This window comes from Telluria sp. Soil_C_11 (genome assembly GCF_057657395.1).
Window position 1 is genome coordinate 1 of the sequence record NZ_JBDGIN010000011.1, and the last position, 57,461, is coordinate 57,461.

At 66.8% G+C, this 57,461-nt stretch carries 44 protein-coding genes and 3 tRNA genes (1 of these 47 running past the window's edge); 21 read left to right on the plus strand and 26 right to left on the minus strand.

The window, feature by feature from the left end:
- Positions 1–117: 117 nt before the first annotated feature.
- Positions 118–4,119, minus strand: coding sequence for a phosphoribosylformylglycinamidine synthase (gene purL, locus AC3A6M_RS17580; protein ID WP_487854014.1), 4,002 nt, complete (start codon positions 4,117–4,119; stop codon positions 118–120).
- A 162-nt stretch (positions 4,120–4,281) separates the two neighbouring features.
- Between purL and AC3A6M_RS17585 the strand changes: the two genes are divergently transcribed.
- Entirely contained in the window at positions 4,282–5,919 is a 1,638-nt protein-coding gene (locus AC3A6M_RS17585; protein WP_487854015.1) for a tetratricopeptide repeat protein, read from the plus strand.
- A gap of 70 nt (positions 5,920–5,989) precedes the next feature.
- Here AC3A6M_RS17585 and AC3A6M_RS17590 read toward each other — a convergent pair whose 3' ends face one another.
- Complete coding sequence (locus AC3A6M_RS17590) at positions 5,990–9,601, minus strand: hydantoinase B/oxoprolinase family protein (RefSeq protein WP_487854016.1); 3,612 nt, start codon at positions 9,599–9,601, stop codon at positions 5,990–5,992.
- Positions 9,602–9,709: 108 nt separating this feature from the next.
- Here AC3A6M_RS17590 and AC3A6M_RS17595 point away from each other — a divergent pair, with 108 nt between their 5' ends.
- A complete protein-coding gene (locus tag AC3A6M_RS17595; protein WP_487854017.1) occupies positions 9,710–11,197 on the plus strand; it encodes an NAD(P)H-hydrate dehydratase in 1,488 nt (495 codons plus the stop codon).
- Between the two features lie 71 nt (positions 11,198–11,268).
- Here the strand turns inward: AC3A6M_RS17595 and AC3A6M_RS17600 are convergent, their stop codons facing one another.
- Complete coding sequence (locus AC3A6M_RS17600) at positions 11,269–11,976, minus strand: ABC transporter ATP-binding protein (protein ID WP_487854018.1); 708 nt, start codon at positions 11,974–11,976, stop codon at positions 11,269–11,271.
- Here AC3A6M_RS17600 and AC3A6M_RS17605 point away from each other — a divergent pair.
- Positions 11,975–12,613: an arylesterase gene (locus AC3A6M_RS17605; RefSeq protein ID WP_487854019.1), complete on the plus strand. Its 639-nt coding sequence runs from the start codon at positions 11,975–11,977 to the stop codon at positions 12,611–12,613. The genes AC3A6M_RS17600 and AC3A6M_RS17605 overlap by 2 nt on opposite strands.
- Positions 12,613–13,671: a tRNA 2-selenouridine(34) synthase MnmH gene (mnmH, locus tag AC3A6M_RS17610; protein WP_487854020.1), complete on the plus strand. Its 1,059-nt coding sequence runs from the start codon at positions 12,613–12,615 to the stop codon at positions 13,669–13,671. The genes AC3A6M_RS17605 and mnmH overlap by 1 nt, the downstream gene beginning before the upstream one ends.
- Positions 13,672–13,756: 85 nt before the next feature.
- Here the strand turns inward: mnmH and AC3A6M_RS17615 are convergent, their stop codons facing one another.
- The 11 genes from AC3A6M_RS17615 to AC3A6M_RS17665 all read right to left on the minus strand — a co-directional run bounded on the left by AC3A6M_RS17615 (position 13,757) and on the right by AC3A6M_RS17665 (position 27,155).
- Entirely contained in the window at positions 13,757–15,676 is a 1,920-nt protein-coding gene (locus AC3A6M_RS17615) for a SurA N-terminal domain-containing protein (protein ID WP_487854021.1), read from the minus strand.
- Positions 15,677–15,763: 87 nt separating this feature from the next.
- A tRNA-Asp gene (locus tag AC3A6M_RS17620) sits at positions 15,764–15,840 on the minus strand.
- Between the two features lie 34 nt (positions 15,841–15,874).
- Positions 15,875–15,951 (minus strand) — tRNA-Asp (locus AC3A6M_RS17625).
- Between the two features lie 46 nt (positions 15,952–15,997).
- Positions 15,998–16,270 carry an HU family DNA-binding protein gene (locus tag AC3A6M_RS17630; RefSeq protein WP_442122143.1) on the minus strand — a complete coding sequence of 91 codons (273 nt, stop codon included), beginning with the start codon at positions 16,268–16,270 and terminating at the stop codon, positions 15,998–16,000.
- A gap of 226 nt (positions 16,271–16,496) precedes the next feature.
- The gene (gene lon / locus AC3A6M_RS17635; protein WP_487854022.1) at positions 16,497–18,905 is read right to left on the minus strand and encodes an endopeptidase La; all 2,409 of its coding nucleotides are present in this window, start codon (positions 18,903–18,905) and stop codon (positions 16,497–16,499) included.
- 257 nt (positions 18,906–19,162) lie between these two features.
- Entirely contained in the window at positions 19,163–20,431 is a 1,269-nt protein-coding gene (gene clpX / locus AC3A6M_RS17640) for an ATP-dependent Clp protease ATP-binding subunit ClpX (protein WP_487854023.1), read from the minus strand.
- Positions 20,432–20,592: 161 nt separating this feature from the next.
- Positions 20,593–21,210, minus strand: a complete 618-nt coding sequence (gene clpP / locus AC3A6M_RS17645; protein ID WP_197416444.1) for an ATP-dependent Clp endopeptidase proteolytic subunit ClpP — start codon at positions 21,208–21,210, stop codon at positions 20,593–20,595.
- Between the two features lie 96 nt (positions 21,211–21,306).
- On the minus strand, positions 21,307–22,647 hold the full coding sequence (gene tig / locus AC3A6M_RS17650) for a trigger factor (protein ID WP_487854024.1): 1,341 nt from the start codon (positions 22,645–22,647) through the stop codon (positions 21,307–21,309).
- Between the two features lie 31 nt (positions 22,648–22,678).
- Positions 22,679–22,765 (minus strand) — tRNA-Leu (locus AC3A6M_RS17655).
- 155 nt (positions 22,766–22,920) lie between these two features.
- Entirely contained in the window at positions 22,921–26,007 is a 3,087-nt protein-coding gene (locus AC3A6M_RS17660; RefSeq protein ID WP_487854025.1) for an efflux RND transporter permease subunit, read from the minus strand.
- A complete protein-coding gene (locus tag AC3A6M_RS17665) occupies positions 26,004–27,155 on the minus strand; it encodes an efflux RND transporter periplasmic adaptor subunit (protein WP_487854026.1) in 1,152 nt (383 codons plus the stop codon). The genes AC3A6M_RS17660 and AC3A6M_RS17665 overlap by 4 nt, the downstream gene beginning before the upstream one ends.
- Positions 27,156–27,269: 114 nt before the next feature.
- On the opposite strand from AC3A6M_RS17665, the gene hpnC reads away from it, so the two are divergent.
- The 6 genes from hpnC to AC3A6M_RS17695 all read left to right on the plus strand — a co-directional run bounded on the left by hpnC (position 27,270) and on the right by AC3A6M_RS17695 (position 32,239).
- Positions 27,270–28,097 carry a squalene synthase HpnC gene (hpnC, locus tag AC3A6M_RS17670; protein WP_487854027.1) on the plus strand — a complete coding sequence of 276 codons (828 nt, stop codon included), beginning with the start codon at positions 27,270–27,272 and terminating at the stop codon, positions 28,095–28,097.
- 36 nt (positions 28,098–28,133) lie between these two features.
- Positions 28,134–28,967, plus strand: coding sequence for a presqualene diphosphate synthase HpnD (gene hpnD, locus AC3A6M_RS17675; RefSeq protein ID WP_487854028.1), 834 nt, complete (start codon positions 28,134–28,136; stop codon positions 28,965–28,967).
- A complete protein-coding gene (gene hpnE, locus AC3A6M_RS17680; RefSeq protein WP_487854029.1) occupies positions 28,954–30,315 on the plus strand; it encodes a hydroxysqualene dehydroxylase HpnE in 1,362 nt (453 codons plus the stop codon). The genes hpnD and hpnE overlap by 14 nt, the downstream gene beginning before the upstream one ends.
- A 125-nt stretch (positions 30,316–30,440) precedes the next feature.
- Entirely contained in the window at positions 30,441–30,578 is a 138-nt protein-coding gene (locus AC3A6M_RS17685) for a hypothetical protein (RefSeq protein WP_487854030.1), read from the plus strand.
- A gap of 13 nt (positions 30,579–30,591) precedes the next feature.
- Positions 30,592–31,422, plus strand: coding sequence for a DUF1700 domain-containing protein (locus tag AC3A6M_RS17690; protein WP_487854031.1), 831 nt, complete (start codon positions 30,592–30,594; stop codon positions 31,420–31,422).
- Between the two features lie 7 nt (positions 31,423–31,429).
- Positions 31,430–32,239 carry a head GIN domain-containing protein gene (locus AC3A6M_RS17695; RefSeq protein WP_487854032.1) on the plus strand — a complete coding sequence of 270 codons (810 nt, stop codon included), beginning with the start codon at positions 31,430–31,432 and terminating at the stop codon, positions 32,237–32,239.
- Between the two features lie 9 nt (positions 32,240–32,248).
- Here the strand turns inward: AC3A6M_RS17695 and AC3A6M_RS17700 are convergent, their stop codons facing one another.
- The gene (locus AC3A6M_RS17700; protein ID WP_487854033.1) at positions 32,249–33,508 is read right to left on the minus strand and encodes a TIGR03862 family flavoprotein; all 1,260 of its coding nucleotides are present in this window, start codon (positions 33,506–33,508) and stop codon (positions 32,249–32,251) included.
- 132 nt (positions 33,509–33,640) lie between these two features.
- Here AC3A6M_RS17700 and AC3A6M_RS17705 point away from each other — a divergent pair, with 132 nt between their 5' ends.
- The 5 genes from AC3A6M_RS17705 (at position 33,641) to dctP (ending at position 38,059) form a co-directional block, all read left to right on the plus strand.
- Positions 33,641–34,027, plus strand: coding sequence for a hypothetical protein (locus AC3A6M_RS17705; RefSeq protein ID WP_487854034.1), 387 nt, complete (start codon positions 33,641–33,643; stop codon positions 34,025–34,027).
- Positions 34,024–34,227, plus strand: a complete 204-nt coding sequence (locus AC3A6M_RS17710) for a helix-turn-helix transcriptional regulator (RefSeq protein ID WP_487854035.1) — start codon at positions 34,024–34,026, stop codon at positions 34,225–34,227. The genes AC3A6M_RS17705 and AC3A6M_RS17710 overlap by 4 nt, the downstream gene beginning before the upstream one ends.
- Positions 34,224–35,201: an alpha/beta fold hydrolase gene (locus AC3A6M_RS17715; protein WP_487854036.1), complete on the plus strand. Its 978-nt coding sequence runs from the start codon at positions 34,224–34,226 to the stop codon at positions 35,199–35,201. Before AC3A6M_RS17710 ends, AC3A6M_RS17715 begins: the two co-directional genes overlap by 4 nt.
- Positions 35,202–35,305: 104 nt before the next feature.
- Positions 35,306–36,688, plus strand: coding sequence for a M28 family peptidase (locus AC3A6M_RS17720; protein ID WP_487854037.1), 1,383 nt, complete (start codon positions 35,306–35,308; stop codon positions 36,686–36,688).
- A gap of 348 nt (positions 36,689–37,036) precedes the next feature.
- The gene (gene dctP / locus AC3A6M_RS17725; RefSeq protein WP_487854038.1) at positions 37,037–38,059 is read left to right on the plus strand and encodes a TRAP transporter substrate-binding protein DctP; all 1,023 of its coding nucleotides are present in this window, start codon (positions 37,037–37,039) and stop codon (positions 38,057–38,059) included.
- A 127-nt stretch (positions 38,060–38,186) separates the two neighbouring features.
- Here dctP and moaD read toward each other — a convergent pair whose 3' ends face one another.
- The 6 genes from moaD to kbl all read right to left on the minus strand — a co-directional run bounded on the left by moaD (position 38,187) and on the right by kbl (position 45,018).
- Complete coding sequence (moaD, locus tag AC3A6M_RS17730; protein ID WP_487854039.1) at positions 38,187–38,444, minus strand: molybdopterin converting factor subunit 1; 258 nt, start codon at positions 38,442–38,444, stop codon at positions 38,187–38,189.
- A gap of 7 nt (positions 38,445–38,451) precedes the next feature.
- Positions 38,452–39,744, minus strand: coding sequence for a molybdopterin molybdotransferase MoeA (locus AC3A6M_RS17735; protein ID WP_487854040.1), 1,293 nt, complete (start codon positions 39,742–39,744; stop codon positions 38,452–38,454).
- The gene (gene thrC, locus AC3A6M_RS17740; RefSeq protein WP_487854041.1) at positions 39,741–41,222 is read right to left on the minus strand and encodes a threonine synthase; all 1,482 of its coding nucleotides are present in this window, start codon (positions 41,220–41,222) and stop codon (positions 39,741–39,743) included. The genes AC3A6M_RS17735 and thrC overlap by 4 nt, the downstream gene beginning before the upstream one ends.
- Before the next feature lie 122 nt (positions 41,223–41,344).
- Positions 41,345–42,733 carry an L-serine ammonia-lyase gene (locus AC3A6M_RS17745; protein ID WP_487854042.1) on the minus strand — a complete coding sequence of 463 codons (1,389 nt, stop codon included), beginning with the start codon at positions 42,731–42,733 and terminating at the stop codon, positions 41,345–41,347.
- 108 nt (positions 42,734–42,841) lie between these two features.
- Positions 42,842–43,798 carry an NAD-dependent epimerase/dehydratase family protein gene (locus AC3A6M_RS17750; protein ID WP_487854043.1) on the minus strand — a complete coding sequence of 319 codons (957 nt, stop codon included), beginning with the start codon at positions 43,796–43,798 and terminating at the stop codon, positions 42,842–42,844.
- A 17-nt stretch (positions 43,799–43,815) separates the two neighbouring features.
- Positions 43,816–45,018: a glycine C-acetyltransferase gene (gene kbl, locus AC3A6M_RS17755; RefSeq protein ID WP_487854044.1), complete on the minus strand. Its 1,203-nt coding sequence runs from the start codon at positions 45,016–45,018 to the stop codon at positions 43,816–43,818.
- Positions 45,019–45,187: 169 nt separating this feature from the next.
- Between kbl and AC3A6M_RS17760 the strand changes: the two genes are divergently transcribed.
- Positions 45,188–45,784, plus strand: coding sequence for a helix-turn-helix domain-containing protein (locus AC3A6M_RS17760; protein WP_487854045.1), 597 nt, complete (start codon positions 45,188–45,190; stop codon positions 45,782–45,784).
- Positions 45,785–45,805: 21 nt separating this feature from the next.
- On the opposite strand, the gene AC3A6M_RS17765 is transcribed toward AC3A6M_RS17760, so the two are convergent.
- From AC3A6M_RS17765 to AC3A6M_RS17785, 5 genes are all read right to left on the minus strand, one after another.
- A complete protein-coding gene (locus tag AC3A6M_RS17765) occupies positions 45,806–46,165 on the minus strand; it encodes a hypothetical protein (RefSeq protein WP_487854046.1) in 360 nt (119 codons plus the stop codon).
- A 51-nt stretch (positions 46,166–46,216) separates the two neighbouring features.
- Positions 46,217–48,397: a prolyl oligopeptidase family serine peptidase gene (locus tag AC3A6M_RS17770; RefSeq protein ID WP_487854047.1), complete on the minus strand. Its 2,181-nt coding sequence runs from the start codon at positions 48,395–48,397 to the stop codon at positions 46,217–46,219.
- A 97-nt stretch (positions 48,398–48,494) separates the two neighbouring features.
- The gene (locus AC3A6M_RS17775) at positions 48,495–49,883 is read right to left on the minus strand and encodes a tetratricopeptide repeat protein (RefSeq protein ID WP_487854048.1); all 1,389 of its coding nucleotides are present in this window, start codon (positions 49,881–49,883) and stop codon (positions 48,495–48,497) included.
- Between the two features lie 272 nt (positions 49,884–50,155).
- Positions 50,156–50,791 (minus strand): 3'-5' exonuclease, encoded by a 636-nt coding sequence (locus AC3A6M_RS17780; RefSeq protein WP_487854049.1) that lies wholly within the window; start codon positions 50,789–50,791, stop codon positions 50,156–50,158.
- A 13-nt stretch (positions 50,792–50,804) separates the two neighbouring features.
- Positions 50,805–52,055 carry an Hsp70 family protein gene (locus AC3A6M_RS17785; RefSeq protein ID WP_487854050.1) on the minus strand — a complete coding sequence of 417 codons (1,251 nt, stop codon included), beginning with the start codon at positions 52,053–52,055 and terminating at the stop codon, positions 50,805–50,807.
- 218 nt (positions 52,056–52,273) lie between these two features.
- Here AC3A6M_RS17785 and ctaD point away from each other — a divergent pair, with 218 nt between their 5' ends.
- From ctaD to cphA, 5 genes are all read left to right on the plus strand, one after another.
- Positions 52,274–53,869, plus strand: a complete 1,596-nt coding sequence (gene ctaD, locus AC3A6M_RS17790; RefSeq protein WP_487854051.1) for a cytochrome c oxidase subunit I — start codon at positions 52,274–52,276, stop codon at positions 53,867–53,869.
- A complete protein-coding gene (locus tag AC3A6M_RS17795; protein ID WP_487854052.1) occupies positions 53,866–54,342 on the plus strand; it encodes a DUF2244 domain-containing protein in 477 nt (158 codons plus the stop codon). The genes ctaD and AC3A6M_RS17795 overlap by 4 nt, the downstream gene beginning before the upstream one ends.
- Positions 54,343–54,516: 174 nt before the next feature.
- Positions 54,517–55,428, plus strand: coding sequence for an isoaspartyl peptidase/L-asparaginase (locus tag AC3A6M_RS17800; RefSeq protein ID WP_487854053.1), 912 nt, complete (start codon positions 54,517–54,519; stop codon positions 55,426–55,428).
- Between the two features lie 25 nt (positions 55,429–55,453).
- Positions 55,454–56,371: a cyanophycinase gene (locus tag AC3A6M_RS17805; protein WP_487854054.1), complete on the plus strand. Its 918-nt coding sequence runs from the start codon at positions 55,454–55,456 to the stop codon at positions 56,369–56,371.
- A protein-coding gene (gene cphA / locus AC3A6M_RS17810; RefSeq protein WP_487854055.1) for a cyanophycin synthetase crosses the window boundary here: on the plus strand, positions 56,368–57,461 show its beginning. Its footprint extends 1,516 nt past the window's final position; the window shows 1,094 of its 2,610 coding nt (coding positions 1–1,094); it begins with the start codon at positions 56,368–56,370; the stop codon falls past the right edge of the window. Before AC3A6M_RS17805 ends, cphA begins: the two co-directional genes overlap by 4 nt.

Consider the following 57,461-nt stretch of genomic DNA (forward strand, 5'->3'; position numbering starts at 1 on the left):
ATGATGGCCTCCGTCCTGAAAGAACACACCCTACAAGTTTAGGTCTTGTAGGGTGGAGGGGGACCATCTCATTAACGCCCCGGAAGGAGCGCTTTTTCGTGACGCATCACGCAGGCATCAACCGACCCACTTGCGCGCGTTCTGGAACATCCGCGCCCATGGCGAATCCTCGCCCCAGCCGTCCGGATGCCAGGACATGGTCACCGTGCGCGCCACGCGTTCGGCGTGCGGCATCATCACCGTGAAGCGGCCGTCCGGCGTGGTGACGGCGGTCAGGCCGCCGGGCGAGCCGTTCGGGTTGAACGGATACTGCTCGGTCGCCTGGCCGCGGTTGTCGATGTAGCGCAGCGCGCCGATCACGCTGGACAGGTCGCCGGTCTGCGAGAAGTCCGCGAAACCTTCGCCGTGCGCGATCGCCAGCGGCGCGTGGGTGCCGGCCAGGTCGGCGAAGAAGATCGACGGCGAATCCAGCACCTCGACCATGCCGAAGCGGGCTTCGAACTGTTCCGACTTGTTGCGGGTGAACTTCGGCCAGGCTTCGGCGCCCGGGATGATGGACTTCAGGTTGCTCATCATCTGGCAGCCGTTGCAGACGCCCATGCCGAAGGTGTCGGCGCGGCCGAAGAAGGCGGCGAACTGCTCCTTCAGCGCGGCGTTGAACAGGATGGTCTTGGCCCAGCCTTCGCCGGCGCCCAGCACGTCGCCGTAGGAGAAGCCGCCCACCGCGATCAGGCCCTGGAAGTCGCCCAGCTTCGCACGTCCGGCGATCAGGTCGCTCATGTGCACGTCGACCGCCCTGAAGCCGGCCTGGTGCACCGCCCACGCGGTCTCGATGTGCGAGTTGACGCCCTGCTCGCGCAGGATCGCCACGCTCGGGCGCGCGCCGCTTGCGATGAGGGGCGCGGCGATGTTCACGTTGGTGTCGTGCACCAGCTTCGGCGTGAAGCCCGGGTCCTGCTCGTCCAGCAGGCGCTCGTATTCCTGGTCGACGCATTCCGGGTTGTCGCGCAGGCGCGCGATGCGCCAGCTGGTCTCGCTCCACAGGCGGTGCAGTTCGCTGCGGCGCTTGTTGTAGATGATCTTGGTATCGCGCGTGAATTCGATCACGCCGCGGTCGTTGACCTTGCCGATGATGTGGCTGCAGGCGCCCAGGCCATGGGTGCGCAGCACGTTCATCACCTCGCTGCGCAGGTCGTGGCGCACCTGGATCACGGCGCCCAGCTCTTCGCTGAACAGCGCGCGCAGGGTCATCTCGTTGCGGCGCTCGGCCACCTGGGCGGCCCAGTTCTTGGCGTCGCCATGGTCGGAAGCGTGCTCGCCTTCCATGGTCAGGATGTCGAGGTTGACCGAGACGCCGGCGCGGCCGGCGAAGGCCATCTCGCACAGCGCCGCGAACAGGCCGCCGTCCGAACGGTCGTGGTAGGCCAGCAGTTTGCCGTCCGCGTTGAGCTGCTGGATGGCGGCGAAGAAGGCCTTCAGGTCCTGCGGGTCGTCGAGGTCCGGCGTGTCGTCGCCGACCTGGTTGGTCACCTGCGCCAGCGCCGAGGCCCCGAGGCGGTTCTTGCCGCGGCCCAGGTCGACCAGGATCAGCGAGGTGTCGCCAAGGTCGGTGCGCAGCTGCGGCGTGAGGGTCCTGCGCACGTCCGGGACCGGCGCGAAGCTCGATACGATCAGCGAGACCGGCGAGATCACGGCCTTGGCTTCGCCGCCGTCGTTCCAGGTGGTGCGCATCGACAGCGAATCCTTGCCGACCGGGATCGAGATCCCCAGCGCCGGGCACAGTTCCATGCCGACCGCCTTCACGGTGTCGAACAGCGCCGCGTCCTGGCCCGGCTGGCCGCAGGCCGCCATCCAGTTGGCCGACAGCTTGATGTCTTCGATAGCCGCGACCGGCGCGGCGGCGATGTTGGTGATCGCCTCGCCGACGGCCATGCGGCCCGAGGCGGCGGCGTCGATCACGGCCACCGGGGTGCGCTCGCCCATCGCCATCGCTTCGCCCTTGTAGCCTTCGAAGCTCATGGTGGTGACGGCGACGTCGGCCACCGGCACCTGCCACGGGCCGACCATCTGGTCGCGCACGCTCATGCCGCCGACGCTCCTGTCGCCGATCGTGATCAGGAAGGATTTGTCGGCCACGGTCGGCAGCAGCAGCACGCGGCGGCCGATCTCTTCCAGGTCCAGGCCGGTCACGTCGACCGGCTGGAAGCTGTTCTGTACGTGGGTCACGTCGCGCTGCATCTTCGGCGGCTTGCCGAGCAGGACGTCCATCGGCATGTCGACCGGCGAGGTATTGGTGATCGGGTCGATCAGGCGCAGCTGGCGCTCTTCGGTGGCGACGCCGACCGCCGCGAACGGGCAGCGCTCGCGTTCGCAGATGGCGGCGAAGCGCGCCAGGTCGTCCGGGGAGATCGCCAGCACGTAGCGCTCCTGCGACTCATTGCTCCAGATTTCCCTCGGCGACATGCCGCTCTCTTCCAGCGGCACCTTGCGCAGGTCGAAGGTGGCGCCGCGCTTGGCGTCGTTGGTGATCTCCGGGAAGGCGTTCGAAATGCCGCCCGCGCCCACGTCGTGGATCGAGATGATCGGGTTGGCGTCGCCCAGCTGCCAGCAGGAGTTGATGACTTCCTGGGCGCGGCGTTCCATTTCGGGGTTGCCGCGCTGGACCGAGTCGAAGTCCAGGTCGGCGGTGTTGGTGCCGGTCGCCATCGACGATGCAGCCGCGCCGGCCATGCCGATGCGCATGCCGGGACCGCCCAGCTGCAGCAGCAGGCTGCCGACCGGGATCTCGTCCTTGTGGGTATGCGCGTCGGAGATGTTGCCGATACCGCCGGCGATCATGATCGGCTTGTGGTAGCCGAACACGGTGTTCTCGCCCAGCGCGGTCTTGCCGACGTTCTGTTCGTAGGTGCGGAAGTAACCGCCCAGCACCGGACGGCCGAATTCGTTCGAGAAGGCGGCGCCGCCCAGCGGGCCGTCGACCATGATCTGCAGCGGCGAGGCGATGCGCTCGGGCTTGCCGTAGGCCGGCACTTCCCAAGGCTGCTCGGCACCCGGGATCGCCAGGTTCGACACCGTGAAGCCGGTCAGGCCCGCCTTCGGCTTGGCGCCGCGGCCGGTCGCGCCCTCGTCGCGGATTTCGCCGCCGGCGCCGGTCGAGGCGCCCGGGAACGGGGAAATCGCGGTCGGGTGGTTGTGGGTCTCGACCTTCATCAGGGTGTGGGTCAGCTGGGACGCAGGAAGGTATTCCTGGCCTTCGCCCTGCGGGTAGAAGCGGGTCACTTCGGCGCCTTCCATGATCGCCGAGTTGTCGCTGTACGCCACCACGGTGCCCTTCGGCTGCAGCTGGTGGGTGTTCTTGATCATCTGGAACAGCGACTTGTCCTGCTTGACGCCGTCGATGGTCCACTCGGCGTTGAAGATCTTGTGGCGGCAGTGTTCGCTGTTGGCCTGGGCGAACATCATCAGTTCGACGTCGGTCGGGTTGCGCTGCACCCTGGTGAACGCGTCGACCAGGTAGTCGATCTCGTCCTCCGCCAGGGCCAGGCCCATGTCGCGGTTGGCCTGTTCCAGCGCCGCGCGGCCCTGCTTGATCACATCGACCGCTTCGAGAGGACGGCCTTCCAGTTCGGTAAACAGGGCCTGGGCTTCGTCGGCGCTTCGCAGCACGGTTTCGGTCATGCGGTCGTGCAGCAGGGCCGCCACCGCCTGGGCTTCTTCCGCGCCGAGCTTCTTCGGGGCGCCGAATCCGGTGCCCAGGATGCCGCTCTTCAGGACCACGGTGAAGGCCACGCCGCGCTCGATGCGGTGGATGTGGGCCATGCCGCAATTGTGGGCGATGTCGGTCGCTTTCGAGGCCCAGGGCGAGATGGTGCCCAGGCGCGGGATCACGAAGAACTCCTCGGTCACGCCCTCGTACTGCGTTTCCGGCACAGGCTCGCCGTAGGTGAGCATGGCCGTCAAGCGCCCGGTGTCCTCGGCGGACAAGGGGCTGCTTGCATCGATGAAGTGGTAGAAACGGGCCTGGACTGCCGCAATCGTCGGGGCGACGGCTTGCAGTTGCGTCAGGAGGCGTTGGCTACGGAAAGCAGAGAGGGCATTGGAACCCGGCAGAATCAACATGGCTTGGTAGTCGGTTGATGCAGCGTGGCTGCGGGTGGAAGATAGCCCGCTATTATACGGCATCGCCCCTGCACGGGTCTGGCCATCCTGGAATGGTTGCCGTACGTTCAAGGAATCGGTATCTTAGCGGTGGAGACCCACCGGGCATGGACGAGAAAAACAATGCAAGAGAATAGCCAACTGAGCGTACTGGTCATCGACCCGAATCCGGGCATCCGCGCCAACCTGCAGAACATGCTCAACCAGTCCGGGATCTCGCGCGTCGAGTACGCCGTGAATGCCGGCACCGCCGTCAAGCAGCTCGGCCGCAAGGGCTACGACGTGATCCTCTGCGAGTACGATCTCGGCGGCGGCAGCGGCAACGGCAGCGAGGGACAGGACGGCCAGCAACTGCTGGAAGACCTGCGCCACCACAAGCTGATCCCGCCCTGGGCCATCTTCATCATGCTCACTTCCGAGGCGGCCTACGACAAGGTGATGGGCGCGGCCGAGCTCTCGCCCACCGAATACATCCTCAAGCCCTTCACGGCCGACATCCTGAACCAGCGCATCCAGCGCGCGCTGGCCCGCCGCGCCGCCATGCTGCCGGCCTACCAGCAGGTCGCGCAGGGCAATCCGCAGGCGGCCATCCGGACCTGCATCGACGCCGTGCAGGCGCAGCCGCGCTACGCCGCCGACTTCGCGCGCCTGCGCGCCGAGCTGCATGTCGCGCTGAAGGAGCACGAGCAGGCCGAGGGCGTGTACCGCCAGCTGATCGCGGCGCGGCCGATGGGCTGGGCCAGGCTGGGACTGGCGCGCGCGCTGGCGGCCCAGGGCCGCATCGAGGAAGCGGTCGAACTGCTGCAGCAGCTGGTGAGCGACAACCCGCGCCTGATGGCGGCCTACGACCTGCTGGCGCGCTGCTACGAGGAGCGCGGCGAGCACGCCGAGGCCCAGAAAACGCTGGAGGAAGCGGTCGGCATCTCGCCCCACATGGTGCGGCGCCTGCGCAAGCTGGGCGAGGTCGCGCTGGAAACCGGCGACGTGGCGGCGGCCGAGAAATCCTTCAAGCAGGTCGTCTCGCGCTCGCGCTACTCCGAATTCCGCAACCCCGAGGACCACGTCAACCTGGTCAGGGCGCTGGTGCGCAAGGGCGATCCGCTGTCCGCCGCCGGCGTGATCCGCGACCTCGAACGCTCGCTGCGCGGCACCCCCGAAACGGACGCCTGCCTGGCGATCTCCAGCGCCCTGCTGCAGGAAGCGAGCGGCAACCAGGCCGGCGCCGTGGCCGACCTGCGCAGCGCGGTGGTGGCGGTGCGCGCCGGCAGCGCCCTGTCGCCGACCCTGAGGGTGGGCCTGACCCGCTCCCTGCTGGAACACCGCATGGACGAGGAAGCTTCGGAGGTGATGCTGACCGCAATGAACGGCCAGGACGGCGCCGTCACCGCCCAGCAGGCGATGAATGTGTTCGTCAAGGCCGGCCGTCCCGACCTGGCCGACGGCATGGGCAAGCAGCTGCGCGCCCAGGCCCAGATCCTGCTCGGCGTGGCCGACGAGAAGCGCAACATGGGCGACGTGCGCGGCGCCGTGCAGACCCTACTGGAAGCCCTGCACCTGGCGCCGGGCAACCTGCAGGTGATGATCGCGGTGGTCGGCGGCATCCTCCGGCAGATCATGGAGATGGGCTGGGATCACCCGCTGGCGGGGCTGTGCGCCGAACAGCTCGAGCATATCCGGGCGCTGGATCCGGCACATCCGCGCTTGCAGGCACTGGACGAGGAGTTCATGGGGGCGAAGCGGAAGTACGGCATCTCGTCGTAGGGTGGGCACCACGTGCCCACGCGTGACGGTCGCTTAACGCCGGCTTTCGCGTGGGCTCGGTGAGCCCACCCTACGGCTGGCCATATCCACCGCCCCCAGGTGTCTCGATCACGAACATGTCGCCCGCCTGCATATCGACCTTCCCGATATGTCCCAGCTCCTCCACCCGCCCATCGGCACGCACGACGAGGTTCCGCCCCTTCTCGCCGGGCTCGCCGCCGGCCATCCCGAACGGCGCATGAATCCGGTTGTTCGACAAAATCGCCGCCGTCATCGGCTCCAGGAAGCGCACCTTGCGCACGCCGCCGTTCCCGCCATGCCACCTTCCGGCTCCGCCTGAACCTTCACGGATCGCATAGCTCTCCAGCCGTACCGGGAAGCGGAATTCCAGGATCTCCGGGTCCGTCAGGCGCGAGTTGGTCATGTTGGTCTGGACCACGTCGGTGCCGTCGTAGCCTTCGCCCGCGCCCGAGCCGCCGGAAATCGTCTCGTAGTACTGGTAGCGCGCATTCCCGAAGGTGAAGTTGTTCATCGTGCCCTGCGCGGCCGCCATCACCTGCAGCGCGCCGTACAGCGCGTTGGTGATGCAGGTCGATGTCTCGACGTTGCCCGACACGACCGAGGCCGGATAGTGCGGGTTCAGCATCGAGCCCGGCGGGATGATGACCTTCAGCGGCTTCAGGCAGCCGGCGTTCAGCGGAATCTCGTCGTCGACCAGGGTGCGGAACACGTACAGGACGGCGGCCATGCACACCGCGGACGGCGCGTTGAAGTTGTTCGGCAGCTGGCTCGACGTACCGGTGAAGTCGATCTCCGCGCTGCGGCTGGCGGCATCGACGCGGATCGCCACCTCGATGTGGGCGCCGTTGTCGAGCTCATAGCGGTAGTGGCCATCCTTCAGCACCGCGATCACGCGCCGCACCGCTTCCTCGGCGTTGTCCTGCACGTGGCCCATGTAGGCGCGCACGACGTCCAGGCCGTAATAGGCGACCATCCTGCGCAGTTCCTCGACGCCCTTCTGGTTGGCCGCGACCTGGGCCCGCAGGTCGGCCAGGTTCTGGTCCGGATTGCGGGCCGGCCAGCGCGCCGCCGCGAGGAGCGAACGCGCCTCGGCCTCGCGCAGCACGCCGTCGGCGCCGTCGACCAGCTTGAAATTGTCGATCAGGACGCCCTCTTCCTCGATGTGGCAGGAATCCGGCGGCATCGAGCCCGGCGTGGTGCCGCCGATGTCGGCATGGTGGCCGCGCGAGCCGACGTAGAACAGGATCTCCTGCCCCGCCTCGTCGAACACGGGCGAGATCACCGTCACGTCCGGCAGGTGGGTGCCGCCGTTGTACGGATCGTTCAGCACGTAGACGTCGCCGGCCTTCATCCTGCCTGCGTTCTTGCGCATCACCGCCTTGATGCTCTCGCCCATCGAGCCCAGGTGCACCGGCATGTGCGGCGCGTTGGCGACCAGGTTGCCTTCGTGGTCGAAGATCGCGCAGCTGAAGTCGAGGCGCTCCTTGATGTTCACCGAATAGGCCGTGTTCTGCAGCCGCAGCCCCATCTGCTCGGCAATCGACATGAACAGGTTGTTGAAGACTTCCAGCATCACCGGATCCGCGCTGGTGCCGATCGCGTGCCGTTCGGGCAGCGCCTCGACCCGCCGCAGCACCAGGTGGTCCCAGGCCGTGACCTCGGCCTGCCAGCCGGCTTCGACGACGGTGGTCGCATTCGCCTCGGCGATGATCGCAGGCCCTTTCAGCACGTCGCCCGGCTTGATCCCGGCGCGCAGGTAGACCGCGGTGTCGCGCCATGCTCCGCCGGCGAACATCCGCACGCGCTCGTGCGCTGGCGGGGTATTGCCGGCGCCGGGCACGGCCTGCGCCAGCTCGGGCGGCGCATCGGAGCGGCCGAGCGCCTCGACGGAGACCGCCTCCACCACCAGCGCCTTGCCCGGCATGAGGAAGGAGAAGCGGCGCCGGTAGGCGTCCTCGAAGGCCTGCTGCATGGCCGCGTGCGCGTCGAAAGCCACCACGATGGCCGAATCCGTGCCTTCGTAGCGCAGGTGCACGCGGCGCAGCAGTTCGATGCGTTCGGCCGCGACGCCCTGGGACAGCAGCTCGTCGCGGGCGCGCGCGCCGAGTTCGTCCAGCTCGGCCGCCAGCCCGGCGTCATCCAGTTCGGCCAGGCGGCGCTCGACGGCGCGCTCGCGCATCGCGCTCTGGTCCGCCAGGCCCATGCCGTAAGCCGACAGCACCCCGGCCAGCGAGTGGATGAAGACCGTCTTCATGCCCAGCGCGTCCGCCACCAGGCAGGCGTGCTGGCCGCCGGCGCCGCCGAAACTGGTCAGGGTATAGCCGGTCACGTCATGGCCGCGCTGCACCGAGATCTGCTTGATCGCGTTGGCCATGTTGCCGACCGCGATCTGGATGAAGCCCTCGGCCACCGCTTCCGGCGCCGGCGTCGATCCGGTGGCGGCGCCGATTTCCTTCGCCAGCGCGGCAAAGCCTGCGCGCACGGCATCGACGTCGAGCGGCTCGTCGCCGGAGGCGCCGAACAGGCGCGGGAAGTGCTGCGGCTGGATCTTGCCGAGCATGACGTTGCAGTCGGTGACCGCCAGCGGTCCGCCGCGGCGGTAGCTGGCCGGTCCGGGGTTCGCGCCCGCGCTGTCCGGCCCGACGCGGTAGCGGCTGCCGTCAAAGTGCAGGATCGAGCCGCCGCCCGCCGCCACCGTGTGGATGCTCATCATGGGCGCGCGCATGCGCACGCCGGCCACTTGGGTCTCGAATACGCGCTCATAATCGGAAGGATGCGCACCCGCGAAGTGCGAGACATCGGTCGAGGTGCCGCCCATGTCGAAGCCGATCACGCGCTCGAAGCCGGCCAGGCGGCTGGAGCGCACCATGCCGACGATGCCGCCGGCGGGGCCCGAGAGGATGCTGTCCTTGCCCTGGAAGGTGCGCGCATCGGTCAGGCCGCCGCTGGACTGCATGAACTGCAGGTTCACGCCGGGGAGCTCGCCGGCCACTTGGTCGACGTAGCGGCGCAGGATCGGCGACAGGTAGGCGTCCACCACGGTGGTGTCGCCGCGTGCGACCAGTTTCATCAGCGGACTGGCCTGGTGCGATACCGAGACCTGGGTAAAGCCGATCTCGCGCGCGATGCGCGCCACCGCAGCCTCGTGCCGCGTGTGGCGGTAGCCGTGCATGAAGACGATCGCCAGGCTGCGCAGGCCGGCGTCGAAGGCGGCCTGGAGTTCGCGCCGCGCGCCCTCCTCGTCCAGCGCCCGCACCACCTCGCCGTGGGCGCCCATGCGCTCGTCGATCTCGATCACGCGCCGGTACAGCAGTTCGGGCAGGACGATGTGGCGGTCGAACAGGCGCGGGCGGTTCTGGTAGGCGATGCGCAGGGCATCGCGGAAACCGCGCGTGATGGCCAGGACGGTCGGCTCGCCCTTGCGCTCCAGCAGCGCGTTGGTGGCGACCGTGGTGCCCATCTTGACCGCTTCGATGGCGCCTTCCGGCACCACCTCGCCGGGCTGCAGGCCCAGCAGGTGCCGGATACCGGCGACGGCGGCGTCGCGGTAGTGCTCGGGGTTCTCGGACAGCAGTTTGTGGGTGACGAGCGTGCCGTCGGGGCGGCGCGCCACGATGTCGGTGAAGGTGCCGCCACGGTCGATCCAGAACTGCCAGTCCATGTGTTCTCCAATTCGTTGCCACAAAGTCGACATGTATTGTAGTCGCGACTCGCGCCGCGTTGCGAATTTGGCGACAATACCCGTCACCGCCTACTTTACGGAGCCCCTATGGACACCCTGCTCTACAGCTGCGACCAGATCCGCGCCATCGAACGCGCCGCCCAGGCCAGGGTCGCGCCCGGCGAGCTGATGGAACGCGCGGGCCGGGCCGCCGCCGACTTCGCGCTCGAGCTGCTGGACGGCGAGGCGGCCGGCGCCGTACTGCTGCTGGCCGGCCCGGGCAACAATGGCGGCGACGGACTCGAACTGGCGGCGCAGCTCGCGCGCCAGGGCGTGGACGTCGAGGCGCTGCACCTGGCGGGCGAACGCGCGCCGTCGTTCGAAGCCGGGCGCGCGCTGCAGCGGGCGGTCGATGCCGGGGTACGCTTCGTCGACGAGGTGCCGGCGGGCCGGCCCTGGCGCCTGGTGGTCGATGCCCTGTTCGGCATCGGCCTCGCGCGCCCGCTCGCCGGACGCGCGCGCGAACTGGCGACGTGGACGGCCAGTCTCGACTGCCCGGTGCTGGCGCTCGACGTGCCGAGCGGCCTGGAAGCCGACACGGGCGCCGTCATCGGTCCGGACGGCGCCGCGGTGGCGGCCACGCACACGATCACCTTCCTCGGCAACAAGCCGGGCCTGCACACGGGCGACGGTTGCGACCATGCGGGCGAGGTGCGGGTGGACATGCTGGGCGCGGACGGTCTGCACCAAGAGCTGGCGCAGGCGGTGCTGAACGCTCCGCCCCTGTTCGCCGACCGCCTGGCGCCACGGCGCCGCAATTCGCACAAGGGCAGCTTCGGCGACGTCGCGGTATTGGGCGGCGCGCGCGGCATGGCCGGGGCCGCGGTGCTGGCCGCGCGCGCGGCCCTGCACGGCGGCGCGGGCCGGGTGTTCGCCGCCATGCTCGACCCGGGCATGGCCATCGATCCGACCCAGCCCGAGATCATGTTCCGCGACGCCGCCGGGATGGACTTCGCCGGCCGCACCGTGGTGGCGGGCCCAGGCATGGGCAATGCCGACGCAGCCATCCACCTGTTCGGCAAGGTCATCGAGGCGCGCACGCCGCTGGTCGCCGATGCCGACGCCCTCAACCTGGCTACGGCGCGGCCCGAACTGCACGAACGGCTGGCGGCGCACGGCGGCCAGGTGGTCCTGACCCCGCATCCGCTGGAGGCCGCGCGCCTGCTCGGCGTGACCGCGCCGATCGTGCAGGCCGACCGCCTGGAACACGCGCGCGAACTGGCGCTGCGCCTGAACAGCGTGGTGGTGCTGAAGGGCGCCGGCAGCGTGATCGCGCGCCCGGACGGCTTCGTGGCCGTGAACACGAGCGGCAACCCGGGCCTGGCGACCGGCGGCAGCGGCGACGTGCTGGCGGGCTTCTGCGGGGCCCTGCTGGCCCAGGGCTGGCCGGCCTGGGAAGCCGCGCTGGGGGCCGTGTGGATGCACGGAGCAGCGGCGGACTGGCTGGTGTCGGATGGCGCCGGACCGGTCGGGCTGACGGCGGGCGAACTGCCGAAAGCGATCCGCGCCGTGTTCAACGCATTGATCAGCGCGTAGGGTGGGCACCCCGTGCCCACGCGTGACGCTCGCGTCACGTTGGCATCAACATGGGCTCGGGAGAGCCCACCCTATACCAGCCGTCCTGCCGCAATGGTCAGGGTCCGCCCGCAACGCGCCGCCATCGCCGGATCGTGCGTCACCAGCACCAGGGTCGAGCCGCGTTCGCGGTTCAGCTCGAACATCAGCCGGATCACGGCCTCGCCGGTGGCGGCGTCGATGCTGCCGGTCGGCTCGTCGGCGAACAGCAGCGGCGGCTCGGTGACGAAGGCGCGCGCCAGGGCCACGCGCTGCTGTTCGCCGCCTGACAGGTATTTCGGATAGTGGCGCAGGCGGCTTTCCAGTCCGACCCGGCCCAGCATCGCGGCGGCTTTTGCACGCGCATCCGGATCGCCGCGCAGCTCGAGCGGCAGCATCACGTTTTCCAGCGCGCTCAGGTGCGGCAACAACTGGAAGGACTGGAACACGAAGCCCAGCTTGGCCTTGCGGAAAGCGGCACGGCCATCCTCGTCAAGGGCGAAGATGTCGGTGCCGTCGAGCTTGACCGTGCCGCTGGACGGCGTGTCGAGCCCGGCCAGCAGGCCCAGCAAAGTCGACTTGCCGGAGCCGGACGCGCCGACCAGGGCAAGCGTCTCGGCCGGTTGCACGGTAAAATCGACATTGTGCAGGATGGTGAGTTCGCCGCTGGCGTCCGCCACCCGCTTCGACAGGCCGGCGACTTCGATCGCCGGATGCCGCACGACCGCATCACGTTTGGAAGCCTCGGGAATATCACGCATGCTCGCTCATTTCAAGTTCAGGAAGTTCACTATCGGCGCCCTCGCGGCCTTCGCGCTGGCGGCGTCGGGGAGCGCCTATTCTGCACCAAAAACCGTGCTGGTGGTGGGCGACAGCCTGTCCGCCGAATACGGGCTGGCGCGCGGCAGCGGCTGGGTCGCCCTGCTCGAACGGAAGCTGAAGGCCGAAAAGCTCGACGCCCGCATCGTCAACGCCAGCATCAGCGGCGACACCACCAGCGGCGGACGCTCGCGCCTGCCCGCCCTGCTGGCCCAGCACAAGCCGGACGTGGTGGTGCTGGAGCTGGGCGCCAACGACGGCCTGCGCGGACTGCCGATCCCGTCGGCCGAAGACAACCTGCGCACCATGGTCAAGCTGTCGCAGCAGAACAGGGCCAAGGTCCTGCTGGTCGGCATCCACATGCCGCCGAACTACGGGCGCGCCTATACCGAACGCTTCACGGGCATGTACAAGGAACTGTCCGCCAGCCTGAAGGTGCCGCTGGTGCCGTATATGCTGCAGGGCGTCGAGCTGGTCCCGACGAATTTCCAGGCCGACCGCATGCATCCATTGGCCAGCGCCCACCCCGTCATCCTCAATAACATCTGGCCGCAACTGGCTCCCCTGATCAAACAATAATGAAATACCCCGCTGTCCTCAGCTTCACCGACATTTTCGCGCAGCTCGACGAATTCGACGCCATCATCGATGCGCGCAGCGAATCCGAGTTCGCGCTCGACCACATCCCCGGCGCCATCAACTGCCCGGTGTTGAACGACGAGGAACGCATCCTGGTCGGCACCACTTACAAGCAGGTCGGCGCCTTCGAAGCGAAGAAGATCGGCGCGCCGCTGGTGGCGCGCAACGTCGCCCGGTTTATCGACACGCTGTTCGCCGACAAGCCGCGCGACTGGAAACCGCTGGTCTATTGCTGGCGCGGCGGCAACCGCAGCGGCTCGATGGCCCACATCCTGGCCAAGGTCGGCTGGCCGGTGGTGCAGCTCGACGGCGGCTACAAGGCCTTCCGCGGCTTCGTCAACAGCGCGCTGGAGAACCCGCCGGCGCTACGGTTCCGCGTGATCTGCGGCACCACCGGCAGCGGCAAGAGCCGGCTGCTGGAAACGCTCGAGGCAATCGGCGCCCAGGTGCTCGACCTCGAACGCCTGGCGGCCCACCGCGGCTCGGTGCTGGGCCACCTGCCGAACGAGCCCCAGCCCAGCCAGAAAATGTTCGAGACCCGCATCTGGGACAAGCTGCGGCGCTTCGATCCGGACAAACCGGTGTTCGTGGAATCGGAAAGCAAGAAGGTCGGCAACCTGCGCGTGCCGGACGTGGTCATGGAGCGCATGCGCGCCTCGCCCTGCATCTCGCTGATGCTGTCGCGCCCGAACCGCGTGCGCCTGCTGATGGAGGATTACCAGCACTTCTGCGCCGACCCGTCGGCCCTGAACGCCCAGCTCGACCACCTGGTGCAGTTGCACGGCCGCGCCAGAATCGACGATTGGCAGGCGATGGCGACCGGCGGCAGGCTGCCGGAGCTGGTCGACGAACTGCTGGTCCAGCATTACGATCCGGCCTACCTGCGCTCGATCGACCGCAACTTCGTGCACTATCCGCAGGCGGACGTGCTGGAGCTGGGGGATATCGGCAAGGAGGATTTCCTGGCTGCCGCCAGGAAACTGCACGCCGAGTCATAACGCAGGTGGGCATCAAGTGCCCGTCCCGCCAAAACAAAAGCCCGGTCCGCTCGCGCGGCCGGGCTTTATGTTTGGGTCAAAGTGATTACTCGGCCTTCGCGCCCAGGTCAGCCGGCTTGACGTTGACCTTGGCCTTGGCCTTCTTCTTCAGGGCCTCGATGTAGCCGTACATCTCGGCGCCGCCGACGGCGCGGGCGATCGCATCGGCTTCCTGCTTGCGGCGCGCCTGGTCAGGCTGGGCCGGCAGCGACACCTTGCCGATGCGGTACACGCCATAGCCCTGGCCCGGCAGCTCGACGCCGACATAGGCAGGCAGCTTGCTCACGTCGGCCTTCAGCACGGCGATCGCGGCGGCGCGGTTGATGCCCGGATCCTGCTGCATGGTGCGCGACAGGACCTTCACTTCGCCGAAGCCGGTGGCGTCGCCGGATGCCTTCAGCGCAGCCAGCTTGGCTTCGCCGGCCTGGCGCGCCAGGCGCATCTCTTCTTCCTGGGTCACGCGCTGGCGGATCTGGTCCGCTACTTCTGCCAGCGGACGCTTGGCGGCCGGCTTGAACTCGACCACGCGGCCCGCCACCAGGGTGCTCGGCGCCACTTCGACGGCTTCGGTATTGCGCTTGTTGGCGATCGCGTCCTGGGAGAAGATCGCCTTCAGGAACTTCTCGTTGTTCACCGGCGCCTTGCCCAGCGCCGGGTTCGGCGTACGGGTCAGGCCGTCGACGGTCTGGATGGCCAGGCCGAGCTTGTCCGCGACCGGCTTCAGGCTGTCCGACTGCTCGTAGACGGTATTCGTGAAGGTTTCTGCCAGTTCCGAGTACTTGCTCGACATCTTGGTCTTCTTCAGCTCGGCCACGATTTGCGGCTTCGCTTCTTCCAGGCTCTTCTGGACTTCCGGCACGACCTTGGTGACCTTGACGATGTGGTAGCCGAAGTTCGAACGCACCAGGCCGCTGATTTCGCCTTCCTTGAGCTGGAAGATCGCATCTTCGACCGGCTTGTCGAACAGGCCTTTCTCGACCACGCCCAGGTCGCCGCCCAGCTCGGCCGACCCAGGATCCTGGGACTGCGCCCTGGCGATCTTCGCGAACTCGCCCGGGTTCTTCTGCAGCTCGGCCAGGATGGCTTGCGCCTTGGCCTTGGCGGCCGCGTCATCGGCCGGCTTGGCGTCCTTCGCGACGGCGATCAGGATGTGGCTGGCGCTGCGCTTTTCCGGGGTGGCGAAGCGGGCCTTGTTCTTGTTGTAGGCGTCGGCGACTTCCGCGTCGCTGACAGTCACCTGCTTCTCGACGGCGTCGGCATCGAACAGCACGTACTCGGCCTTGATCTGCTCCGGCACCTGGAACAGGGTGGCGTTCTTGTCGTAGTAGGCCTTGATCATGTCGTCGGTGACCTTGACCTGGGAGGCGAAGTTCGCGATCGGGAACATCAGTTCCTGGACTTCGCGCTGCTGGTCGTTGATGTCCGACAGGCGGTTCGCCACCGAGCGCGGCGCGAAAGCCGTGCCCTGCACCGAACCGGCCAGTTGCTGCACCGCCAGCTGGTAGCCGACGCGTTGCTCGAAGCCCTCGGCGGTCATGCCCTGTGAGGCCAGGAAGGCCTTGTAGGCGTCGAGGTCGAAGCTGCCGTCCGGCTTGCGCATGCCGGTCTGTTCGATGATGCCCTTGTACAGGGAATCTTTACCGACCGTCAGGTGGCTGCGCGCCACTTCGGTGCCGATCGCGCGCTCGGCCACCAGGCCGTCGAGGACTTCCTGCTTCGCTTCCGGCGTATCGAACAGCTTCTGGTCGAACTGCGGGCCCATCATGGCGCGCGCCTGCTCGATCTGGCGGCGCTGCGCGGATTCCCATTCCTGCTGCGTGATCTTGCGGCCGTCGACGGTGGCGACGCCATCGCTGTCGCTGCGCTTTTCATACTGGCTTACGCCGACGAGCACGAACGAAGGCAGGATCAGCAGGAGCAGCAGGAACTGCATCAGCCGCTGGTGGGTACGGATAAATTCAAACATGGTCAGCCAATCAAGGTTGAAAATGCGATTACAAAAACCTAAAAAAAAAGGCGAACAATCGTTCGCCTTTTTTTCACACCTGAATTCTGGCGGAGCGGACGGGGCTCGAACCCGCGACCCCCGGCGTGACAGGCCGGTATTCTAACCAACTGAACTACCGCTCCAGATTCTGTGCTGCATGTGGTCTGTCTTATCGAGTGGCGGAGCGGACGGGGCTCGAACCCGCGACCCCCGGCGTGACAGGCCGGTATTCTAACCAACTGAACTACCGCTCCACGCAATAAGGCGACACTTTCCGCTGCGGTCAGCGCAGCGAAGGCATTAGTTTACTGCATCTTTCAGGGCTTTACCAGCCTTAAATTTCGGGACATTGGCGGCCTTGATCTTGATGGCTTCCTTGGTGCGCGGGTCGCGGCCGGTGCGGGCAGCGCGTTCGCCGACGGTGAAGGTGCCGAAGCCGACCAGGGTCACGCTGTCCTTGTTCTTCAGGGTGTTGGTCACCGCGTCGATCATCGCGTCGAGGGCGCGCGCCGCAGAGGCTTTGGTCAGGTCCGCGGATTTCGCGATTTCTTCGATCAGTTCAGTTTTGTTCACTTCTTTTCCCTCGTTAGACATTCGGCAAAAAACCGCAAGCGCGTATTAAACAAGGGGGGATGCTTTGTGTCAAGCAACGTTACTACCGCATGGCAACATTTAGAGCGCGGCGTCCAAAATGCCGTCGTCCCCGCGGAGGCGGGGACCCAAGTTCTGCGTGCGTTACCTGAACGCTGACAAACTTGGGTCCCCGCCTGCGCGGGGACGACGATTCGAACGCTAACGCTTAGTGCTTGACGACGCCGCCCTGCCCGTCGGTGGTCGCCGCCACCGGCGAAGCCGCCACGGCCGGCACGTCGACCAGCGGTTCGGGCTGGCGTTCCAGGGCGACTTCCAGCACCTTTTCGATCCAGCGCACCGGCACGATCTCGAGCTTGTTCTTGACGTTGTCCGGGATCTCGGCCAGGTCCTTCACGTTCTGCTCGGGGATCAGCACCGTCTTGATGCCGCCGCGCTGGGCTGCCAGCAGCTTCTCCTTCAGGCCGCCGATCGGCAGCACTTCGCCGCGCAGCGTGATCTCGCCGGTCATCGCCACGTCGGCGCGGACCGGGATGCCGGTGAACACCGACACCAGCGCCGTGGTCAGGCCGATACCGGCGGACGGACCGTCCTTCGGCGTCGCACCTTCCGGCAGGTGGATGTGGATGTCGGTCTTCTCGAAGGTTTCGCTCTTGATGCCCAGGCGCTGTGCGCGCGAACGCACCACGGTGCGGGCGGCTTCGATCGATTCCTTCATCACGTCGCCCAGCGTACCGGTGCGGATCACCGCGCCCTTGCCCGGCACCTGCACGGCTTCGATGGTCAGCAGGTCGCCGCCGACTTCGGTCCATGCGAGGCCCGCCACCTGGCCGACCTGGTTGTCCTTCTCGGCCACGCCGAAGTCGAAGCGGCGCACGCCCAGGAATTTATCCAGGTTCTTGGCCGACACCAGCACGCGCTTGTTGTCCTTCTTCAGCAGCAGCATCTTGACGACCTTGCGGCAGATCTTCGAGATTTCGCGCTCGAGCGAACGCACGCCCGCTTCACGGGTGTAGTAGCGGATGATGTCGCGGATCGCCGACTCGTCGACCTTGATCTCGTCTTCCTGCAGGCCGTTGTTCTTGATCTGCTTCGGCAGCAGGTAGCGCTGCGCGATGCTGGTCTTCTCGTCCTCGGTGTAACCCGACAGGCGGATCACTTCCATCCGGTCCAGCAGCGCCGGCGGGATGTTGAACGAGTTCGAGGTCGCCACGAACATCACGTCCGACAGGTCGAAGTCGACTTCGACGTAGTGGTCGCTGAACGTGTGGTTCTGGGCCGGGTCCAGCACCTCGAGCAGGGCCGACGACGGGTCGCCGCGGAAGTCCGCGCCCATCTTATCGATTTCGTCGAGCAGGAACAGCGGATTGCGCACGCCGACCTTGGTCAGCGACTGCAGCACCTTGCCCGGCATCGAGCCGATGTAGGTACGGCGGTGGCCGCGGATCTCGGCCTCGTCGCGCACGCCGCCGAGCGCCATGCGCACGTACTTGCGGTTGGTGGCGCGGGCGATCGATTCGCCCAGCGAGGTCTTGCCCACGCCCGGAGGACCGACGAAGCACAGGATCGGCGCCTTCAGCTTGTCGACGCGCTGCTGCACTGCGAGGTACTCGAGGATGCGTTCCTTGATCTTGTCGAGGCCGTAGTGATCGGCTTCCAGCACCTGCTGGGCCTTCTCCAGGTCGATGGTGACCTTGGATTTCTTTTTCCACGGCAGGCCGACCAGGGTATCGATGTAGTTGCGCACCACGGTCGCTTCGGCCGACATCGGCGACATCAGCTTCAGCTTCTTGATCTCGGCCTGGGCCTTTTCCATGGCCTCCTTCGGCATCTTGGCGGCGATCACCTTCTTCTCGAGTTCCTCGATGTCGGCGCCCTCTTCGCCCTCGCCCAGCTCTTTCTGGATCGCTTTCACCTGCTCGTTCAGGTAGTACTCGCGCTGCGATTTTTCCATCTGGCGCTTGACGCGGCCGCGGATGCGCTTTTCCACCTGCAGGATGTCGAGTTCGCCTTCCAGCTGGCCGAGCAGATGCTCCAGGCGCTTGGCGACGTTGAAGATCTCGAGGATCACCTGTTTCTGCTCGAGCTTGAGCGGCAGGTGGGCGGCGACGGTGTCGGCCAGGCGGCCGGCGTCGTCGATACCGGCCAGCGAAGCGAGGATCTCGGGCGGGATTTTCTTGTTCAGTTTGACGTACTGGTCGAACTGCTGGACGATCGCGCGGCGCATTGCCTCGACTTCCGAATCGTCGCCGATTTCGGAATTAATCGGGGTCAAGTCGGCAACGAAGTGGCTCGGCGCGTCGGTGATCTGATTGATACGGGCACGCTGCGCGCCTTCGACCAGCACCTTCACGGTACCGTCGGGCAGCTTCAGCATTTGCAGAATATTGGCCACGCAGCCGATCTCGTAGATGTCTGCGGCGGAAGGCTCGTCCTTGGCAGCCGCCTTCTGGGCGGCGAGCATGATGCTCTTACCCTGTTCCATCGCGGCTTCGAGCGCCTTGATCGATTTCGGGCGGCCGACGAACAGAGGTATCACCATATGCGGAAACACGACCACGTCGCGCAGAGGCAGCAGCGGCAAGGTCATCTGTTCAGTAAATTTAGTAGTCGTCATGGCATACCTTATAAAAAGCGTGTTGACGATGTTGGGAGTCCACCGTCAATTCACAAGAGCGGCCGAAAAATAATTTTCTATTGCAAGAATAATTAATAAAGCCGTTCCGACAAAAGTAGCTTCCGAAATAAAAAAGCCACTGCGCGACCGTAATCACGAGTGGCTTTCCGTTTGAAGCCCGGGTCTTTTGTTGAGATTGATTTTACCGCCAAGAATCAGCGTTTCAAGACCTTTTGTTGTGTGTGCGCGCGGAAATTTTAATTTTCTCCGGCCGCTTTCGGGGATTCGCTGTAAATCAGTAAAGGTTTCGCACCGTTCGTGATCGTATTTTCATCGATCACGACCTTGACAACATTCTGCTGGCTTGGCAGTTCATACATCACGTCCAGCAAGGCGTGTTCCAGGATCGAACGCAGGCCGCGTGCGCCGGTCTTGCGCGCCAGTGCCTTCTTGGCAATCGCGTGCAGGGCCGCCGGGCGGATTTCGAGTTCGGCGCCTTCCATGTCCAGCAGTTTCGAGTACTGCTTGATCAGTGCGTTCTTCGGCTCGACCAGGATCTGGATCAAGGCTTCCTCGGTCAGCTCGCTCAGGGTGGCGACGACCGGCAGGCGGCCGACCAGTTCCGGGATCAGGCCGAACTTGACCAGGTCTTCCGGTTCCGCTTCCATCAGCACGTCGCTGACCGAACGCGAGGTCTGGCTCTTGACGTTGGCGCCGAAGCCGATGCCCGACTTTTCCGAGCGGTTCTGGATGACCTTGTCGAGGCCGTCGAACGCGCCGCCGCAGATGAACAGGATGTTGGTCGTGTCGATCTGGACGAAGTCCTGGTTCGGATGCTTGCGCCCGCCCTGTGGGGGCACGGAAGCCATGGTGCCTTCGATCAGCTTCAGCAGGGCCTGCTGCACGCCTTCGCCCGAGACGTCGCGGGTGATCGACGGATTGTCCGACTTGCGCGAAATCTTGTCGATCTCGTCGATGTAGACGATGCCGCGCTGGGCCTTCTCGACTTCGTAGTTGCAGCTCTGCAGCAGCTTCTGGATGATGTTCTCGACGTCCTCGCCCACGTAGCCGGCTTCGGTCAGGGTGGTCGCGTCGGCGATCACGAAGGGGACATTCAGGGTGCGCGCCAGGGTCTGGGCCAGCAGGGTCTTGCCGGAACCGGTCGGGCCCACGAGCAGGATATTGCTCTTGGACAGCTCGATGTCGTCCTTCTTGCCCAGGTGCTTGAGGCGCTTGTAGTGGTTGTAGACCGCCACCGACAGGATGCGCTTGGCCGTCTGCTGGCCGATCACGTACTGATCCAGCAGTTCGGCGATCTCGTGCGGCGTCGGCAGGTCGGACTTGGCGCCCGCCACCGATTCGACGTTCGAGGTCTCGTCACGGATGATGTCGTTGCACAGGTCGATGCACTCGTCGCAGATGAAGACCGATGGTCCTGCGATGAGCTTCTTCACCTCGTGCTGGCTCTTGCCGCAGAAGGAGCAGTACAGAAGTTTTTCACCGCTAGAGGATTTTTTGTCAGACATGGGGCAGGTTTCTGTTGAATTGCTACGAATATAACGCTAATACGGGGGCGCAACAAGTGCGCACGTCTCCATGCTACCCGAAATAAAAAAAGAACGCCCGATCCGCTGTTGCGCTCGGGCGTCTTTCAGCAACACCGCGTATGGTGCGTATGCGGGAATGCTTATGCGCGGTTGGTCAGGACCCTGTCGATCAGACCATATTCCACGGCTTCCTCGCTCGACATGAAACGGTCGCGGTCGGTGTCCTTGTGGATCTGTTCGATCGTCTGGCCGGTGTTGTCGGCCATGATGCGGGCCAGGCGTTCGCGCAGGTAGAGGATTTCCTTGGCCTGGATTTCGATATCCGACGCCATGCCCTGCGAACCGCCGGACGGCTGGTGGATCATGACGCGCGAGTTCGGCAGCGAGAAGCGCTTGCCCTTGGCGCCGGCCGCCAGCAGGAAGGCGCCCATCGAGGCGGCCAGGCCCGTGCACAGGGTCGACACGTCCGGCTTGATGAAGTTCATCGTGTCGAAGATGGCCAGGCCAGCCGACACCGAACCACCCGGCGAGTTGATGTAGAGCGAAATGTCCTTGTCCGGATTTTCGCTTTCCAGGAACAGCAGCTGGGCCACGATGAGATTGGCCATCTGGTCGTTGACAGGACCGACCAGGAAAATCACGCGCTCTTTCAGCAGGCGCGAGTAGATGTCGTAGGCACGCTCGCCGCGGCCGCTCTGCTCGATCACCATCGGCACCAGGCCGAGGGCTTGGGTATCCAACGCAGGATTACGATTCATACCTGTCACTTTCCTTAAAGAAGATGTTCAGAGACGCCAACCGGCGCACGAAGGCGCCGGTTGGCAAGGCTCGTCACCTCAAGCTTACACCGAAGCTCAGGCTTGCGGCGCGCTGCCCATCAGTTCGTCAAAGGCGATGTCCTTGGTCGTCACCTTTGCCTTGCCAAGCACATAGTTAACGACGTTTTCTTCCAATACAAGAGCTTCGATCTCGCCCAGGCGACGACGATCGCTATAGTAGTACTTCAGGACTTCTTTCGGATCTTCGTAGCTTTGCGCGAAGTCTTCGATCTGTGCTTTCACCTGCTCCTGGGTGGCCTGCAGGTTGTTGTCCTGGACCAGTTGCGACAGGATCAGGCCCAGGCGCACGCGGCGCTCGGCCTTGGTGGCGAACAGGTCGGCCGGGAACGGCAGGCTCTTCACGTCCATGCCGCGCTGGGCCATGTCCTGGCGGGTCTGCTCGGCCAGGCGCTGCGAATCCTGCTCGATCATGACCTTCGGCACGTCCATCTCGGTGGCCTTGACCAGGGCGTCCATCACGGCTTCCTTGTTGCGGGCCTTGATGCGGGCGTTGACTTCACGCTCCAGGTTGACCTTGATGTCGTCGCGCATCTTCTCGACGCTGCCGTCTTCGATGCCCAGCGACTTGGCGAACTCGGCGTCGACTTCCGGCAGGTGCGCCCACTCCAGGTTCTTCAGGGTGATGGTGAACTCGGCGGTTTTGCCGGCCACGTCCTTGCCGTGGTAATCCTCCGGGAAGGCCAGCGGGAAGGTCTTGCTCTCGCCCACTTTCAGGCCGACGGTCGCGGCTTCGAATTCCGGCAGCATGCGGCCTTCGCCCAGCACGAATGCATAGTTCTCGGCCTTGCCGCCGGCGAACTCGACGCCGTCGATGGTGCCGACGAAGTCCACGGTCACGCGGTCGCCGTTGGCTGCGACTCCCTCGCCACCAGTGCCGTGCTCACCGGCTTCGCCCTTGGTGTGGTAGTGCACGCGCTGCTTGCGCAGGATGTCGATGGTCTTGTCGATCTCGGCGTCCGAGACGTCGGCCTTGACGGTCTCGACTTCCACGCCCGACAGGTCCGGCAGGCTCACTTCCGGATAGACTTCGAAGGTGGCGTCGAACGCCAGCATGCCTTCCGGCGCTTCCTGCTTCGGCTCGATTTTCGGCATGCCGGCAACGCGCAGCTGGTTCTCTTCGGCAGCCTGGCTGAATGCCTGGCCAACCTTGTCGTTCAGCACGTCGGTTTCGATCTGATAACCGTACTGAGCCGCAACCATTTTCAGGGGAACCTTGCCCGGACGGAAGCCCGGTGCGCGAGCGGTCTTGGCCTGCTTCTTGAGGCGCTTTTCAACTTCCGTACGTACGTCGCTCAGCGGAAAAGAGAGAGTCAAGCGACGCTCGAGTTTACCCAGGTTTTCGACTGCAGTTGCCATTGTAAAAATCGTCCAAAAAAATAATTATTCGTGGTGCGAGGAGGGGGACTCGAACCCCCACACCATTGCTGGCGTCAGGACCTAAACCTGGTGCGTCTACCAATTTCGCCATCCTCGCGCAGGATTGCATTCTTGCCACAAAAACAAAGGGCGCCCGTTGGTAGATCCGGTCGCCCTGCACTCCGTTGTTTAGGGGCTACAACTTCAACCAGTTATTTTACTGGATTTTCTGACACCATTGGGGAATTTTGAAAAGTGCGGAACGCATGAGTTTCATTCCGGGCGCTTCACCCTGAACCAGGCGGCATACAGCGCCGGCAGGAACAGCAGCGTCAATGCGGTCGCCACCAGCAATCCGCCCATGATCGCCACCGCCATCGGCCCCCAGAACACCGAGCGCGACAGCGGAATCATGGCCAGCGCCGCCGCGGCCGCCGTCAGCAGGATCGGCCGGCAACGCCGCACCGCGCTCTCCACGATCGCATCCCAGGCTGCGCGGCCTTCCGCGATGTCCTTCTCGATCTGGTCGACCAGGATCACGGAATTCCGGATGATCATGCCGAACAGCGCGATCACGCCCAGGTTGGCGACGAAGCCGAACGGGCGGCCCAGCAGCAGCAGCGCCATCGCCGCGCCGGCCACGCCCAACGGCCCTGTGAGGAACACCAGCACGGAGCGGGAAAAGCTATGCAGCTGCAGCATCAACAGCGTAAAGACGATGAACAGCACCAGCGGCACGTTGGCCGAGATCGACGCTTCCGCCTCCGAACTGTCGGCCGCGGCCCCGCGCAGGGTGATCCGGTAGCCGGCCGGCAGCTTCGCGCGCAGGCTGGCCAGCTTCTCGCCCACCTGCCCCGACACCGTCGCGCCCTGGATCCCGGGCACCACGTCCGACTGGACCATGATCGCCCATGCGCGGCCTTCGCGCCAGACCACGCCCGGCTCCCACACGAACTCGATGCGCGCCAGCTGCGACAGCGGCACCGGCCTGCCGGACGGCGTGGCGATATTCGTGTTCGCCAGCACCGACATGGTCGAACGCTCCTCGACCGGCTGGCGCACGACGATGTCGATCAGGCGGTTACTTTCGCGGAACTGGCCGATGGTCGTGCCGGACAGCACGGTGGCGACGGTGCGCCGCACCGCCTGGCTGGTCACGCCCAGCGCGCGCAGCTTGTCCTGGTCGAGATCGAGCCGCAGCACCTTCACCGACTCGTTCCAGTTGTCGTTCACGCCGACCGCGTTCGGATTCGCGCGCAGGATCTCCTTGACCTGGTCGGCCACGCCGCGCACCACGGCGATGTCCGGGCCGGCCACCTGGAACTGCACCGGATACGGCACCGGCGGTCCGTTCGGCAGCAGCTTCACGCGGCCGCGCACTTCCGGGAAGTCGGTCTTCAGCACCGTCTCGATCTTGTGCATCAGCGCTTCGCGCACATGCGCATCCTTCGGCAGCACCACCAGCTGCGACACGTTCGACTGCGGGAAGATCTGGTCCAGCGGCAGGTAGAAGCGCGGGCTGCCGGTGCCGACATAGCTGGTCACGCTGTCCAGCTCCGGCTGGCGCCTGACCCAGGTCTCGAACTTCTTCACCAGCGCCTCGTTGGCGGCGAAGCTGGTCCCTTCCGGCAGCCACATCTCGACCATCAGCTCGGGGCGGCTGGAATCCGGGAAGAACTGCTTCTCGATGAACTTGAAGCCGAACACGCCCAGCGCGAACACCGCCAGCGACAGCGCGATCGTGGTCTTGCGGAAGGTGACGCACCAGGTCACGATACGGCGGAAGCGGCGGTAGCCCGGCGTGTCGAACACGTCGTGGCCGCCATGTTCGCCGGCAGGATGGGGCTGCACGCGCAGCAGGATGAAGCCGATGTAGGGCGTGAAGGTCACCGCCACCACCCAGGAAACCACCAGCGCGACCGCGTTCACCGAGAACATCGAGAAGGTGTATTCGCCGGCCGCGGACTTGGCCAGGCCGATCGGCAGGAAGCCCGCCGCGGTGATCAGGGTGCCGGTCAGCATCGGGAAGGCGGTGGAGGTGTAGGCGAAGGTCGCCGCCTCGAAGCGCGACATGCCCTCCTCCATCTTCCGCACCATCATCTCCACCGCGATGATGGCGTCGTCGACCAGCAGGCCCAGGGCGATGATCAGCGCGCCCAGCGATACTTTGTGCAGCGAGATATCCAGGATATGCATGCACAGGAAGGTAATCGCCAGCACCAGCGGGATCGTCAGCGCCACCACCAGGCCGGGACGCACGTCGATGCGCCAGCGTGGCTTGCTGTGCAGGCCCAGCGCCAGGAAGGACACGACCAGCACGATCACCACCGCCTCGATCAGGGTGTGGATGAATTCGCTCACCGAGGCCGTCACCGCGGCCGGCTGGTTCGACACGCGTTCCAGCTCGATCCCGACCGGGAGCTGGGAACGGATGCGCGCCACGGTCTGCTCCAGCCCCTTGCCGAGCTGGATGATGTTGCCGCCCTTTTCCATCGACACGCCCAGGCCGATCACTTCCTTGCCGTTGAAGCGCATCTTGTCGTGCGGCGGATCCTCGTAGGCGCGGCGCACGGTGGCGAAATCGCCGAGGCGGAAGGTGGTGCTGCCGGCGCGCAGGCTGAGATCCTCGAGCTGGCGCACCGTCTTCAGGGCGCCCGTCACCCGCACCTGCAGGTTCTCGCCGGGCGTGACCAGCACGCCGGCCGACTCGACCCCGTTCTGGGTCGCGATCTGGTTGACGATGGCGTCGAAGGGCACGCCCAGCTGGGCGAATTTCTGTTGCGAGAACAGGATGTTGATCTTTTCCTGCTGCACCCCGAACTGCTCGACCTTGGCCACCAGCGGCACGCCCAGCAGCTGCTGCCGCACGAAGTCGGCGTAGTCGCGCATCTCGGCATAGGTGAAGCCGTCGCCGGACAGCGCGAAGATCGAGCCGTAGGTATCGCCGAATTCGTCGTTGAAGAAGGGGCCGGTCACGCCTTGCGGCAGGGTCCCGGCGATGTCGCCGATCTTCTTGCGCACCTGGTACCAGGTCGGCGGCACCTCCTTCGGCGGCGTCGATTCCCGCAATTCCAGGATGATGGTGGTCTCGCCCGGCTTGGAAAAGCTGCGGATCCTGTCGACGTAGGGCGTCTCCTGCAGCTTGCGCTCCAGCGGATCGGTCACCTGCTGGGCCATCTGCACGGCGGTGGCGCCGGGCCAGCGGGCGCTGATCACCATCGCGCGGAAGGTGAAGGGCGGATCCTCGTCCTGGCCCAGCTGCTGGTAGCTGAAGATACCCAACAGGAGCAGCACGGCGATCAGGTAGCGGGTGAGCGGGATGTTCTCCAGCGCCCAGCGCGACAGGTTGAAGCCTCTCATTTGGCAGCTCCACCAGAGGCTTCGACCTCTGCGTCGGCGCGGCGCGCCACGTCGGCGGTCAGGATCCTGACCTTCTGCCCGTTCTTGAGCAGGTTGACGCCGGCCGTGACGATGGTCTGGCCGGGCTTCACGCCGCCGCTCAGCAGGACATCGTTGCCGGCCACGCCGCCCACCTGCACCGGCTGCAGGCGCACCTGCTGGACCCCATTCACGGTGTCGACGACCCACACGCTGCTCGCCCCCTTGTTCTGCACCAGGCTCGAGAGCGGCGCGCGCAGCTGGGAAGGGGCCGCGCCGCCGGCCTGGCGCAGCAGTTCGACCACGGCCGTCATCCCCAGCCGCACCTCTTCGCCGGCCCGGATCGACACCTTCACGGTATAGGTGCGGGTGGCGGGATCGGCCACCGGCGAGACTTCGCGGATCGTGCCCGGGATGCTGCGGTCCGGGTCGGCCCACAGGCGCACCTTCACCTCGCCGCCCTGGCGGATCTCGTCGACCTGGTCTTCCGGCACGCCGATCACGACTTCCTTCTCGTCCGTGCGCGCGACCCGCACCACCGGCGTGCCGGCCTGCACCACCTGGCCGACCTCCGCATCGATGCCGGTGACCACGCCGTCGGTATCGGACACCAGGCTGGCATAGCCGGTCTGGTTGGCCTGCTCGCGCAGCTGGGCGCGCGCGGCTTCGACGCTGGCCTGGCTGGAACGCGCCGCCGCGACCTTCTGGTCGAGCACCGCCTGGCTGACGAAATTCTGGCTGCGCAGGTCCTGGTAGCGCTTCAGTTCCGCGCGCGCCAGGTCGGCATTGGTCTGGGCCGCCCGCAGGCTGGCCTGGGCCTGGGCCTGGCCGAGCCGCAGGTCTTGCGGGTCGAGCTGCATCAGGACGGTGCCGCGCTGGACGCGGGAGCCGACATCGACCTTGCGCGCGCTGATCTTGCCGCCCACGCGAAAGCCCAGGCGCGACTCGTAGCGCGGGCGCACGTCGCCGGAAAACTCCGCGCTGGCGTTGACGCCGCCGGCGGCCAGGGTCAGCGCCCGCACCGGGCGCACGTCCTCGGGCGGCGGCGCATCGTTCGAGCAGGCGGACAGCAGGGCCAGGGCCAGGACGGCGGCGGCGGTGCGCGGGAGCGGAATACGGGGAGATGGCACGGTGATTTCCTCTCGGGGCGGGGCCGCGGCAACGGCGGCAATATTCTTTATAGAAAGCTTAGCAATTATAATCATGCAAACACTGCCAGTAAATGACGTTAGAGTCAGTTCTCAATGTCCGTCGATCACTACGAAAACTTCCCTGTCGCCTCGATCCTGCTGCCGCGCCGCCTGGTGCCGGCGGTCGAGGCGATCTATGCCTTCGCGCGCAGCGCCGATGATATCGCCGACGAGGGCGATGCCACGCCCACCGAACGCTTCGCGGCGCTGGAGGCCTATGACGCCGCGCTGAACGCCATCGAACGCGGCGAGCGCTTCGGCGACAGCGCGGCCGATCCGATGTTCGCCCGCCTGGCCGGGGCGCTGCGGCGCCATGCCCTGCCCGTGCAGCCGCTGCGCGACCTGCTGAGCGCCTTCCGCCAGGACGTGGTCACCGCCCGCTATGGCGACTACGCCGCCCTGCTCGACTACTGCCGGCGTTCCGCCAACCCGGTCGGCCGCCTGATGCTGGGCCTGTACGGCAAGGCCGACGACAGCAATCTGCGCCAGTCGGACGCCATCTGCACGGCCCTCCAGCTGATCAACTTCTGGCAGGACGTCGGCATCGACATCGGCAAGGGCCGCATCTACCTGCCGCAGGAAGACCTGGCCCGCTTCCGGGTGAGCGAGGACGACATCGTCCAGGGCCGCACCGGGCCGGCCTGGCGCGCCCTGATGCGCTTCGAGGTCGAGCGGGCGCGCGCCCTGATGCTGGAAGGCGCGCCGCTGGCCACGCGCCTGCCGGGACGGATCGGCTGGGAACTGCGCCTGGTCGTGCAGGGCGGGCTGCGGATCCTGGAAGCGATCGAGCGCGCCGATTACGACGTGTTCCGGCGCCGCCCCAGGCTCGGGCGCCTGGACTGGCCGGTACTGCTGTGGCGTTCACTCCGGATGATCGGCTAAGATAGCGGACTTGCATCACGCACCAACCATCCAATTATGTCTCCCGACGAATACTGCCAACAAAAGACCGTCCAAAGCGGCTCCAGCTTCTATTACAGCTTCCTGTTCCTGCCGCCCGAACGGCGCAGGGCGATCACGGCGCTGTACGCGTTCTGCCGGGAGGTCGACGACACCGTCGACGAAACCAGCGACCAGTCGGTCGCGCGCATCAAGCTGGCCTGGTGGCGCACCGAGGTCGCGAATATGTACAAGGGCTCGCCCACGCACCCCGTAACCCAGGCCCTGCAGCCGCACCTGGCCGCCTACGACCTGCGCGAACCGCATCTGCAGGCCATCATCGACGGCATGGAGATGGACCTCGACCAGTCGCGCTACCTCGACTACGCGGGCCTGCGCAAGTACTGCTGGCACGTGGCCGGCGTGGTCGGCATCCTGTCGGCCAGTATCTTCGGCGTGACGAATCCGCAGACCCTCCAGTATGCCGAAAAGCTGGGCCTGGCGTTCCAGCTGACGAACATCATCCGCGACGTCGGCGACGATGCGCGCAAGGGCCGGATCTACCTGCCGGTCAATGAACTCCAGCAGTTCAACGTGACCGCGGCCGACATCCTGAATTTCCGCCACAGCGAGAAGTTCGAGGCGCTGATGAAGTTCCAGGCCGACCGCGCGCGCGCCGTCTACGACGAAGCCTTCGCCCTGCTGCCGAAGGAAGACCGGCGCGCCCAGCGTCCCGGCCTGATGATGGCGGCGATCTACCGCACCGTGCTCGACGAAATCGAGCGCGACGACTTCAAGGTCCTGAACCAGCGCATTTCCCTCACGCCGCTGCGCAAGCTGTGGCTGGCGTGGAAAACCTATGTCCGCGGATAAGCGGCCGGCGCCTTCGGTCGCCGTGGTCGGCGGCGGCTGGGCCGGCTGCGCCGCCGCGGTCGAACTGGCCTCGGCGGGCGCGCGGGTCACGCTGTTCGAAGCCGCACGCACGCTCGGCGGCCGCGCCCGCGCGGTGCAGGCCAGGGAAGCCCTGCTCGACAACGGCCAGCACATCCTGCTGGGCGCCTACCAGGACACGCTGGCGCTGCTGCGCCGCGTCGGCGCGGACGAGCGCGAGGCGATGCTGCGCCTGCCGCTGCAGATGCGCTATCCGCCCGCCGGCGCGCCCGACGGCACGCCAGCGATGGATTTCGTCGCCCCGCGCCTGCCGGCCCCGTGGCACATGCTGGCCGGGCTCCTGCGCGCGCGCGGGCTCGGGCGCGAGGACAAGCTGGCGCTGGCGCGCTTCCATACCAGCGCGCGCTGGATGCAGTGGGGGCTGGACAGCGACTGCAGCGTGGCCGAGCTGCTGGAACGTTTCGACCAGACCCCGCGCCTGGTCCGCCTGATGTGGCGCCCGCTGTGCCTGGCGGCCCTGAACACGCCGGTCGAACGCGCGTCCGCCCGGGTCTTCCTGGCCGTGCTGCGCGACAGCCTGGGCGCGAAACGCAAGGCTTCCGACATGCTGCTGCCGCGCGTCTACCTCGACGCCCTGTTCCCGCAGGCCGCCCTGCGCTACCTCGAGGAACGCGGCGGGCGGGTGCTGTGCGGTTCCCGCGTCGACTTTCTCGCATCGCACGGCGCGCGCTGGCGGGTGGGCGTGGGCGACGACGCCACCGCCTTCGACGCCGTCGTGCTGGCCACCCCGGCCTGGCAGAGCGCGGCCTTGCTGCGCCCGTTGCCCGGGATGGAAGCGCTGGCCGCCCAGCTGGACGCCTTCGACTACGAGCCGATTTCGACGGTCTACCTGCGATACGACGCCGGCCTGCGCCTGCCGCTCCCGTTCTACGCCCTGCTCGACGACCCGGCTACCGGGGCCTGGGGCCAGTTCGTGTTCGACCGCGGGCAACTGGACCTTGGCCAGGACGGCCTGCTGGCGGTGGTCGTCAGCGCCGCGCGCCAGGCGGCCGACGCCGGCCAGGATGCGCTGGCGGAGGGCGTCGCCGCCCAGCTGGCGGCGGCATTCGGCCAGCCGGCGCTGGCGCAGCCGCGCTGGAGCCGCGTCTTGACGGAAAAGCGCGCCACCTTCGCCTGCACGCCCGGATTGGCGCGCCCGGCCAACGCCACCGGCCTGGCCGGGCTGGCGCTGGCCGGCGACTATACCGCGGGCGACTACCCGGCAACCCTGGAAACGGCGGTGCGCAGCGGCCGCGCAGCCGCCCGGCTGCTACTGGCGGGCAAGGCGTGAGGCTCGGCCATCGGCCCCAGGCGCAGCCTGCCCCGCGAAAACTGCAGCCCGTCGCAAGCGCGTGGCGGGGCACGGCAGGCATGGGTACAGTAGCAGCATCGAAACAAGTGTTATCGGAAATGCACATGAACAGCCCACTGGCCCTGCGTACCCTGCTCCTGCTCGCGCTCGTCGCCGCCGCGACGGTGGTGCTGGTGCAACCCGGTCTCGGCGGCGCCGGCGATCAGGCCGTCCACGCCATGCTGATGGTGGCGCGCAACTAAGGCGGAGCACGCGATGGGCAAACTGGAATATCTCGAACTGCTGAAACGCGCCATGCTGGGCCTGCCGCCCGAGGTGCAGGCCAAGACCCTGGGCTACTACGAGCAGCGTTTCGTTGACGGCGTGAATACCGGACGCAGCGAACAGGACGTCGCGCAGGAACTCGACGATCCAAAAAAGATCGCGATGACGCTGCGCGCCAACAGCTACAGCGCGCAACTCGGTCAGCAAATGCACCCCCAGCCGGCCATGCAGGCCGCCGCCGCGGGCGGACCCCAGTTCGCCATGCCGGAAAAGTCCAGCCCGGCCAGGATGCTGCGGGTGCTGGTCTCGGGCGCCGGCCTGGCGATCTTCAACCTGTTCATGATCGTGCCGGCGATGGTGTATTCGGCCCTGCTGTTCGCGCTGTACGTGTGCGCGCTGGCCTTCTACCTGAGCGGCATCGCGATCACCGCCAGCGGCCTGGCCGGCAACAGCGACCTGCTGCTCGACCTGCCGACCCGCTACGTGCAGATCGATGCGGACGACCCGGACGCCCGGCGCCAGGTGCGGGTGCAGATCGACGACACCGGCATCCACGTGCACGAGGAAGGCGCGGACGCGGACGACGACCGCGGCCCGCGTGGCTCGCGCCTGCGCCGCGGCGCCGAAGTCGTGGCCGGCAACAGCCTGCACATCACCACCGACATGGATGCCGATTCGCGCACCACCCAGACCCTGGTCGGCTTCGGCATGGTGCTGGGCGGGATCGCGCTGTTCCTGCTGTCGCTGGTCGTCACGCGCTACACGGCGGTCGGCATCAAGCGCTACATCCAGATGAATTTTTCCCTGCTCAAGGGCCACTGAGGGAACCATGCGCGCACTGATGAAAGTCGGCTTCGGCCTCCTGCTGCTGGCGCTGCTGCTGATCGGCGCCTCGTACAGCATCCTGCGGGCCCAGGACACGGGCGGCGGCGCCAGCCCGGGCAGCCGCCTGGTGGCCACCGAAAAGCGCCCGCTCGGCGCCAGCGTCGCCGAAGTCGAGGTGAGCGGCCCGATCAACCTGACCCTGCGCCAGGGCACCGCGGCCACGCTCGAAGTACGGGGCGAGCAGCGCCTGCTGGCCAACGTCGACACCACGGTCGATGGCGGCACCCTGCACATCGGCCCGCGCGGCATCCTGCTGCGCCACCGCCAGCCGATCGAAGTCACCCTGGTCCTGCCGACGCTGGAGCACCTGAGCATCAGCGGCAGCGGCCAGCACAATGTCAGCGGCTTTTCGGGCGAGCGCATCGAAATGAATGTCGACGGCTCCGCCGGACTGCGCTTCAATGGCCGCTACCGCGAGATCGAGGCCGGCCTGCACGGCAGCGGCGACGCCGACATCACCTGCGGCAATGCCGAGCGCGTCGTCGCCGACGTCAAGGGGACCGGCCACATGACCCTGGTGGGCGGCGCCCGCGAACTGCATGCCGAGATCGCCGGGGCCGGAGAACTCGATGGCCGCCACCTGCGCGCCGAGGACGTCCACCTGATCCACCACGGCTCGGGCACCAGCGCGGTGTACGCCAGCAAGCACGTGAACGTGGACATGACGGGCAGCGGCGATGTCAGCGTCTACGGCAATCCGAACAACCGCGAGGTCAGCCGCAACGGCAGCGGCAGCGTGTCCTTCCAGGACTGACGCAAGGCCTCAGCCGGCGCGCCGCAGCCAGTCCAGCGCACCCTGCCCGGCGGCGCGGCCGCTGCCGAAGCAGGCGGTCAGCAGGTAGCCGCCGGTCGGCGCCTCCCAGTCCACCATCTCCCCGGCCGCGAACACGCCCGGCAGCGCGCGCAGCATGCCCGCGGGCGACGCCAGCGCCTCGAACCGCACCCCGCCGCCGCTGCTGATCGCTTCATCGATCGGGCGCGGGCGCAGCAGCGTCACCGGCAGCGCCTTGATCGCGCGCGCCAGGCGGGCCGGGTCGGCATAGTCTTCCTTGCCCAGGGCTTCATGCAGCAGGCCGGATTTCACGCCCCTGATGCCGAGCCGGCTTTGCAGGTGGCTGGACATCGAACGCGTGCCGCGCGGGCGCATCACTTCTTCCGCGACGCGCTCGGCATCGTGGTCGGGCAGCAGGTCGATCCAGACGGTGGCCCGGCCGTCGCGCAGGATGCGGTCGCGGATCGCGCCCGACAAGGCATACACGAGGCTGCCCTCGATGCCGCTCGCGGTGACCACGAACTGGCCCTTGCGGTAGTGGCGCCTGCCGTCGACGTCGTCCACGGCCAGGGCCACGGTGGTGAGCGGCGCGCCGGCGTGGCGGCTGCTGAAATGCTCGCTCCAGGCGGCATCGAAGCCGCAGTTCATCGGCACCAGCGGCGCCACCTCCACGCCTTGTTCGCCCAGCAGCGGCACCCAGGCGCCATTCGAACCCAGGCGCGCCCAGCTCGCCCCGCCCAGGGCAAGCACGACGGCATCGGCTGTTTCCGACCGTTCGCCTTCCGGCGTCGCGAACAGCAGCGCCCCGTCGCGCCAGCCCAGCCAGCGGTGCCGCATGTGGAAGCGCACCCCCGCGTCGCGCAGGCGGTGCAGCCAGGCGCGCAGCAGCGGCGCGGCCTTCATATCGGCCGGGAACACCCGGCCCGAGGTGCCGACGAAGGTATCGATGCCCAGGCCATGGATCCATTCGCGCACCTGCTGCGGCGTGAACCCATCCAGCCAGTGCCCGACCTCGGCGCGGCGCTTGCCGTAGCGGCCGGCGAAAGCGTCCATCTCTTCGGAATGGGTGATGTTCATGCCGCCTTTCCCGGCCAGCAGGAACTTGCGGCCGACAGAGGGCATGGCGTCGTACAGGTCGACCCGCACGCCGCCGGCGGACAGGACTTCGGCCGCCATCAGGCCGGCGGGGCCGCCGCCGATCACGATCGCGCGATGGCGTGGTTCAGGGCTGGATTCAAGGTTGGCGCTCATGGGCCGGCATTGTAGTCGAAGTGGGGTCCGGAAATATATGTAAAGGGAGCTTGACATACGCTTTTTTGCGGCCTACGATGTCAAGCATGCTTTACATGACAAGCAAACTTTACATCAAAAGGAGAAGTCCAAATGCATGAGAAGCGAGTCGCACGCGCCTACTTCGTCGAACTGATGACGGCGCTCCTGGTGTACACCGTATTGCTGTTCGCCGCAATCCGCTTTGGCCGGCCGATGGCCGACGGCTGGCTGCGCACCCTGGTGCTGGCGACACCGATGGTCGGATTCGGCCTGATGATCCGGACCATCGTCCGCCATCTCGCACGGATCGACGAATACCAGCGCATCCGCCTGCTGGAAAACATCGCGGTCGCGGCCGCGATCACCCTGGCCGCCACCTTCACCTACGGCTTCATGGAAACCGCCGGCTTCGAGAAGCTGTCGATGTTCTCGGTATGGATCATGATGGGCGCCAGCATGGCCGCCGTGACCCTGTACCGCCGGGTGGCCGACCGATGAAGAACCTGATCCGCGACCTGCGCGGCGCGCGCGGCTGGAGCCAGGCCCACCTGGCCGACCTGCTGAGCGTCTCGCGCCAGACCGTGATCGCCATCGAGACCGGGCGCTACGACCCCAGCCTGCCATTGGCTTTCACGATTTCCAAACTGTTCGAACAACCCATCGAATCCATCTTCTTCCCTGACCAGGAGCCAGCATGAAACGCTTCGCCTGCAAAAAACCGTTCGCACTCTTCCCCGTCGCCGTTGGCGTCCTCGTCGCCCTGCTGTCGTCCGATCCGACCCAGGCGGCGCAGGCCAGTCCGCCGCCAACGAACCGCTTTGCCGCCACCATCGCTCCCGCCGAGCGCTTCGAGGTCGACGGCGTGCTGGTCGAGCGGTTTGGAAAGGAAGCGGGCAGCCGCGGCCGGCCGCTGGTGCTGATCCCGGGCCTGGCCAGCGGCGGCTGGGTGTGGCAGGAGACCGTGCGCGCCTTCAGCCCCGATCACGCCGTGTACGTGCTGACCCTGCCCGGCTTCGACGGCCGCCCGGCGGCGCCGGCGAACGCCTTCGCCTCGGCCCGCGCAGCGGTTGAAAGACTGATCGGGCAGCGCCGCCTGGACAAGCCGGTGATCGTCGGCCACAGCCTCGGCGCGACCCTGGCGCTGGCGCTGGCGGAGGACAGGCCGGCCCAGGTCGGCGGCGTGGTGGCGATCGACGGCCTGCCGGTCATGCCCGGCACCGAAGCGCTGCCGCCGGCCGAGCGCGGCCGCTACGCCCAGGGCATGAAGGCGCGCATGGCCGGCATGAATCCGACGGTGTTCGCCGCCCAGCAGCAAAGCTATATGCGCACCGTCGGCGTGCTCGACATGGGCAAGGCCGACGACATCGCCCTGCTCACCGGGCGCAGCGATCCAGCGTCGGTCGGGCAGTACGCGGCCGACGTGGTGGAACTCGACCTGCGCCCCGGCCTGAAGAACATCCAGGCGCCGGTGCTGGTGATCGCACCCTACTTCGACGCCGACGCCGCCCAGCAGGGCCTGGGCGCGGACGCCAAGGCGGACTACTACCGCGCCCTGATGCAGGGCGCGCCGAAGGTGGAGGTGACGACGGTGGCGCCGGCCCGCCACTTCGCCATGATCGACCAGCCGGAGCAGGTCAACGAGGCGATCCGCAAGTACCTCGGGAGCTTGTGAGCGGCCGTCGGTCTTTCGGCGACGAGACAATCGGCCCTGGTTGATATATGCTCGACGGCGCGGCCGACGGCCGCCACGCGTTTCCCGTTTCCTCAAGGAGTGTTATGCCCCGCCTTACCAAGCTCACCCTGGCGCTGCTGTTCGCCGGGGCAGCGTCCGCACCGACCATCGCCCCGGCCGCTGACAGCGCGGCCGACCGTCCCCTGCCCGCACGCCAGGCCGAGATCGACGCCATCGTCAAGGAAATCTCGCCGCAGCGCATCCAGGCCTACGTCAACAAACTGGTGAGCTTCGGCACCCGCCACACGATGTCGGACACCACCTCCGACACGCGCGGCATCGGCGCCGCGCGGCGCTGGATCAAGTCCGAGATGGAGCGCTGCGGCGCCGGCCGCCTCGAGGTGCGCTTCGATGGCCACCTGCATCCGGTCGACAACCGCATCGACCGCCCGACCGAGATCGTCAACGTGGTGGCCACCCTGCCGGGCACCCAGGCGGCCTCGAAGGACCGCCTGTACGTGGTCAGCGGCCACTACGACTCGCGCGTGACCGACGTGATGAACGCCACGGCCGACGCGCCGGGCGCCAACGACGACGCCTCCGGCACCGCGGCCGTGATCGAGATGGCCTGCGTGATGGCGCGCCACAAGTTCGACGCGACCCTGGTCTTCATGACCGTGGCGGCCGAGGAACAGGGCCTGTACGGCTCCGGCGACTTCGCGAAGAAGGCCAGGGCGAACAAGCTGAACATCGCCGGCATGCTGAACAACGACATCATCGGCAGCTCGCACGACGAAAAGGGCAGGCTGGACAACGGCCACGTGCGCCTGTTCGCCGAAGGCGTGCCGCCGCTGAAGGAAGCGCCGTCGCCCGAGCTGCGCACCCTGCTGGTCACCGGCGGCGAAAACGATTCGATCACGCGACAGCTGGCGCGCCACGTCAAGGAAACCGGCGAGCGCTATGTCCCCGGCTTCAAGGTCGACATCATCTACCGGCGCGACCGCTACCTGCGCGGCGGCGACCACAGCCCCTTCCTGGACGCCGGCTACGCGGCGGTCCGCTTCACCGAACCGAACGAGGACTTCAACCACCAGCACCAGGACCTGCGCACCGAGAAAGGCGTGAAGATCGGCGACCTGCCGGAATACGTCGACCCGGACTACGTGGCCCAGGTGGCGCGCGTGAACGCGGCTTCGCTGGCCTCGCTGGCGCTGGCCCCGGCCGCGCCGCAGGAAGTCAAGGTCAAGACCGCGGCCCTGGACAACGGCACCGACCTGGTATGGAAGGCCAACGCCGAGCCCGACCTGGCCGGCTACCGCGTGGTCTGGCGCGACACCACCTCGCCGCTGTGGCAGGGTGCGCGCTTCGTCGGCAACGTGACCACCGCGCGCATCGACATGTCGAAGGATAACGTGCTGTATGGCGTGCAGGCCGTGGACAAGGACGGCAACGTCAGCCCGGCGACCTATCCGCTGCCGATGCGCTGACGCCGCCGCCGGCGCGCCGACGCCCGACGCCCAACGCCGCGGTGCAGCATGCCGCGGCGTTTCCATTTCACCTGCCGGCCCTTCGCGCGCGTCCTAGCGCCAGCGCAAGGAATCCCCAGACACATGGGTAATACTCACAGCGCATCGTGCTTCGCCACTATGCAGTGCAGCATTTTTCGTTTAGCAGAAGCACAACAATTTGCTTGACTTGTATGCTGCTGAGCATATTCTTACGCGTACAACAAGATCTTGAAAGATCTGGAACGAACGATGTGCGCCTCTGCAGCGGTCTTCAGGAGGGGTCCACGATTCGTCGAGTAGTCCGTAATACCATCTTGGAGGATGTATATGTCGGCAGTCACTCGTAGGACACTGCTGGGCGCGATCGCGACCAGCCCGCTCTGGCTTCAAGCAGCATGGGCCCAGCCCACGAATCTCAAGATCTCCCATCAGTTCCCCGGCGGCAGCGTCGCCGAGGGCGATTTCCGCGATCGCCTGTGCCGCATGTTCGCCACCGAGGTGGAACGCCGCACCAGGGGCAAGGTCAAGTTCTCGATCTACCCGCGCAACGCGCTCATGAAGAGCGAAGCGCAGATCCCGGCCCTGGCCAAGGGCCAGCTGGACATGTCGCTGGTGCCGCTCACCTATGCAGGCGCCGAACTGCCGGAAGTGAACATCGGCCTGCTGCCCGGCCTGGTGACCTCCTACGAACAGGGTTACGCCTGGAAGAACGCCGAGATCGGCCAGGAATTCAACCGCCTGCTGGCCGACAGGGGCATCGTGATCCTGAGCTGGATCTGGCAGGCCGGCGGCGTCGCCTCGCGCGGCAAGCCGATCGTCGACCCGGAAGACGCGGCCGGAATGAAGGTGCGCGGCGGCTCGCACGAGATGGACATGATCCTGAAGGAAGCCGGCGCCAGCGTGGTCGACATGCCTTCGAACGAGATCCGCGGCGCCATGGAAAAAGGGACGCTGGATGCGGCCATGACCTCCTCGTCCTCGCTGATCTCGTTCCGCCTGGACGAAGTGTCGAAATACGTGACGACCGCGCGCGGTGGCGCCTACTGGTTCATGCTGGAGCCGCTGCTGATCTCGAAGACCGCCTTCGACCGCCTGCCGAAGGACCAGCAGGCGATCCTGATGGCGGTGGGCGCCGAACTGGAATCCTTCGCCCGCAAGTCGGCCCAGACCGACGACATGCAGGTCGCCGCCCTGTTCCAGGGCAAGGGCGGCCGCACGATCGACCTGACCGGCGATTCGCTGCGCAAGTGGCAGGAGATCGCGCGCAATACGGCGTGGAAGGATTACGGGTCGCGTAACGAAAATTGTGCGCGCTTGCTGGCGCTGGCGGAGAAGACGGTCGTCGCCTGACCCGTTCGTGAGCATTTGCACCGTCGTTCCCGTGAAGGCGGGAACCCAAGTCTGGATGAGTTGTGGCGATGCTTGACGTTAGAGGCTGAGCAAGGAACTTGGGTCCCCGCCTGCGCGGGGGCGACGTTCAACCGCCCGTCACCGGCGGAAAGAAAGCCACCTCCCCACCCTCGCGCAGCGGCGTCTCCGGCTCGCACATCACATGGTCGAAAGCCATGCGCAGCGCACGCTCGCGTCCCAGGGACTCGGCCCAGGCGCCGCCGCGGGCGATCAGGAATTCGCGCACCGCGCCGACCGTCGCCACGCCCTCGGGCAGCATGACCGCTTCACCGGAGGTGCCGACCGCCTCGCGGACGCTGGCAAAAAATCGCAGATTGATCTTCATGTAAAACTCAATGCTGTAAAAACGCGAACGGAATGAAGCGCACGGTGTCGCCGCGCGCGATCGCCTGGCCCGGCGGGCAGTCGATCAGGCCATCGCCCCACACGGTCGAGGTCAGCACGCCCGAACCCTGGTTCGGGAACAGCTCCAGCCGGCCGTGGCCGTTGATGCGGGCGCGCAGGAATTCGTTGCGGCGGTCCGCTTTCGGCCAGTCGAAGTCGGCGCGCATGGGGAGCGCGCGCGGCTCGACGTCCCCGCTCACGCCCTGCAGGCGCAGCAGGAAGGGCCGCACGAACAGCAGGAAGGTGACGAAGCTCGACACCGGGTTGCCCGGCAGGCCCAGGAAGTAAGCAGCGCCAGTGGCGCTGCTTACGCAAGAGCCAGTGGCGCTGCTTACGCAAGAGCCGTCGCCACCTTCGCCGCGGCGCACCTCGCCGAAGGCCAGCGGCTTGCCCGGCTTGACGGCGATCTGCCACATGTTCAGCTGTCCCTCTGCCTCGACCGCCGGCTTGATGTGGTCTTCCTCGCCGACCGAGACGCCGCCCGAGGTGATGATCAGGTCGTGCTGGCGGGCCGCCGCGCGCAGGGTGTCGCGGGTCGCCTGCAGGGAGTCCGGCACGATGCCGTAGTCGGTGAACTCGCAGCCGAAGTTCTCCAGCAGGCCGCGCAGGGTGAAGCGGTTCGAGTTGTAGATCGCGCCGGGTTTCAGGGCCTCGCCCGGCATCGCCAGTTCGTCGCCGGTGAAGAACACGGCCACCCGCACACGGCGCCGCACCGGCAGCCTGGCCAGGCCGACGGACGCCGCCAGCCCCAGTTCCTGGCTGCGCAGGCGGGTGCCGGCCGGCAGGATGATGGAGCCGGCACGCACGTCCTCGCCGGCGCGGCGGATCCATTCGCCCGGCCGCGGCGCATGCTTGACGGTCACGATGTCGCCATCGAGTTCGCACTGCTCCTGCATCACCACGGCGTCCGCCCCTTCCGGGATCAGTGCGCCGGTGAAGATGCGCGCCGCGGTGCCGGGCGCCAGGAAGCTCCCGACATGGCCGGCCGGGATGCGCTGCGCCACCTTCAGCCTTGCCGCGCCGTTCGCACAGTCGGCCGCGCGCACGGCGTAGCCGTCCATCTGGGTGTTGTCGGCGGCCGGAACGTCAAGCTGCGAAGCCTGGTCCTCGGCCAGCACCCGGCCGTTGGCTTCCAGCGTGTCCACCTGCTCCACTTCGGCCACGGCGCGGGCCGCCGCCAGCAGGAAGTCGAGCGCTTCGCGCACGGGCATCAGCGGTTTGCGCGCGGTCGGGGCATTCATCGGTCGAGCCCCGTGTGCTCGGCGATATACGCTTTCATCCGGGCGACGTCGGTGTCCATGACCACGAAGCGCTGCGGCAGCGCCTCGATGTTCTCGAAACCGGCCGGACGCTCGGCGTCTAGGCCCAGCGCTTCCAGGATGGTCTCGTTGAACTTGGCGGCCAGCGCGGTCTCCAGCACGATCATCGGAATGCCCGGCTCGACGTGTTCGCGTGCGACCTTGATGCCGTCGGCGGTGTGGGTGTCGATGGTGATGCCGTAGTCGTCGAACACTTCGCGGATGGTCGCCAGGCGGTCTTCGTGGTTCGAGCTGCCGGACTGGAAACCGTAATCGGCCACGCGCCTGAATTCGTCGCCGTCGCTGCCCGGCGCGCCGGACAGGTCGAAGCCGCCGTGCGTCTCGACCTTGCGGAACAGCGCATGCGTGCGCTCGGCGTCGCGGCCCACCAGCTCGTAGACGAAGCGCTCGAAGTTCGAGGCCTTCGAGATGTCCATCGACGGGCTGCTGGTATGGAAGGTTTCGGACGACTTGCGCACGCGGTAGACGCCGGTGCGGAAGAATTCGTCCAGCACGTTGTTCTCGTTGGTCGCCACCACCAGCCTGGCGATCGGCAGGCCCATCATGCGGGCGATGTGGCCGGCGCAGATATTCCCGAAGTTCCCCGACGGGACTGTGAACGAGACCTTCTGCTCGTTCGAGGTGGTCGCCTTCAGGTAGCCGCGGAAGTAGTAGACCACCTGCGCCACCACCCGCGCCCAGTTGATCGAGTTGACGGTGCCGATCTTGTGGCGGGCCTTGAATTCGAGGTCGTTCGAGACCGCCTTCACCATGTCCTGGCAGTCGTCGAACACGCCTTCCACCGCGATGTTGAAGATGTTCGGGTCCTGCAGGCTGAACATCTGCGCGGTCTGGAAGGCGCTCATCTTCTTGTGCGGCGACAGCATGAAGACGCGGATCCCGCGCTTGCCGCGCATCGCGTATTCCGCGGCGCTGCCGGTGTCGCCCGAGGTTGCGCCGAAGATGTTCAGCTCATCGTTGTTCTTCGCCAGCGCGTACTCGAACAGGTTGCCGAGCAGTTGCATGGCCATGTCCTTGAAGGCCAGGGTCGGCCCGTTCGACAGGCCCTGCAGGATCAGGGTGACGTCGGTGCCCTGCTGCAGCACGCGCAGCGGCGTGATCTCGGCGGCGCTTTCGTCGGCGCGCGCGTTGCGGTACACCTCCGGGGTGTAGGTCCTGGCGGCCAGGGCTTTCAGGTCCGCTTCCGGAATGTCGGTCGCGAACTTGCGCAGGATTTCGAACGCCAGGTCGGCGTACGAGAGAGAGCGCCAGGCGTCGAGCTCGGCGCCCGTCACCTGCGGGTAGTGTTCCGGCAGGTACAGGCCGCCGTCCGGCGCGAGGCCGCCCAGCAGGATGTCGGAAAAACGTTGGGGATTGCGTGCTGCGGACGCGCCGGTGGCGCGGGTGGACACATAGTGCATACGATAAGCAGGGTCGAAGTTGGCGGGCGTTGGCTATTTATTATAGTGCGCCCGCAGCAAACTTGTCTTTTTACCGAATTTTGTTCAGATACGGGCGTGGGCACGGGCGCCACGCCCCTGCATCAGCAAGCGGCGTGGTTCACGGTCACCACGTGGATCGCCAGCCCGCCCAGCGAGGTTTCCTTGTACTTGGCCTGCATGTCGTAGCCGGTCTGGCGCATGGTCTCGATCACGTCGTCGAGGCTGACGAAGTGGCTGCCGTCGCCCTTCAGCGACAGCGAGGCCGCGGTGATGGCCTTGATCGCGCCCATGCCGTTGCGCTCGATGCAGGGGATCTGCACCAGGCCGCCGATCGGATCGCAGGTCATGCCCAGGTGGTGCTCGATGCCGATCTCCGCCGCGTTCTCGATGCGTTCGTTGGACCCGCCCAGCGCCGCCACCAGGCCCGCCGCCGCCATCGCGCAGGCGACCCCGACCTCGCCCTGGCAGCCGATCTCGGCGCCCGAGATCGAGGCGTTTTTCTTGCACAGCATGCCGATCGCCGCCGAGGTCAGGAGGAAGTCGCGGATGCCCTTCGCCGGATCGCTCGGGCGGCAGTCCTCGGCGTAGTAGCGCAGCACCGCCGGGATGATGCCGGCCGCGCCGTTGGTCGGCGCCGTCACGACCCGGCCGCCGGCCGCGTTTTCCTCGTTGACGGCCATCGCGTACAGCGTTACATGGTGGGTCGCGTCATGCGGCAATTCGTTGCGGCGGTTGCCGGCGTCGCAGTGCGCCTGCTTCCACAGCTTGGCCGCGCGGCGCTTGACGTTCAGGCCGCCCGGTAGCTGGCCCTCGGTGACCAGGCCATGGGCGATGCAGTCGCGCATCACCTGCCAGATGCGGTCCAGGCCCGCGTCCAGCTCCGCCTCGCCCATGCGCGCCAGCTCGTTCGCGCGCAGCATGGCGGGGATCGACAGGCCTGCACGCTTGCCGTGTTCGAGCAGCTCGCGCATGGTATCGAAGGGATACGGCAGGGGCGCCTGCCCGGTTTCCCTGGGCGGCGCCTCGGTCTCTCCGGCGGCCGTGATGAAGCCGCCGCCGATCGAATAATAGCTGCGCTCGATCGTGCTGCCGTCGGCCAGCTTCAGCACGAAGCGCATGCCGTTCGGGTGCTCCGGCAGGCTCTCCTGCTTGTGCCAGACCAGGTTTTTCCTGCTCGAGAACGGCACCTCCTTCGTACCCAGCAGCTTCAGCACGCCATCCAGCTCAGCCTCGGCCAGCCTGTCCTCGACGCTGTCCGGATCCACGCCCTGCGGAGTCTCGCCCATCAGGCCCAGGATCACCGCCTTGTCGGTGGCGTGGCCGACGCCGGTCAGCGCCAGCGAGCCGTAGAGGTGGGCCTCGACGTCCACCGCCTGCGACAGGTCGCCGCACTCCAGCAGGAAGCGCCGCGCGGCGACCATCGGGCCGACCGTGTGGGAACTCGACGGGCCGATGCCGATCTTGAATAAGTCAAATACGCTCATGTCCATGAGCTGTCTCCTGGTGAATTCTTTTTGTCTGTGTGGGCTTGGCCGGTAGCGACAAGTGGCAACCCGCCAATGCGTCGTTCCCGCCTGCGCGGGAACGACGGAAATGCTTTAGGCAGCCTGGCCAACGTCCACGTTTTCCAGCATATCGGCCACCATCTCTTCGACCCCGATCTTCGCCTTCCAGCCCCAATCGGCAGCCGCGCGCGCATCGTCCAGGCTCTTCGGCCAGGAATCGGCGATCTGCTGGCGGCTGTCCGGCTTGTAGGCGATCCGGAAGTCCGGCAACTTGCGTTGGATGGCGGCGGCCAGTTCGCGCGGGTTGAACGAGACGCCGGCCACGTTGTACGAGGAGCGGATCACGACTTTCCCGGCCGGGGCTTCCATCAGCTCGATGGTGGCGCGGATCGCGTCCGGCATGTAGATCATCGGCAGCGTGGTTTCCGCGCCGAGGAAGCACTCGTAGGTTTCGTTCTTCAGCGCCGCGTGGAAGATCGCGATCGCGTAGTCGGTGGTGCCGCCGCCCGGAGGCGACTTGAAGCTGATGATGCCCGGGTAGCGGATGCTGCGCACGTCGACGCCGTACTTGGCGTGGTAGTACTCGCACAGGCGCTCGCCGGCCAGCTTGCTGATGCCGTAGATCGAGGTCGGGTCCATCACCGTGTATTGCGGGGTGTTCTCGGCCGGGGTGTTGGGGCCGAAGGCGGCGATCGACGAGGGCCAGAACACCTTCAGCGGCTTGCCGGCTTCGACGCTTTCGCGGGCGATTTCGAGGATGTTCAGCAGGCCGTCCATGTTCAGGGTCCAGGCCTTCAGCGGCGCCTTCTCGCCGGTGGCCGACAGCAGTGCGGCCAGCTGGTAGACCTGGGTGACGCCTTCGTCGGCGATCAGGCGGGCCACCGCGTCGCGGTCCATCACGTCCAGGCGGGTATAGCGTTCCGCGCCGTAGACATTGGTTTCGCTGATGTCGGAAGCGATGACGTTTTGCGCGCCGTGCTTTTCCGCGAGCGCGGTCACGAGTTCGCTGCCGATCTGGCCGTTGGCGCCGATGATGAGGATGCGTTCCATTCTTTACCTACCCTGTCTTAGTTCTTGATGATGCCCAGCTCGCGGCCGGCTTGTTCGAAGGCTTTCAGCACGGTGTCGAGCTGTTCGCGGGTATGCGCCGCCGACAGCTGGACGCGCACGCGCGCCTGGCCCATCGGCACCACCGGGTAGAAGAAGCCCGACAGCAGCACGCCCAGTTCGAACATGCGGGCCGCGAATTTCTGCGCCACCGGCGCGTCGAACAGCATCACCGGCACCACCGGGTGGGTGCCCGGCTTGATGGTGAAGCCGATGCGCTCGATCTCGCGGCGGAAGTAGGCGGTGTTCTCGTGCAGGCGGTCGCGCAGCTCGGTGGACTTGCTGATGCGGTCCAGCACCGCCAGCGAGGCGCCGGCGATCATCGGCGCCAGGCTGTTCGAGAACAGGTAGGGACGCGACTTCTGGCGCAGGGTCTCGATGACTTCCTTGCGGCCCGAGGTGAAGCCGCCCATTGCGCCGCCCAAGGCCTTGCCCAAGGTGCCGGTGATGATGTCGATCTTGCCCATGACATTGAAATGCTCGTGGGTGCCGCGGCCGGTCTTGCCCATGAAGCCGGAAGCGTGCGACTCGTCGATCATGGTCAGGGCACCGTACTTCTCGGCCAGCTCGACGATCCTGTCCAGCTGGGCGATGGTGCCGTCCATCGAGAACGCGCCGTCGGTGACGATGATCTTGTGGCGCTTGCCGGCTTCGGTGGCGGCCTGCAGCTGCTTTTCCAGGTCGGCCATGTCGTTGTTGGCATAGCGGTAGCGCGCAGCCTTGCACAGGCGGATGCCGTCGATGATCGAAGCGTGGTTCAGGGCGTCCGAGATGATCGCGTCGTTTTCGTCGAACAGCGGCTCGAACACGCCGCCGTTGGCGTCGAAGGCCGCCGCGTACAGGATGGTGTCTTCGGTACCGAGGAATTCCGACAGCTTGCGCTCCAGTTCCTTGTGCACGGTCTGGGTGCCGCAGATGAAGCGCACCGACGACAGGCCGTAGCCGTACTTCTGCAGCGCCGCTTCGGCCGCTTTCTGGGTTTCCGGATCGCCGGACAGGCCGAGGTAGTTGTTGGCGCACATATTGATCAGCGTGCGGCCGTCTTCGGCGACCACCTCCGCGCCCTGGCGCGACGCGAGCACGCGTTCGGGCTTGAACAGGCCCTCGGTCCGGAGCGTGTCGAGTTTGGTCTGGAGGGCGCTATAGAATGCCTGGTCGCTCATTTGTCTTCCTCGTCCTTGTCATTTGTTGGCGGATGTTGTACCGTTGATCCGTTCGTTCGCTGTATTGAACCGAGTTCTTTATCTCGAACGGAAATTCAATATATTGAATATTACCCCCGGCCATCGACGTTGACAAGTGCGTTGGCAAGCATTCACCAAATAAGTCTAGATGAATAAAGTTGTAACAGCACTCGCCCCCGCCGCGCCCGCCGGCGCCCCGCCCGAAGTCGGCGCGACCCTGCAGCGCCTGCGCCTGGCGCGCGGGCTGACGCTCGAGGATTTGTCGCGCATCGCCGGGGTGTCGAAGTCGATGCTGTCGCAGATCGAGCGCGAGAAGGCGAATCCGACCATCGCCATCACCTGGCGCCTGGCGAACGCCCTGGGCGTGCAGATCGGCGAACTGCTGTCATCGGAAGTGCGCAGCAGCGACATGATCCGCGTGGTCGACGCCCACGAGATCCCCACCCTGCCCGGCGCCCACGCCGGCTACTCGCTGCGCATCCTCGGCCCGATGGAACTGGCCGGCAAATACGAATGGTATGAACTGACGATCCAGCCGGGCGGCGAACTGGCGTCGCAGGCCCACGATCCGGGCACCAGCGAGCACCTGACCGTGCTGACCGGCGCGGTCGAACTGGAAGTCGGCGCGGAAAAAAAGCGCGTCAAGCACGGCGCGACGGCGCGCTATCCGGCGGATGTGGCGCACACGATCCGCAATACCGGCAAGACCGAGGCGAAGGCCTTGATGGTGGTGGTGCACCGCTGAGCCGGCGCCACGGCCGCTTCCTCAGTCGGCGTGCACCACGCCGTCCCATCCCTCCAGGGACCGGAAGGCCTCCGGCCTGTAACGGACGTCCTGCGGCAGATCCGCACAGAACGACTGCCTGACAAACTGGCCGCTCGGCGTCGCGCGGCACTCCCAGCGTACCTGGCCCCGATGATTCAGCTTATCCCAGGCAAAGCCGGTATCTCCCGTCAAGGGCAGTCTGGATCGATCGCGTTGCGGCGGCGGATAGGGTGATGCCGGCATCGCCGGCCTCCAGGGCGGCGACAGCTGCCTGGCGAACGGCGCGGATGCGGGCGTCGTTTCCGGTCCGGCGCAGGCGGCCAATCCGGCTGCGGCAATGATGGCAAATACGGTTTTCATCCGATCGGCGCAGGCGGCGGCACCATTGCGGCGCCGCCCTGCCGCACTCCTTTACTGCGAGCCGCCAGCCACCGCCGGCGCCTCGTTCATCTTCAGCGCCTTGCTCAGGAAGCCCCAGCGGTCCGCCACTTCCTCGATCTGCTTGCTGGTCGGCTTGCCCGCGCCATGGCCCGCCTTGGTATCGATTCGGATGATGACCGGGTTGCCGCCCGCCTGCGCCGCCTGGGCGGTGGCGGCGAACTTGAAGCTGTGCGCCGGCACCACGCGGTCGTCGTGGTCGGCCGTGGTGATCATGGTAGCCGGATAGCAGGTGCCCGGCTTCAGGTTGTGCAGCGGCGAGTACTTCACCAGCGCCTTGAACTCGTCCGGGTTCTCCGACGAGCCGTAGTCCGAGGTCCAGGCCCAGCCGATCGTGAACTTGTGGAAGCGCAGCATGTCCATCACGCCCACCATCGGGATCGCCGCGCCGAACAGGTCCGGACGCTGGGTCATCGCCGCGCCCACCAGCAGGCCGCCGTTGCTGCCGCCGCCGATCGCCAGCTTGGCCGGCGACGTCACCTTGTTGTTCACCAGCCACTCGGCCGCGCCGATGAAGTCGTCGAACACGTTCTGCTTGTTCAGCTTGGTGCCGGCCTCGTGCCAGGCTTCGCCGTATTCGCCGCCGCCGCGCAGGTTGGCGACCACGTAGACGCCGCCCATCTCCATCCAGGCCAGGTTGGCCGGCGAGAAGCCCGGGGTCATCGAGATGTTGAAGCCGCCGTAACCGTACAGGTAGGTCGGATTGCTGCCGTCCAGCTTCAGGCCCTTCTTCGAGACGATGAACATCGGCACCTTCGTACCGTCGCGGCTGGTGTAGAACTGCTGGCGGGTCTCGTAGCCGGCCGGATCGAAGGCCACCTTCGGCTGGCGGAATACGGTACTGGCGCCGCTCTTCATGTCGAGCCGGTAGATCGTGGTCGGGGTGGTGAAGCCGGTGAACGAGAAGAAGGTCTCGCTGTCGCCCTGCTTGCCGCCGAAGCCGGACACGGAACCGATGCCCGGCAGGGCGATCTCGCGCACCTGCCTGCCCTTGAGGTCAGTAACCTTGACGACGCTCCGCGCATCGGCCAGGTATTCGTTGATCAGCTGCCTGTTGACCATGTGGCTGGACACCAGGGTCTGCTGGCTTTCCGGCACCACCGTCTTCCAGTTGGCTTCCTGCGGCTTGTTGACGTCGATCGCGACGATGCGCTTGCGCGGCGCCTTACGGTCGGTGGCGAAGTAGAACACGCTGCCGACGTTGTCGATGAAGTCGTAGCCGGCCTCGAAGTTGTCGATCAGCGGCAGGACCTTGCTGTCCGGGTTGCCCAGGTCCTTGTAGAAGATGCGGTATTTCGGGGCGGTTCCCCTGGTGGCCGTGATCAGCAGGTAGCGGCCGTCGTCGGTGGTGGTGGCGCCGAAGCCCCACTCCTTCTCGTCCGGACGGTCGTAGACCAGCACGTCCGCTGCCTGGGGCGTGCCCAGCTTGTGATAGTAGAGCTTCTGGAAGTAGTTGACGTCGGCCAGCTTGGTCGCTTCCTTCGGTTCGTCGTAGCGGCTGTAGAAGAAGCCCTTGCCGTCGCGGGTCCAGGCGGTGCTGGAGAATTTCACCCACTGGATGTGGTCGTCGAGGTCCTTGCCGCTGTCGACGTCGCGCACCCGGATCTCGTTCCAGTCCGAGCCGGAGGCGGCGGTCGAGTAGGCCAGCAGCCTGCCGTCCGGGCTCACCGCCATGCCGGCCAGGGCCACCGTGCCGTCCGCCGCCAGCGTGTTCGGATCGAGCAGCAGGCGCGGCGTGTCCGACAGCGATGTCATGGTGTACAGCACCGCCTGGTTCTGCAGGCCGTCGTTGCGGCTGAAGAAATATCGGCCGCCTTCCTTGAACGGCACGCTGTAGCGCTCGTAGTTCCACAGCTGGGTCAGGCGCTCGCGGATCGCTTCACGCTGCGGGATCTGCGCAAGGTAAGCCTGGGTCACCTTGTTCTCGGCCTCGACCCAGGCCTTGGTTTCGGCGCTGTTCGCGTCTTCCAGCCAGCGGTATGGGTCGGCAACCTTGGTGCCGTGGTAATCGTCGGTCTGGTCGACCTTCTTCGCGACCGGGTAGCTCAGCGGTGTGCCGCCGGCGGCGCAGCTCTGGGCCATCGCCGGGGACACCCCGAACGAGAGGAAGGCGGCCGCGAGGGCGGCGGCGAGGGTGGCTTGTCTCATGTGCATTCTGATGATCGTTGTCGGTGGAGGAAAGGCTCATGCCGATGGGCATGATAGCGCGAATTGTCGAACCGACAAATCTTTACAGCAGCATGCGCCTTCCTCACGCCACCCGCCGCTCCTCGCGCGCCTGGGTGCGCGCGCGCCACTGGCGGCTGAGGTCTTCGGCGTCCTCGATCTCGCGGGCCGACAGGCGACGCGCGACGATGGCCTTGTTGGTACTGGCCGCCGGGTCGCCGGCATCGGCGGCCAGCAGCATCCACATATAGGAGCGCACGCTGTCGCGCGGCACGCCGCGGCCGCTGTTGTACATGCCGCCCAGGTTGTACTGGGCCAGGGCGTGGCCCTGCTCGGCAGCCAGGCCGTACCAGCGCACCGCTTCCGCATCGTCCTGTCCGACGCCCTGCCCGGTCGCGTACATCACCCCGAGGTTGTTCTGGGCGCTGGCATCGCCCTGTTCGGCGGCGCGCCGGTACCATTCGACGGCGGTCTCCTCGTCGCGCGGCACGCCCTGGCCGGTCGCGTACATCACGCCCAGCGTGAACTGGGCATTCGCGGCGCCCTGCGCGGCGGCCTGGCGATACCAGTAGACGGCCTGGCGCACGTCGGCCGGCACGCCGCGCCCATGCGCGTACATGTTCCCGAGGTTGTACTGGGCCAGCACATGGCCGCGCTTTGCCGCGCGGGTAGTCCAGGCCAGCGCCTCGGCGTCGTCGCGCCGGCCTCCCCTGCCGCTGGCCAGCAGCAGGGCCAGGCTGAACTGGGCTTCGGCATCGCCCTGGCCGGCGGCGCAGTGCAGCCACGGCAGGGCCGCCTTGGCGTCGCGCGGCACCCCCACCCCTTCCAGATAGCACAGGCCCAGCAGCCGCTGGGCCGCCGGATCGCCGCGCCCCGCTGCGCGCCGGAACCAGTAGGCGGCCTCGAGTTCGTTCGCGGCCATGCCCTGGCCGCGCCGCAGCATCAGTCCCAGGGCCACCTCGGCCGCCGCGTACCTGCCCAGCGCCGCCTTGCGCAGCCAGGCCGCGGCCAGCGGAAAGTCGACCGGCGCGCCCTCGCCGCGCAAATAGCATTCGCCGAGCAGGTGCTGGGCGCTGGGCAGGTCCTGGGCCGCCGCGCGCTGGTACCAGACCAGCGCCAGTTCGGGGCTGCGCACCACGCCCCGCCCCCAGCGCAGCATGTCGCCCAGGTTCTGCTGGGCGGACGGATCGCCCTGGTCGGCCGCCAGCCCGAACCAGACGACCGCCTGCACATCGGATTGCGTCACGCCGCGCCCCTGGTAGTACATCGAGCCCAGGTGGTTCTGGGCGAAGGCCAGGCGCTGCTCGGCGGCCCGGCGCAGCCACTCGACGGCGCGGGCATCGTCGCGCGGCACGCCTTTGCCATCCTTGTACAGCAGCCCGAGGTTGAACTGCGCGTAGGGGTCGCCGCGCTCGGCCGCACGGACGAACCAGGCCAGCACAGAATTCTCCGGTGACACGTCAGAGTGCTGCATAGTCGCTCCAGGAAAAATCGGACAGTCGATGGGGCACACAGCCTCATGGCGGCGCCGCAAGAATTGCCAAAAGTTTAACTAGGAGAAGCTTGACGGGCTTGATTTGCCGCAGGCGGGCAACCGTTCGAAGCGGAAAAAAATCTTGAGTAATCCGCGGCCAGGCGGAGCCAGCGCAACTGTTGCGGAAATCACGCTGGCCATCCTACGCCACCGTTGTGACCAGACAAACTGTCGGGTTTGCACACGGGCTAGCGCGAACCCGGAACCAGGCTTCAGCGCGCGCGTTTGCGCAGTGCGGCATAGTCGCCGATATAGCCGTGCACCCGCGCCGCGGACAGCCGGTTGATCTCGACCAGCAGTTCGGGCGCGACCGGCCCCAGGCCGTAGGAACGGTCGAGGTGTCGTCCGATATGCATCAGCAAATGGGCCGCGACCTCGGCATCGGCCTCGGCGCGGTGGGCGGTGCCGCGGAAGGCGATGCCGAGCGAGCGCGCGAGTTCGCCGAGCTTGTAGCTGGACATGCCGGGCAGCACGCGGCGCGACAGCTTGACCGAGCAGACCAGGCCGGCGTGGCGGCAGGCATGGCCCAGGCGTGTTCCTTCCGCCTTCAGGAATTTCTCGTCGAAGCTGGCATTGTGCGCGGCCAGGGTGTCGGCGCCGATGAATTCGATCAGCTCCGGCACCACCTCGGTGGCCGGCGGCGCGCTGTCCACCATCTGCTGGGTAATGCCGGTCAGCGAGGTGATGAAAGGCGGGATACGCACGCCGCAATTTACCAGCGACACATAGCGGTCGACGATCTCGCCACCGGCGATGCGCAGCGCGGCGACTTCGGTGATGCGGTCGCCGGACTCCGGAGACAGGCCGGTGGTCTCGAAGTCGAGCATGACGATCGGGCGTTCAAACATGGTGGTCCTTTAATTAACCGAACTTGCGGGCGGCATCGATGGCGAGACCCGCGCCGATGCTGCCGAACAGGTCGCCCTCGACGCGGCGCGCCTGCGGGACGATGGCGGCGATCCGCTCGCGCAGGGCCGCGACCCCGCTCGAGCCGCCGGTGAAGAACACGGTGTCCACCCGCTCCGGGGCGACCCCGGCCTCGCCCAGCAGGCGCTGCACGGTGGCGCCGACCTGGTCGATCATGCCCGCGATCGCCGTCTCGAACACGGCGCGTTCGACCTGCACGCGTTCCGGCGGCGACAGCCGGTCGAGGTCGAGCTCGACCAGCGGCGCGCCGGACAGGCCGATCTTGGCTTCCTCGACCCGCATCGCCAGCCAGTGGCCGGCCCGTTCGTCGATCAGCCTGCGCAGGCGCCCCAGCTTGGCGGGCTCGGCGGCGTCGCGCGCCAGGTCCTCGAGCTGGGCGATGCTCTTGCGGGTATAGGCCTGGTTGATCGTATGCCAGGTCGCCAGGTTGAAATAATAGCTCGATGGCACCGGGGCGCCCGAGACCAGCGCGCTGCCGTAGCCGAGCAGCGGCATCACGGAGGCCAGGCTCAGGTATTTGTCGAAGTCGGTGCCGCCGATGTGCACGCCGCCCGTGGCGAGGATGTCTTCGCGGCGCTCGACGCGCCCGGCGCGGTCCGGCCCGAGGCGCACCAGCGAAAAGTCGGAGGTGCCGCCGCCGATGTCGGCGATCAGCACCAGTTCTTCCCTTTCGATGCGCGATTCGTAGTCGAAGGCGGCGGCGATCGGCTCGTACTGGAAGCCGATCTCGCGGAAGCCGGCCGCGCGGGCGATCTCGGCCAGGGTATCCTCGGCCAGGCGGTCGGCCGCCGGGTCCTCGTCGACGAAGAACACGGGGCGGCCGAACACGGCGCTGGTGAACTCGCGCCCGGCCTGCTGCTGGGCGCGGCGGCGCAGTTCGCCGATGAAGTGGGACAACAGCTGGCGGAACGGCAGGGCGCGGCCGGCGACCTCGGTCTGGCCATCCATCAGGCTGGTGCCGAGCAGGCTTTTCAGCGAACGCATCAGGCGCCCTTCATAGCCCTCCAGGTAGTCCGCCAGCGCCGCGCGGCCATAGCGCACCTGTTCGTCGTCCGCGTTGAAGAACACGACCGACGGCAGGGTCGCCTTGCCGTCTTCGAGCGCCAGCAGGCTGGGATGGCCGGGGCGGACCCAGCCGACGGTGGAATTGGAGGTGCCGAAATCGACGCCGCAAGCGTTCGCCATGGAAGCCTATCTGGAAGAGGAGCGGGGGAAGGGGCGAGATGTTACCAGAAGTCGGGCTTGCAGGCGAGCCGGGCCCGGCCGTGGAAGTTCCCTGCGCAGCGCTGGCGCCTATCCTGTCTCAAGGCCGCGACACCTCGAACGCCACTCTCAATCGTGCGCGCCGCCGTCCGGTCTTATATTGAGCGTATCGTCCGATCCAGCCCGGCCACGGAGAGACCATGAGCACCACGGCAGGCAGCCCCGACTTCGTGCATGGCGAAGGCCATGTCCACGGCCATCCGCACGGCTGGCGGCGCTGGCTGTACGCCACCAGCCACAAGGACATCGGCACCCTGTATCTTTGGTTTTCGGCGCTGATGCTGATGGAAGGCGGCGTGCTGGCGATGCTGATCCGGCTGGAACTGTTCCGGCCCGGCCTGCAATTCTTCCGGCCCGAGCTGTACAACGAGTTCGTGTCCCTGCACGGCCTGGTCATGGTGTTCGGCGCCATCATGCCGGCCTTCGTCGGCTTCGCCAACTGGATGGTCCCGCTGCAGGTCGGCGCGTCGGACATGGCGTTCGCGCGCATGAACAACTTCTCGTTCTGGCTGCTGCCGCCCGCCGCCCTGCTGCTGACCGCCTCCTTCTTCGTGCCGGGGGGCGCCACCGGCTCCGGCTGGACCATGTATCCGCCGCTGTCGCTGCAGATGGGCGTCGGGATGGACATGGCGATCTTCGCGATCCACCTGATGGGCGCCTCGTCGATCATGGGTTCGATTAACATCATCACCACCATCCTCAATATGCGCGCGCCCGGCATGACCCTGATGAAGATGCCCATGTTCTGCTGGACCTGGCTGATCACGGCCTACCTGCTGATCGCCGTGATGCCGGTGCTGGCCACCGCCGTCACCATGCTGCTCACCGACCGGCACTTCGGCACCACCTTCTTCAACGCGGCCGGCGGCGGCGACCCGGTCATGTTCCAGCACGTGTTCTGGTTCTTCGGCCATCCCGAGGTCTACATCATGATCCTGCCCGGCTTCGGGATCATCTCCGAGGTCATTCCGGCCTTCTCGCGCAAGCCGCTGTTCGGCTATGCGTCGATGGTCTATGCGACGGCATCGATCGCCATCATTTCCTTCATCGTCTGGGCCCATCACATGTTCACCACCGGCATGCCGATCACCGCCCAGCTGTTCTTCATGTACGCCACCATGCTGGTCGCCGTGCCGACCGGGGTCAAGGTCTTCAACTGGGTGGCGACGATGTGGAAGGGTTCGCTGACCTTCGAACCGGCGATGCTGTTCGCGGTCGGCTTCCTGTGGGTGTTCACGATCGGCGGCTTTTCCGGCCTGATCCTGTCGCTGGCGCCGGTCGACATCCAGCTCCAGGACACCTATTACGTGGTTGGCCACTTCCACTACGTGCTGGTGGCCGGTTCGCTGTTCTGCCTGTTCTCCGGCTATTATTTCTGGGTACCGAAATGGACCGGGCACATGGTCAACGACCGGCGCGCCAGGTTTCACTTCTGGAATTCGCTGATCTGGGTGAACGTCACCTTCTTCCCGATGCATTTCCTGGGACTGGCCGGCATGCCGCGCCGCTACGCCGATTACGCGGTGCAGTTCACCGACTTCCACATGATTACCTCGACCGGCGCCTGGCTGTTCGGCCTGACCCAGGTCTACTGGCTGCTGTTCATCGTCATCCCGAACATCCGCGGCGGGCCGCCGGCGCCGCCCTGTCCCTGGGAAGGCGCGGAAGGCCTGGAATGGACGATTCCCAGCCCGGCCCCTTTCCACACCTTCGAGACCCCGCCCATGGTGAAATGACGATGCTGTACGAATGCACACTGCAACGCAATTGCTCGCTGACGCCACGCCAGGTGGCGCGGGCCTATGCCGTGCTGTGTACGGTGTCGCTGGGAGTCGCCCTCGCCTTCTTCGTGCACGGCGTCTGGATCGTGCTCGCCTTTTCCCTGCTGGAACTGGCCTGCGTCGGCCTGGCCCTGCTGTTCCATGCCCGGCACGCGCTCGACCGCGAACGCATCGCCCTGACTGCCAGCTGCCTGCTGGTCGAATGCGTGCAGGCCGAGGTGCGCAGCCAGGCGCGGCTCGATCCGCTGTGGACCCGGGTCCTGCCGCCTGCCGAGGGCATGTTTGCCGCCGGCCCCAGACGCGGCCTGGTCACGCTGGAGTCGCGCGGCGTGCGCATCGAGGTAGGGCGTTTCGTGAACGAAGCGAAGCGCCGCCAGGTCGCGTGCGAACTGCGCCAGGCCCTGCGCCAGATCTCCGTGATCCCCTGAGTCACCCTTCCCCCGCCCAGCCCTCCGCTTGCGCTCTGATCCGTGTCAGCGCCTTCTTACACACACACGGCAAGGGCACCGATGTTTCAATTTATATATCGTTTGCATAATCCCTCCATACGAATGCCGCGCTGATGCCTTGCGCGGCATTGCATCTTTTTGGAGAAGAAAAACATGAGCATGACCCAGGGGGGATACGCGATCGTCGTCCATGGCGGCGCCGGCAGTCCATGCGATTACCAGGATGGCTGCGAGCTCGCCGCGCGCCGCGCCGTGGAAGAGCTGGGCATCAGCGGCGACGCGCTGGAAGCCGCCATCGCGGCCGTCGCCGCCCTCGAAGACGACGGCCGTTTCAACGCCGGCCGCGGCGCAGCGCTCGGCCTCGACGGCGCCACGGTCGAGATGGACGCTTCCGTGATGGACACGCGCGGCCGCCTGGGCGCGGTCGCCTGCGTGCAGGGCATCGAGAACCCGGTGCTGCTGGCGCGCGCGGTGGCCGATACCCCGCACTGGTTCCTGGCCGGCGACGGCGCCAACCGCTTCGCGCATGCGATCGGCCACCCGACCTGGGACAGGATTTCCGAACACCAGCGCGCACAGCACCGCAAGGTATTGAAGGAGCTCACCGGTCCGACCCCGGCCATGCCGCGCGTCGACAACCAGGCCTTCCTGCGCTTCTGGAACTATGAAAAGCCGCTGGGCCTGTCCGCCAGCGCCGCCTGCGACACGGTCGGCGCCGTGGTGCGCGCGCCGGACGGCCACTTCGGCGTGGCCGCCTCGACCGGCGGTTCCGCGCCCTGCCTGATGGGGCGCGTCGGCGACACCCCCATCATCGGCAGCGGCTTCTATGCCGGTCCGGTGGGCGCGGTGGCGGCCACCGGCATCGGCGAGCACATCGTGCGCCACCTGCTGGCCCACCGGGTGTACAGCTGGATCGAGGACGGCATGCCGCTCGAGCAGGCCCTGCAGCGCGGCATCGGGCTGTTCGACAAGGACATCAGCGTCGGCCTGATCGCGGTCAGCCGCACCGAGGCCGGCGCCTTGAGCAACAGCGACATGCCGCTGGCAAGGCTGACCCGGAACTGAATCCGCAACCATCGACACGACCGCCATGACCCCACGAGAACTACCGGAACAACAACGACAGCAGGAGCGCCAGCTGCGCGAAAGCCACGGCCACCTGGTCATCATCGGCGGACACGAAGACCGCAAGCACGAGATGGAGATCCTCAGCCGCTTCGTCGAACTCTCCGGCGGCAAGGACGCGAAGATCGTCGTGATCTCGGCCGCCAGCTCGGTCGCGGACGAGATGTGGGAGATCTATGACAAGGCCTTTGGCGAGCTCGGCGTGAACAACCGCGTGCACCTGCACCTGCAGAGCCGCCAGTGCGCCAACGACGCGGAACATATCAAGGATGTGCGCGACGCCACCGGCATCTTCATGACCGGCGGCGACCAGAAGCGCCTGCTGGCCATCATCGGCGGCACCCTGCTGGACAGCGAGATGCACGCCGCCCTCAAGCTGCGCGGCGCCTGCATCGGCGGCACCAGCGCGGGCGCGTCCGCCATGTCGGGCCACATGCTGGCCCAGGGCCGCGCCGAGCTGCACCCTGAAAAGGGCTCGGTCAGCCTCGGCGCCGGCCTCGGCTTCCTGCACCGGGTCGTCGTCGACCAGCATTTCTCGGAGCGCCAGCGCCTCTCGCGCCTGCTGTCGGTGGTCGCGCAGAACCCGTATCTGCAGGGGATCGGCATCGACGAAGACACCGCGCTGGTGATCGAGCGCGGGGTCGGCATCGAGGTGCTGGGCGAAGGCGCCGTCACCATCGTCGACGGCCGCCACATGAGCACCAACATCGCCGAGATCTCCGACCGCGCGACCCCCGAACTGATCGACGTGCGCCTGCACCTGCTCCCGGCCGGCAGCAAGTACCGCCTGCCGCAGCAAGACCCCAACGGCGAGGATCCCCGCATCCCGCAATCGCTGCTCGAATTTCTGGAAAATGTAACGAAACGGAATCCGCTCTCATGAGAATCATCGAACAACGCTTCCTGCGCGGCCCCAACCTGTACGCCGCCACGCCCTGCCTGCTGGCCGTTGCCGACACCGCCCGGGACAACCCTGCCGAACACCTCGCGGGCCTCGGCGCGCGCCTGCTGGCCCGGCTGCCCGGCATGCCGCCCGAAGCCGCGGCCCGCCTGTCCGACTGCGCCTCGCCGGCCGAAGCGCTGGAAGCCGTCACCATGGAACTGCAGCGCCTGGCCGGCGCGCCCGGCGCCTTCAGCCAGACCATCGTCGATCCGGCCAGCCCGGAACGGCTGCGCGTGGTCTGCGGCTACGCGCTCGAACAGGTGGCCGGCGCGGCCCTGCGCACGGCGCGCGACCTGATCGGCGCCCTGCTCGCCCATCAAGCCTTCGATCTCGATGCCGCCCTCGAGGAGCTGCGCGACACCGCCCGGCGCCACGCGATCGGCACCAGCACCGGCGCGGTCATCGCCGCCGCCCACAAGCGCGGCATCCCGAGCCTGCGCCTGACCGACGAAGCGAACCTGTTCCAGCTCGGCTGGGGCAGCAAGCAGAAGCGCCTGCAGGCGACCATCACCGGCGCCACCAACAACATCGCGGTCGGCATCGCCAGCGACAAGCAGCTGACCAAGACCCTGCTCGACCAGGCCGGCTGCCCGGTCCCGTCCGGCGAGACCGTCACCACGCTGGCCCAGGCGCAGCGCGTGGCGCGCCGCCTGACGTCGAACGGCGGCGCGGTCACCATCAAGCCCCTCGACGCCAACCAGGGCAAGGGAGTGACCACCGCGTGCTCGACGCCCGAGGAAGTCGAGCGCGCCTTCGAGTTCGCGCGCAAGTACGGGCGCCAGGTGATCGTCGAGGACTTCCTGCGCGGGCGCGACTACCGCGTGCTGGTCACCGGCCGCAGGATCGCCGCCGCGTCCTGGCGCCGCCCGCCGCATGTGACCGGGGACGGCGTCCACACCATCCGTGAACTGGTCGAGATCGAAAATGCGAACCCGGCGCGCGGCGAGGGCCACACCAACATCCTCACCAAGATCCCGCTCGACGAACTGGCGCTGCAGGTGCTGGCGCAACAGGGCACCACGCTGGACGA

What these genes read in the sequence shown, in the direction of transcription:
- purL (WP_487854014.1), bottom strand. Translation starts at nt 4,119, where the DNA reads ATGTTGATTCTGCCGGGTTCCAATGCCCTCTCTGCTTTCCGTAGCCAA.
- AC3A6M_RS17585 (WP_487854015.1), top strand. Translation starts at nt 4,282, where the DNA reads ATGCAAGAGAATAGCCAACTGAGCGTACTGGTCATCGACCCGAATCCG.
- AC3A6M_RS17590 (WP_487854016.1), bottom strand. Translation starts at nt 9,601, where the DNA reads ATGGACTGGCAGTTCTGGATCGACCGTGGCGGCACCTTCACCGACATC.
- AC3A6M_RS17595 (WP_487854017.1), top strand. Translation starts at nt 9,710, where the DNA reads ATGGACACCCTGCTCTACAGCTGCGACCAGATCCGCGCCATCGAACGC.
- AC3A6M_RS17605 (WP_487854019.1), top strand. Translation starts at nt 11,975, where the DNA reads ATGCTCGCTCATTTCAAGTTCAGGAAGTTCACTATCGGCGCCCTCGCG.
- AC3A6M_RS17600 (WP_487854018.1), bottom strand. Translation starts at nt 11,976, where the DNA reads ATGCGTGATATTCCCGAGGCTTCCAAACGTGATGCGGTCGTGCGGCAT.
- mnmH (WP_487854020.1), top strand. Translation starts at nt 12,613, where the DNA reads ATGAAATACCCCGCTGTCCTCAGCTTCACCGACATTTTCGCGCAGCTC.
- AC3A6M_RS17615 (WP_487854021.1), bottom strand. Translation starts at nt 15,676, where the DNA reads ATGTTTGAATTTATCCGTACCCACCAGCGGCTGATGCAGTTCCTGCTG.
- lon (WP_487854022.1), bottom strand. Translation starts at nt 18,905, where the DNA reads ATGACGACTACTAAATTTACTGAACAGATGACCTTGCCGCTGCTGCCT.
- clpX (WP_487854023.1), bottom strand. Translation starts at nt 20,431, where the DNA reads ATGTCTGACAAAAAATCCTCTAGCGGTGAAAAACTTCTGTACTGCTCC.
- clpP (WP_197416444.1), bottom strand. Translation starts at nt 21,210, where the DNA reads ATGAATCGTAATCCTGCGTTGGATACCCAAGCCCTCGGCCTGGTGCCG.
- tig (WP_487854024.1), bottom strand. Translation starts at nt 22,647, where the DNA reads ATGGCAACTGCAGTCGAAAACCTGGGTAAACTCGAGCGTCGCTTGACT.
- AC3A6M_RS17660 (WP_487854025.1), bottom strand. Translation starts at nt 26,007, where the DNA reads ATGAGAGGCTTCAACCTGTCGCGCTGGGCGCTGGAGAACATCCCGCTC.
- hpnC (WP_487854027.1), top strand. Translation starts at nt 27,270, where the DNA reads ATGTCCGTCGATCACTACGAAAACTTCCCTGTCGCCTCGATCCTGCTG.
- hpnD (WP_487854028.1), top strand. Translation starts at nt 28,134, where the DNA reads ATGTCTCCCGACGAATACTGCCAACAAAAGACCGTCCAAAGCGGCTCC.
- hpnE (WP_487854029.1), top strand. Translation starts at nt 28,954, where the DNA reads ATGTCCGCGGATAAGCGGCCGGCGCCTTCGGTCGCCGTGGTCGGCGGC.
- AC3A6M_RS17685 (WP_487854030.1), top strand. Translation starts at nt 30,441, where the DNA reads ATGAACAGCCCACTGGCCCTGCGTACCCTGCTCCTGCTCGCGCTCGTC.
- AC3A6M_RS17690 (WP_487854031.1), top strand. Translation starts at nt 30,592, where the DNA reads ATGGGCAAACTGGAATATCTCGAACTGCTGAAACGCGCCATGCTGGGC.
- AC3A6M_RS17695 (WP_487854032.1), top strand. Translation starts at nt 31,430, where the DNA reads ATGCGCGCACTGATGAAAGTCGGCTTCGGCCTCCTGCTGCTGGCGCTG.
- AC3A6M_RS17700 (WP_487854033.1), bottom strand. Translation starts at nt 33,508, where the DNA reads ATGAGCGCCAACCTTGAATCCAGCCCTGAACCACGCCATCGCGCGATC.
- AC3A6M_RS17705 (WP_487854034.1), top strand. Translation starts at nt 33,641, where the DNA reads ATGCATGAGAAGCGAGTCGCACGCGCCTACTTCGTCGAACTGATGACG.
- AC3A6M_RS17710 (WP_487854035.1), top strand. Translation starts at nt 34,024, where the DNA reads ATGAAGAACCTGATCCGCGACCTGCGCGGCGCGCGCGGCTGGAGCCAG.
- AC3A6M_RS17715 (WP_487854036.1), top strand. Translation starts at nt 34,224, where the DNA reads ATGAAACGCTTCGCCTGCAAAAAACCGTTCGCACTCTTCCCCGTCGCC.
- AC3A6M_RS17720 (WP_487854037.1), top strand. Translation starts at nt 35,306, where the DNA reads ATGCCCCGCCTTACCAAGCTCACCCTGGCGCTGCTGTTCGCCGGGGCA.
- dctP (WP_487854038.1), top strand. Translation starts at nt 37,037, where the DNA reads ATGTCGGCAGTCACTCGTAGGACACTGCTGGGCGCGATCGCGACCAGC.
- moaD (WP_487854039.1), bottom strand. Translation starts at nt 38,444, where the DNA reads ATGAAGATCAATCTGCGATTTTTTGCCAGCGTCCGCGAGGCGGTCGGC.
- AC3A6M_RS17735 (WP_487854040.1), bottom strand. Translation starts at nt 39,744, where the DNA reads ATGAATGCCCCGACCGCGCGCAAACCGCTGATGCCCGTGCGCGAAGCG.
- thrC (WP_487854041.1), bottom strand. Translation starts at nt 41,222, where the DNA reads ATGCACTATGTGTCCACCCGCGCCACCGGCGCGTCCGCAGCACGCAAT.
- AC3A6M_RS17745 (WP_487854042.1), bottom strand. Translation starts at nt 42,733, where the DNA reads ATGGACATGAGCGTATTTGACTTATTCAAGATCGGCATCGGCCCGTCG.
- AC3A6M_RS17750 (WP_487854043.1), bottom strand. Translation starts at nt 43,798, where the DNA reads ATGGAACGCATCCTCATCATCGGCGCCAACGGCCAGATCGGCAGCGAA.
- kbl (WP_487854044.1), bottom strand. Translation starts at nt 45,018, where the DNA reads ATGAGCGACCAGGCATTCTATAGCGCCCTCCAGACCAAACTCGACACG.
- AC3A6M_RS17760 (WP_487854045.1), top strand. Translation starts at nt 45,188, where the DNA reads ATGAATAAAGTTGTAACAGCACTCGCCCCCGCCGCGCCCGCCGGCGCC.
- AC3A6M_RS17765 (WP_487854046.1), bottom strand. Translation starts at nt 46,165, where the DNA reads ATGAAAACCGTATTTGCCATCATTGCCGCAGCCGGATTGGCCGCCTGC.
- AC3A6M_RS17770 (WP_487854047.1), bottom strand. Translation starts at nt 48,397, where the DNA reads ATGCACATGAGACAAGCCACCCTCGCCGCCGCCCTCGCGGCCGCCTTC.
- AC3A6M_RS17775 (WP_487854048.1), bottom strand. Translation starts at nt 49,883, where the DNA reads ATGCAGCACTCTGACGTGTCACCGGAGAATTCTGTGCTGGCCTGGTTC.
- AC3A6M_RS17780 (WP_487854049.1), bottom strand. Translation starts at nt 50,791, where the DNA reads ATGTTTGAACGCCCGATCGTCATGCTCGACTTCGAGACCACCGGCCTG.
- AC3A6M_RS17785 (WP_487854050.1), bottom strand. Translation starts at nt 52,055, where the DNA reads ATGGCGAACGCTTGCGGCGTCGATTTCGGCACCTCCAATTCCACCGTC.
- ctaD (WP_487854051.1), top strand. Translation starts at nt 52,274, where the DNA reads ATGAGCACCACGGCAGGCAGCCCCGACTTCGTGCATGGCGAAGGCCAT.
- AC3A6M_RS17795 (WP_487854052.1), top strand. Translation starts at nt 53,866, where the DNA reads ATGACGATGCTGTACGAATGCACACTGCAACGCAATTGCTCGCTGACG.
- AC3A6M_RS17800 (WP_487854053.1), top strand. Translation starts at nt 54,517, where the DNA reads ATGAGCATGACCCAGGGGGGATACGCGATCGTCGTCCATGGCGGCGCC.
- AC3A6M_RS17805 (WP_487854054.1), top strand. Translation starts at nt 55,454, where the DNA reads ATGACCCCACGAGAACTACCGGAACAACAACGACAGCAGGAGCGCCAG.